Here is a 56,885-nt window from a genome sequence, read left to right on the forward strand (position 1 = left end):
GATGAGCGCCTTGTCACTCAGTTCAGTGGTGCGAGGTGACAGACGCTCCGGAGCCATTCACCTGGAGTGGTGCGAGATGAACTGTGGCAGGCGCTGGCGGTTTGAGCGGCTTTCTTTTGCCTACTTTTCTTTGCCGCTGCAAAGAAAAGTAGGTGCCGCCCCGCACAGGGGCAACGCTGGCATACCGACTCGAACACAAGGAAAGGCCAAAGCCCTCAACGCACAGAAGGTTTTCTTCTACTAGCCACCTTAAACTAACCACTCCGCGCGCCAGCAACAGTCTCACGCCCCTGCAAACCCAGATCGACAGCACGCTCCCCAGACTCGAAGTCAACCGCGCCATTCAAAACTGCTCGCGCGCGATCGACATCAATCGCCCCTTCCCACCGGGCAACCACAATAGTCGCCACCCCGTTTCCGATCAGATTCGTCACCGCACGGGCTTCATTCAGAAAGCGATCCACGCCAAGCAGCAGCACGAGCCCCGAAACCGGAATCTTGTGCATCGAAGCGAGCGTAGCCGCAAGCGCCACGAACCCCGCGCCCGCGACGCCAGCCGACCCCTTCGAAGTCAGCAGCAAAACGCTCAGCACAACAATCTGATCGAGCACCGTGAGATGAATATTCATCGCCTGCGCGACAAAGAGCGCCGCCATCGTGAGATAGATCGCCGTGCCGTCCGCGTTGAACGTGTAGCCGGTCGGCAGCACCATGCCGACAACCGGCCGCGAGCAGCCCAGGTGCTCCATCTTGACCAGCATCTGCGGCAGCACGGCCTCGGTCGACGCCGTGCCGAACGTGATCAGGATTTCGTCGCGGATATAGCGCAGATACTTCCACAGCGAAAAGCCGCAAACGCGCATGACGAGCCCGAGCACGACCACGACGAAAAAGATCGACGTCACATACAGGCACAGCATCAACTCGCCAAATGACGCCAGTGTGCCGAGCCCGTACTTCGCGATGGTGAACGCCATGCCGCCAAAAGCGCCCACGGGCGCGACATACATGACGATACGCACGACACCGAACATGCCCTGCAAAAACATGTCGAGCATATCGACGAGCGGTGCAGTGCGCGGACCAAGCTTCGCCAGGGCGATGGCGAACAGCACGGAGAAAAAGATGATGGGCAGAATTTCGCCATTCGCAAACGCGCCGACAATGCTGTTCGGCACGATGCTCATGAGAAACCCGATCGCCGTGTGATCGTGAGCGGCGTGTGCGTAGCCGGCGATAGCCGAACTGTCCAGGTGCGCCGGATCGATGTTCATGCCGCTGCCTGGCTTGATCACGTTCACGACAACGAGGCCCACCAAAAGCGCGATGGTCGATGCCACTTCGAAGTAGAGCAGCGCCTTCACGCCTACACGCCCCGCTTCGTGCAGGTCGTTCATGCGGGCAATGCCCACGACGACCGAGGCGAAGATGATCGGCGCGAGCGCCATGCGGATCAGCTTGATGAAGAGATCGCCGAGCGGCTTGAGATCGGCGCCGAAATCCGGGTAGAAGTGGCCGACGAGAATGCCGGCCACAATGCCGATCAAAACCTGTACGTAGAGCTTCGAAAGGTACTTTTTGAGTGTCGAGGGCCGCATGTCTGTCTCCTGAGCATGGCGCCATCCAGGTGAATCCAGGCGACCGCCAACCGCCATGCGTGCAGCGGTTGTGTTTCCGGTCGCGCTTTTCCCTTTACTTCGTTGCGCTTCGCGCGAGCGTCACGGTGCGAGCTTTTGCATCTGCTCAAACAGATCGGCCTTGCCCTCGAAGCCGATGCCGGGCAGGTCGGGCATCGTGATATAGCCGTTGTCGACCTTCACGCCATCGGGGAAGCCGCCATACGGCTGGAACAGGTCGGGGTACGACTCGTTGCCGCCAAGCCCGAGACCCGCCGCGATGTTGAGCGACATCTGATGGCCGCCGTGCGGAATGCAGCGGCTCGCCGACCACCCGTGTTGATGCAGCATCTCCAGCGTGCGCAGATATTCGACGAGGCCATAGCTGAGCGCGCAGTCGAACTGCAGCCAGTCGCGGTCGGGACGCATGCCGCCGTAGCGGATCAGGTTGCGCGCGTCCTGCATCGAGAACAGATCCTCGCCGGTCGCCATCGGCTTGTCGTAGTAGTTGCGCAGCGTGGCCTGTAATTCGAAATCGAGCGGGTCGCCCGGCTCTTCGTACCAGAACAGGTCGTATTGCGAGAGCGCTTTGGCGTACTGGATCGCGGTGTCCAGATCGAAGCGGCCATTGGCGTCGACGGCAAGCTTCTGGCCGTCGCCGAGCACGCTCAGGATCGAGTCGATGCGGCGCAGGTCCTCGTCGAGCGATGCGCCGCCAATCTTCTTCTTCACGACCGTGTAGCCGCGGTCGATATAGCTGCGCATTTCGTCTTTGAGCTTGTTGTGGTCCTGGCCCGGGTAGTAGTAGCCGCCCGCCGCGTACACGAAGATCTTGCGGTTCGGCTGCCCGTTGCCGTAACGGTCGGCGAGCAGCTGAAAGAGCGGCTTGCCTTCGATCTTCGCCACGGCGTCCCACACCGCCATGTCGATCGTGCCGATCGCCACCGACCGCTCGCCGTGGCCGCCTGGCTTTTCGTTGGTGAACATCGTGGCCCAGATCTTGTGCGGGTCGAGGTTGTCGCCCGCGTCGTTCACGAGCGAGGCGGGATCGGCTTCGAGCAGGCGCGGGATGAAGCGCTCGCGCATCAGCGTGCCCTGGCCGTAGCGGCCATTCGAGTTGAAGCCATAGCCGACGACAGGCTTGCCGTCGCGGATCACATCGGTGACCACGGCGACGAGGCTCAGCGTCATCTTGCTGAAGTCGATATAGGCGTTGCGGATCGAGGAACTGATCGGCACGGTTTTTTCGCGGATTTCAACGATTCTCACGGGTGTCTCCTGGTGGCACGGCCAGCGCTGGTGGTTGGCTGGCTGTTGGAGACGCTAGGTTATGCGCCCGGATCGGTACTATGATTCACTTGTTTTCACATCTTTATTAACCTGCGGTGAAGAATGACCTGACCTCGTATCTGGAGTTTTTCGTCCTGCTCGGGCGTTACGGAAGCCTTTCGAGCGTGGCGCGGGACATGGACATCACGCCGCCGGCGGCGACCAAACGGCTCGCGCAGCTCGAGGCGCGCCTGGGCGTGCGGCTCGTCAACCGGACGACGCGCAGCGTGAGCCTGACCGCCGAAGGCGAGACCTTTCTGCACTACGCGGCGCGCATTCTTGCCGAAGTGAAGGAAATGGAAGACGTGGTGTCGTCGAGCCGTTCCGTGACGCGCGGCTTGCTGCGCGTGAACGCGACACTCGGCTTCGGGCGCACGACGATTGCGCCGCTCGTTTCGGAGTTCGCGCGGCGCCATCCGCATGTCGAGGTGCAGCTCGACGTCACCGACCGGCCGATCGATCTCGTCGAAAGCGGCGTGGATCTCGCGATCCGTTTTGGGGAGCTGCCCGACAAGCGGCTCATTGCGCGGCGCATCATGACGAACCGCCGCCTGCTGTGCGCCTCGCCGCGCTATCTGGAGCGGCAGGGCACGCCTGCCACGCTTGCGGATCTCGCCAGTCATCAGTGCATCGTGCACCGCCAGAACGACAGCGCTTATGGCATATGGCGGCTGGAGCGCGGCGGCGAGGCGCATTCCGTAAAGGTGCACGGCATGCTGTCGAGCAACGACGGCGACATCGTGCTCGGCTGGGCGCTCGACGGTCACGGCATTCTGCTGCGCTCCGAGTGGGACCTGGCGAAGTATCTGGAGAGTGGGCGTTTGCGCGTCGTGCTGCCTGAGTTCGTGCAGCCGCTTGCCGATTTGTTCGTCTATTACCCGAACAAGCGGAACCAATCGGCGCGTGCGCGCGCGTTCATCGAGTTTCTGGCGGAGCGCTTCAATCAGCACGATGCGGTGGCTGCGCCCGGGGCCGAGTGAGTCCCCCTAAAGGCGTATGACGCGCCTCGCACGCTACAGCGAACTGCCCCCGCAGATCATGATCTGTTGCCCCGTGATCGCGCCGGCCTGCGGGCCCAGCAGATACGCGACCATCGAGGCCACTTCCTCCACGCTCACGTAGCGCCCGATAGGCGGCATGACCGGCGCGCTCGACGTGCGCTGCGGGTCGCTCAGCATGGGCGTGGCGGTCGCGGCAGGCGACACCACGTTGACGGTGATGCCGCGCGGCGCAAGCTCGATGGCCCAAGAACGCGCCATGCCGACCATGGCGGCCTTGACGGCCGCGTACTGGCTGCGCCCGGCGGCGCCCGCCGACACGCGGCTGCCGATCAGCACGATGCGCGCGCCTTCGAGCATGGCGGGCACGAGCGCGTTGGCAAGCGCCGAGGCGGCGGCCACGTGCAAGCGCCACATCGCTTCGCCACTGGCTTCGTCGAGTTCGCCAAGGCGCGCCGTTGTCATGAAGCCCGCTGCGTGCACAAGGCCGTCAACCGTGCCCAGCTGTTGTGCGAGTCCGGCAATCGCGGCGGTATCGTCGAGGTCAGCGGCGCGCCACGTGAAGCGGGGATGATCGAGGTCCGGCGCGCTGCGGCTCAGGCCAATCACGTCATGGCCTTCGGCGAGCAGTTGCTTCGCAATGGCGTAGCCGATGCCGGAGCTTGCGCCCGTCACGACCATGCGTTTGTTCGTGGCGCCAGCCAGCGTGTCAATCGTTGGGTTCGTTGCGTTGTCCATTGTCGTCTTTCAATGCGCGGCTCCCGCGGGCACTTCAATCGGCTCGATCGTGAGCCCCGCGAGATTGCGGAACGCCTGCAACTCGACATGCGTAGCGCTCGCGTCCGTGATCAGCGTCCACGGCTTTTCAATCGGCGCCCAGTGCTGCTGGCTGTCGCGGTTGAGCTTGTCGGCGGTCACGAGCACGAAGAGGCTCGCGGCCTGCCGCATCAGGCATTCCTTGAGGTAGGCCTGGTCGGCGGTCGCTTCACACAGGCCGCGGCCGGGCACCACGCCATCGGCGCCGAGGAAGGCCTTGTCGACCGTCACCCGCGTGAGCGCGAGCTGCGCGATCGGCCCGAGCGTGCTCATGCTCGACTCGCGCACCTCGCCGCCAATCAGCGTGAGCGGCACACTGCTGCCCGCGAGCGCCTGCACGACGAGCAGGTTGTTGGTCACCACGCGTATGTCGTGGCGGCCGGCCTGAGCGAGCGCGCGTGCGAGCGCGGCGGTGGTCGTGCCGCTGTCGAGGAAGATCGTGTCGCCGGCGCGCACGTGAGCGGCCGCCGCGTGGCCGATGGCGTCTTTCTCCGCCTGGAAGCTCTGGCGGCGCTGCTCGAGCGATTCCTCGGGCGCGTGCGTGCCGACCGAGGCCGCACCGCCATAGGTGCGCAGGATCAGCCGGTCGTCGGCGAGCGCGCGCAGATCGCGGCGCACGGTGGCCTCCGACATGCCGAAGTGTTCGCACAACTCTGACACCTCGGTCATGCCGGAGAGGACGGCCTGGAGCATGGCTTCGCGGCGGCGGGCTACTTTCATGGAGTGTTCGGCGTTGGGTTCGGGACGCCGCTTCGCGGCGAGGCAGACGGCTTGGACAATACGGCGCGCACGCAGTTTACCGCGTACTTCACCCCGTACTGTATCCACTTTCCGACGCCTCGCGTTCATCGCGCAGGTCCCGGTTCCCGGTGTGCCCGTGACCCGTCAGGCTGCGGCGGGCGCGGGCTGCGTGGCCGCGGGGGCCGTGCTGGCCCATTCCTCGGCCACGCTCACGTACTTGATGCGCTGGCGGAAGTACGTGTAAGCGATATGCAGGCGGCCATCGGGCGACTGCGCGATCGACGGGTACGAGAACTCGCGGTTGAGCTTGTCCGTCGAGTTGTTCGTCATGCAGTAGCCGTCGCCCGTTTCCAGGTTGCGCGTGATGGGCCAGGTGCGGCCGCCATCCATGGAGATGGCGAGCGTCATCGGCGCGCGCGGTGCGCCCCAGAATGCGGTGCCGTGCGCCGAGGCGGCTTGCGTCACGAGATCGCCGCTGTCTTCCGAGTCTTCGATGTCGTCGTAGAGCGAGGCGCGCCGCCCGGTGCTCTGCGCCGCGCTGCTCGCGTTGAATACGAGGCCCAGGTGGCCGTTGGCGAGCGCGACGAACTGGATCGACGAGTTGTTGTTCGGCAGGGCGAGCGGCTCGGGCGCGCTCCACGCCATGCCGTCGGCGGAACGGCTTGCGTAGATATGGTCGGCCCAGCGGCTGCGGTAGAGCGCGAGGAGCGAGCCGTCAGCGAGCGGCTGGATGTTCATGTGCACGCAGCCCACGCTCGCGGGCACCGCGTGCTCGGTCCAGCTCGCACCGTTGTCGGTCGAGCGCATCACCACGCTCACGTCGTCGTTGCCCGACCAGCGCTCCCCGGGTTGCACGCGGCACAGGAACACCGGGCACAGCCACGCACCGTCGCGCGCCACCACGATAGGCTGGCGCACGAAGGTGCCGGGGCGTTCGAACAGCGTTTCGATGGAGCCCCAGGTGCGGCCTTGATCGGCGGAAACGCGCCGGCGCACGATCGAGGTGTTCTGGTGACCCGAGAGCTGCGCCGTGTAGATCAGCCAGATGTCGCCGTTGGGCGCGGCAAAGAGCACCGGGTTCTGCTCGGAGCGTGTGGGGTCGTCGGAGAGGCGCACCGGCTCGCTCCATTGGTCGCTGCCCTTGTTCAGGCGCGAGAGGTAGACCGAAATGTCGGGCACGCCTTCCTGTGTGCCGCCGAACCACGCGCACAGCACGTCGCCGTTGGCGAGCGCGAGCAGGTTCGCCGCGTGGCATTGCACCGTGGCGGCGGGGAGGTAGGCGTCCGTGCGCGCGGCGTCGCCGGCGGCGGCATGCAGGCGGCCGGGCAGGGTGAACGCGGCGTCGGGCAGCGTGGAGGGAGTCGTCATGATGTATTCCTGTTGCGGTGTGGCAAGGGGTTCGCAGGTCGCGCTTTGCGAGTCGCGCTTCACGAGTCGGTGTGCGCGACGCGCGGGCCGTTGCCGCTCGCCGTGGGCGTGAGCAGCTTTTCGACGACCATCACGATCGCAGGCGAAACGAGCGCGACGTACATGTTGTCGATGCCAAGCGGATTGCCGAGCAGATACCAGATCGTCGTGGCGATCGTGGCGACCACGAGCGCGCTGATCGCGCCGCGGTTGCTGTTGAAGAAGGGCAGGTAAATGCCCATCAGCGCGACCACGGTGACCGAGAGGCGCAGCGCGCGGGTGAAGAACGAGAGCGCGAGAATTTGCGGCACGAACAGCACGAAAATGAGCGGCAGGAAGCCCACCACGAAGGAGATCGTGCGCGTGGCGCGCAGTTCTTTCTCAGGCGTCGGGCGAAAGCGCGGTACGTAGAAGTCCTTGACGATGAGCGAGGCGATGGCGAGCGCCACCGTGCTCACGCTAACGAAGATCGAGGCGACGAGCGAGACCGTGACCACGCCCGAAAGCAGCGGGTGCATGTGCTGGAGAAAGATCGGCAGTGCGTAGAGGCTCTTGATGTTGGGGAACAGGAACTTCGCTGCGACGCCGAGAAAGCCGAGTGCAAGCGCGATGGGAATGCACAGCGCGCCTGCGATCAGCGTGGCGTTGCGCGCCTCGTTCGCGGACTTCGCGCCCGAGATCGCCTGAATGATGAACTGCGTGGAGAAGATCGCGCCGGCCGTGCCGATGATCCATGCACCGATCGTGCCGCCGCTCAGCATGCCGTTCCAGGTGAAATACTGGGCCGGCATGGCGTGCACCATCGGCGCGACGCCGCCCGTCATGGAGAGCGCGACCCACACGAGAATGCCGATGCCGATGAGTTTCACCGCGCTATGCAGGATCGTCACATAGGCCACGCTTTTCAGGCCGCCCCAGGCAAAGTAGATCGTGCTCACGACAGCGGTGATGAACGCGGCGGTGGGCAGGTTCACGCGCATCACGGTCGAAATGGCGGCGGCGCCGCTCACGTAGTTGCCCACGTTCACAATGAAGAGCGCGTAGATCATGACCGCGGAGACGACGAGCCGCGCCGTCTTGCCGTACTTCTGCGCAATGAAGCCCGAGATCGTGAATTCGCCTGAGCGGTACAGACGCTTGGCCATGAACAGGCCGAAGAACACGAAGCCGATGGAAGCGGAGATCACCGACCACGAGGCCGCGAGACCCACGTTGAAGGCTTCCTGTGAGGTGCCGATGGTCGACTTCGCGCCGATGTACTCCGACATCAGCAGGATGGCGATCACGATGGCGGGCGTGGAGCGGCCCGCGACCATGAACTGCTCGGTGGTCTTGCTGCGCAGCCGGATGCTGATCCAGGCCGTGACGACGATGTACACGACCACCATCGCAATGATGATGGAGGTGTCCCACACGGTGAGGCGATTCATAGGTGATGTCTCCGATTGTTGTGTGCTCAACGGCATGCGCCCGCATGCGCGGGCGCGCGCGTTGCGACGCTAGGCCGTTTGAACGGCGCGGCGCGTGGCGAGGTCTTGTGCCTGCTTTAGCGCTTCGAGCATGCTGCGTTCGTCCGCAATGCCCTTGCCTGCGATATCGAATGCCGTGCCGTGATCGACCGAGGTGCGGATCACCGGCAGCCCCACCGTCACGTTCACGCCCGCTTCGAGGCCCATCACCTTTACGGGGCCGTGGCCCTGGTCGTGATACATGGCCACGACCACGTCGAAGTCGCCGCGGCCCGCACGGAAGAACAAGGTGTCGGCGGGGAGCGGGCCCTCCACGTCCCAGCCGCGCTCGCGCAGCACGGCCACGGCGGGCATGATCTTTTCCTCTTCCTCGCCATAGCCGAACAGGCCGTTTTCGCCCGCATGCGGATTGATGCCGCACACGCCGATACGCGGTTGCTCGATGCCCGCGCGCATGAGCGTTTCGTGTGCGCGTTCGATCGTGCGCTGCACGAGGCCCGGCTCGATCTTGCGAATCGCATCGAGCAGGCCGATATGCGTCGTCACGTGAATCACGCGCAACTTCGGCGCCACGAGCATCATCGAGACTTCGGGAATGCCCGTGAGGTGCGCGAGCATTTCCGTGTGGCCGGGGAAGATGTGGCCGCCCGCGTGCAGCGCTTCCTTGTTCAGCGGCGCGGTGCAGATCGCGTCGAGCTCGCCCGCCGAAGTCAGTTCGACCGTGTGCGCGATGTACTGGTACGCGGCGTCGCCGGCAACGGCGGAAAGCTGGCCGTAGGGCATCGATTCGGGAATCAGGCCGAGGTCGATGCAGTCGACCACGCCGAGCTGGAAGCGGGCTTCGGCGGGGGCCTTGATCGAGCGCACTTCGAGCGTGACGCCCGCGCGCCGTCCGGCATCGACGAGCCGTTTGGCGTCGCCGATCACGAGCGGGCGGCAGCCGTCGTACACCGACTGGTGCGCGAGGCTCTTCATGATGATTTCCGGGCCCACGCCGGCGGCATCGCCCATCGTGATGCCGATTACGGGACGATAGTTCATGGCTTCCTCTTTGCTGGATTGGCGCGGCGCCTTCGCGTGCGCTTGCGTCATGGCGGCGAGCCGCTGCCATGCACGATAAAGGGTGTCGGGACGCCCGAAGCCGCCCGCCTTGGTGACGACGGGCAACACGCGCGACGCCTCGGTGGCGGCCATGAGCGGCACGCCGTTTTCGACTTCTTCGATCACCCGCAGCGTGGCCACACCCATGGCCGCGAGCAGCGCGCGCGCCGTTTCGCCGCCCGTGGCGATCAGTGCGGCTGCGTGGGCGGCTGCGGGGGCGAGGCTTTCCGCGAGCTGGCGGGCGAGCAGTTCGCCATCGCCAATCAATACGCGCTCGGTTTGGCTCAAGGCCACCACCGCGTGGCGCCCGCGCATGAGCGTGTTCGCAACGCGGGTGCCCAGCGTGAGCGACTCGGGGCTCACCGGGTCGAGCAGCGCCACGACGTCGACTTCGAATACGTCGACGGCGTCGCCCGCATGGGCGCGCAGCGTGGCGACCTGCTCGTGCGAGACACTTGACATGCTGCCCACCACGGTCAGCACGCCGCGCGGGTGTTGCGAGATCGTTGCGTGCGCAACGGCAGGCGTGGACGTTGCTGCACTGTGCTGCGCGCTTTCGTTCGTGAGCGTTGCGATCAGCGTTTGCGCGAGTCCCGCCGAGCCGACCCAGAACACGCCGTCGAGCGTGGCGGACGCTTCGGCAAGCATGGCGAGATCGGCGTCCGTTTCGCTGTCGCAGACCACGGCCTGGCACTTTGCGGCGCGCAAGGCTTCGAGGCGCGCGCGCAGCGGCGCCGCGCCTTCGCGCACCGCTTGCAGGCCGATGTGCTCGACCCGCAGGCCAGCGCCCGTGAGTATCGAAGGCAGATGGCCCGTGCCGCCGAGACTTTCGTTGCGCCAGACTTCCGTCGCTTCGACGGGCGTGCCGTTCACGAGAAGGCATCCGTCCTGCGTCGTGCGGCCCGCCTCGGGCAGCGCGGGCGCCACGATCGCCATGCCCGCGTGCGCAGCGAGCGCGGCCACTTCGGCGGCGACGTTGCCTCGCAACGTCGAATCGATCTTCTTGTACACCCGCCGGCCGGCAGCGTGCGTGCACCATGCCTGCGCATTCGCGCTCGCGGCATCGGCGGGAGAGGCACGGCGCGTGTCGGTGTCGATCGCGAGCACGTCGGGACCGGCCGTGCGGTCCTGCGCCGCTGAAGCGTTCAGGCACACCACGCTGGAGAGGCCGCGATGCGTGCTCTTCACGGCGCAGTCCGCCGTGCCGGAGAGATCGTCGCCGAGAATCAGCAGGCGCACGTTGCGGGTAGTGGGCGCGTTCATGGCAGCAGACGGCTGTAGATTGCCTTGATATCGTCGAGGCTCAGCGCCTTGGGGTTGTTGCCGAGCAGGCGCTTGACCTTCGCGGCTGCAACGGCGAGCGCATCGAGATGCGTTTCCGACACGCCGAACTGGCGCAGATCCTGCGGAATCGCGAGCGCCGCGGTCCATTCGCGCAGGCGCTCGAGGAATTTGTCGGCGGCTGCCTGATCGCTGTCGTCGTGCTGCGCGATGTCGAGCGCGTGCGCGACCGTGGCGAGGCGGCCGACGATCGCGTCGAGATTGAACGCCATCACGTGGGGCAGCAGCATCGAGTTGGCCACGCCGTGCGTGATGTTGAACATGCCGCCGAGCGGGTAGGCGAGGGCGTGCACGGCGGCCGTGCCGGCCGCGGTGAGCGCGAGGCCGCCGTACATCGAGCCGAGCAGCATGGCTTCGCGCGCCTTCAGCGAGTGGCCGTTCTCATAGGATTCGAGCAGGTTCGCGCCAATCAGGCGCATGGACTCCATCGCGAACATGTCGCTGATGGGGTTGGCCTTGGTCGAGATATACGACTCGAGCGCGTGAATGAACGCGTCCATGCCCGTGGCGGCCGTAATGGGCTTCGGCAGGTCGAGCGTGAGCGTGGCGTCGAGTATCACGAGCTGCGGCAGCAAATGTCGGCTCACGATACCCACTTTCAGCTCCTCGTCGGGCAGCGTGACGATGGCGTTGGGCGTGACCTCGGAGCCGGTGCCGGCCGTGGTCGGCACGAGAATGAGCGGCACCCCCGGCGTCTTGATCAGATCGATGCCGAGCCATTCGCGCAGCGGCTGCGCGTTGGTGAGGCGCGCGGCGAAGAGCTTCGCGGCGTCGAGCACGCTACCGCCGCCAACCGAGAGCACCGCATCGGGCGCGAACGGCTCGATCTGGCCGCGAAACACCGTCTCCACGTTCTCGATAGTCGGCTCGGGCTGCACGTCGCGCACGATCAATACTTCGATGTCCTTGGCTTCGAGCGCCGCCACGACGCGCGCCGCGACGCCGTTTTCCTCCATCACCGGTTGCGTGATGAACGCAATGCGGCGAACCGGGCGGTCGAGCAGCGCGAGCTTTTCGGGCAACTGGTCGAGGCTGTTGGCGCCGTGCACGACGTGCTTGACGGTCTGGAAGTGGTAAGCGGGGTTCATATCGTGAGTCTCAATTTCGATCTTGCGGATGGGCGTTCGTTTGGTTGTCGACGTGGCTTCAGGCAACACGCGGGTAGATTTCGAGCGCCTTCGCGAGGCGTTCGCGCGTGGCGGCATCGAGCGGCTGCGCGGGCGAGCGCGCCGGGCCGGCGGGCATGCCGAGCATGGCGGCCGCGGTCTTGAGCACGACCGGCATCGTGCCGAGCGCGAAGGCGTCGCGCAGCGCGCGCAGCGATTCCTGGGCGCGGCGGGCCGCCTCGATGTCACCCGCCTGGAAGTGATTCCAGATCGACATCACGACGCTCGGCACCGCATTCGTCGTGGCGGCAACGGCGCCATCGCCGCCCGCGATCAGCGACCAGAGAATCATCGAATCGGTGCCGGTAAATACGGCGAAATCGTCGCGGCGCAGGTTGATGAGCTGCAGCAGGCGGTCGAAGTCGCCGCCGCTGTCCTTGATGCCGCGAATGTTCGGAATTTCGGCCAGGCGGCGCACGGTGTCGATGGTGAGCGTCACGCCCGCTTTGGCCGGAATCGTGTAGAGCATCACCGGCAGCGGGGTGGCGCGCGCGATGCGCTCGTAGTGCGTGAACAGTTCGGGCTGCGAAGCACCGTTGAAGTACGGCGTGATGACGGAGACGGCGTCCACGCCCGTGTCCAGCATCTTGCTGTTCAGTTCGATCACGTCGCGCGTGGCATAGGCGCCGGTGCCCGCGATCACCGGCACGCGCGAGCGCGCCTGATCCACGGCGATGCGCGCGATGCGCAGCTTTTCCGCCTCGGAAAGCGCGATGAATTCGCCATTGGTGCCGAGCACGAACAGCGCGTGCACGCCTGCGCCGATCAGGCGCTCGACGAGGGTGCGCAGGCCGGCTTCGTCGACTTCCTCGTCGGCGGTCATCGGGGTGATGAGGGCGGGGATGATGCCCCGGAAGTTCACTGCCATGTTCGTTCTCCGCTTCGCCGGAGAGCAACGCCTCGCTGCCCTCCAGCCATCGCGGCGCGATGGGGCGCGCCGCCATTGTTTGCTGGCTCGTTTGCCTGCTAGAACCGGTGCCGCAGCCCCAGTGCCGCGACGATCTGATGCGAGTTGCTCGAAGCCGTGATCGGCCAGAGCGCGGCCACGGCGGCCTTGCCTGTCGAGTCGGTGCCGCTTGCGCGCTGGTAGGCAGCGGTCAGGTAAATATCGGTGCGCTTGGAAAGCAGATAGTCGCCGCCGATATTGGCCTGGTTGTAGTGCGCGTCGCCGGCGCCGTGGCTGTTCGTATATTCGTACGCTACGCCCATCAAGAGCGCAGGCGTGAACTGATAGCTGAAGCTCACTTCAGCATTGTCGAACACCGCCGTTGCCCCATGGTAGGCCGCAATCGGCGCCGCCGCCGCGCCCGAGCCGAGGTCCTCGAAACGCGAGTTCGAGTACGCGAGACCGACCTTCGCGTTGCCGAACGTGTAATTGCCCGCCACCGAAGCGACCTGTTGCGTGCGTGCCGACGTGTAGCCCGAGAAGATCGGCGAATTGTTCGGCGAAATGGGTGCGGCGCCGGCCGTGCCGTCCCACAGCGCCGTGTTGGGGCGCGAGGTGTTGATGTACGACGCGGCCAGCGCGAGCGGCCCCTGCGTGTAGCCCGCCACGAGGCTCCAGATGCGGTTGTTGTTGAAGGCGCCCGGCGTGCCGCCGAAGCTGAACAGCGCGCCGCCGCGCAAGCCGTGATAGCTCTGGCTCAGGAACTTGATGCTGTTGCTCACGCGCGAATTCACGTACAGGTTGTCGGTGTCGCCCGGATGCGCGCCAATGCCGCCCGCCCACTGGTTCGCGACGACGAGCGGGCCGACAAGATCGGCGGAAGGCTCGTTCTGGCGGCCGAGCGTGACGCTGCCGACCGGCGTGGATGCGCCCACCCAGGCTGCGCGGCCGAACATGCGGCCGTTCTGGCCCAGCGTGCCCGTGGTGCTGCTGAAGCCGTTTTCGAGCTGGAAGATGGCTGCGTACCCGCCACCCAGATCCTCGGAGCCTTTGAGGCCCCAGCGGCTGCCGGACAAGACACCGCTCGACATCTGGTAGTTCGCCGACCCCTTCTGGTTGTTCGTGTACACGAGCGACGTGTCGATCAAACCGTAGAGGGTGACGCTGCTTTGCGCATGTGCGCCGATCGCGGCGCCCAGCAAGCCAAGCATGGCGGTGGTCCTTCTCATCGTTTTTTGTCTCCGGCTGGGTGGGTTATTTGATTGATTCGATCAAAGCGGGGCGGATTTCAGCGGTTGGACGCCCTTGGTTTGATCGGTTGAGTCATCTTATTTGACCGAATCGATCGTTTCAACCGAGGGAAAACCCTGAATTTGATTGAATCGATCATTTTTTGGAGGGTTCGTCAGGCGTGGACCGCGCAAATTGACTGCGCAGCGCGAGGACATTCCACCCGGCTGGAAAGGCAGGGGCGATCGTTACAGCCGGGCAATGTTTGCGGTAACGTGCCGATTCGCAGGGGCTGGCATCGAGCGACGAACTGGAGAGAGACAGATGGCAAAGCGAGTCATAGTGACCGGCGGCAGCGGCCTTGCCGGAAAATGGGTGGTCGAGAACCTGGTGGCGCACGGCTACGAAGTGTTGAATCTGGACCGCGTGCCCACGCCAAAGCGCACCGCGCGCACGCTGATCACGGACATTACGGACGCGGGCCAGGTGTTCAATGCGATCGCGTCGACCACGGCGCCGGTGGAATTCGCCGACGACCTGGAGCCGCAGCCGATCGACGCGATCGTTCACTTTGCGGCGATCCCCCGCATCATGTTGACGACCGATAACGAGGTCTACCGCATCAATGTGATGGGGACCTACAACATCCTGGATGCCGCTGCGAAGCTCGGGGTTCGCAAGGTGATCGTGGCTTCGAGCGAGACGACTTACGGCGTGGTGTTCGCCCACCGCCATCGCGATCCCGCGTACTTTCCGCTCGACGAGGACTACCCGGTGGATCCGATGGACAGCTACGCGACCTCGAAAGTGGTCAACGAAGTGACCGCGAAGGCATTCCAGGCGCGCACCGGGTCGGACATTTACTGCTTTCGCATTGGCAACGTGCTCGACCCCGAGGACTATGCGAAGTTCTCCACGTGGCTGAAGGACCCGGCGCTGCGCAAGCGCATTGCGTGGAGCTATATCGACGGGCGAGATCTCGCCAACGCGTGCAGGCTGGCCATCGAAACGGACGGGCTCGGCTTCCAGATCATGAACGTCGCGGCGGACGACGTGTCGTCCGACTTGCCGACCCAGACCCTGCTGGATCGCTACTATCCGGGCGTGCCGGTCAAGAAGCCGCTCGGCGAGTTCGAAACGCTGCTCAGCAACGAGAAGCTCAAGCGGCTGCTTGGCTGGAAGCAGCAGCACTACTGGCGCGATGAGGCGAAACGCTTCAATCCGTAAGCGCGATAAATGAAAAGGGCCAGCGCGTGCTGGCCCTTTTCAAGTAAACGACCCGCGAGGCGTCAGGCGGCCAGCTTGAGCGCTTGCGAGAAGTCCGCGATCAGGTCGTCGATATCTTCGATGCCCGCCGAAAGGCGCAGCATGCCGTCGGAGATGCCCATTGCCTTGCGCGTTTCTGCGCCGGCTTCGAAAAAGATTGTCGGCGCAACGGGAATGATGAGCGTGCGCGTGTCGCCGAGGCCGGTCGCCTTGATCGGCAGCTCGAGCGCGTTGACGACGTCGATCATGCGCTCCGCGTTGAGCAATTCGAACGAGAGCAGCCATGATGCGCCCTTGAACAGCGCCTGTGCGACCTCGTATTGCGGATGGCTCTTGAGGCCCGGATAGAACACCTTGCCAACAGCCGCGTGGCCCTCGAGGAGCTGCGCAAGCGCGAGCGCGTTGTCGCTGCTTTGCTTCACGCGCAGGGCGAGCGTTTCCGCGCCCATCGCGATGGCGTGCGCCTGCTCCGAAGACAAGGAAGCACCCATGTCGCGCAGGCCCTTCTTGCGGATCTGCAGGAGCCCCTGATCCTTCGCAGGCGATCGCCGATAGTCGTCCGCGATGTTCGGGTACGCGCTCCAGTCGAACAGGCCCGTGTCCGTCACCGCGCCGCCGAGTGCGGCGCCATGGCCCGCGATGGTCTTGGTCAGCGAGTTGATGACGAGGCTCGCGCCGACCGCCTTCGGCTGGAACAACGCGGGCGAGGTAATCGTGTTGTCGACGACGTAGGCGATGCCGCGCTCGCGGCACAGCTCGCCGATGCCTTGCAGGTCGGGAATCTGCGTGCCCGGATTCGCGATGGTTTCGACGAACACCATGCGCGTATTCGGGCGGATGGCGTTCTTCACGTTCTCGGCCTCACAGGCGTCGACGGTCGTGACTTCCACGCCGAGCGTGCGCAATGTGCCGAACAGGCTGTTGGTGTTGCCGAACACGTAACGGCTCGACACGAGATGATCGCCCGCGCGCAGCAGCGTGAGGAAGGTTGCCGTGATCGCGGCCATGCCGGTGCTGAAGCAGACCGTGCCGGTGCCGCCTTCGAGGCTCGTGATCTTGCGCTCGAGCGCGGCGGTCGTGGGGGTGCCTTGCCGCGCGTAGTTGAAGCCGCCTTTCTTCGTGCCCTGGAACACGCCGATCAGGTCCTCGACGCGCTCGAAACCGTATTGCACGGACGTATGAATCGGCTGGCGCACGCCGCCGTGCTCGGTGCCCGCGATCCTGTCGCCGTGAACGATGCCAGTGGTGAAGCCTTGCTTGCTCATCCTTACTCCGTTTCTCAATCGATTGCGTTCGGCACATTATCGCCTGTAACGCGTGTTGCTGGCATTGGGGCGCACCGCGCCCATGTTCCCAGCGCACTAACGCAGTTCGGACTCCGACGGTTCCAGCACGCCGCGCAGTTTGCCGAGCAGCCAGTTGACCGGCGTATTGTTGTGCCGGTAGTGATTCCAAGTGGGAATCTGGCGCGCGCCCAGAATGCGTTTGAACTCATAGGACGTGGCGCCCAGTTCGATCTCCTCGAAGCCTTCGCGAATGCCGAATTCGACCGTGCGGATGAACATGGCGAAGTACAGGCCGTATTCGTGGCTCTTTGCGTAGTCGAGCCCGATATAGCGGTTGACGAGGTGCCGTCCCTTGCCGATCAACTGGGTGGAGCCAATCAGTTCGTCGCCCAGAAAGTACAGCAGATAATGGCTCAAGCTGCGGGTGTTGGCGAAATACTCCGGCGTGAGCTTCTCGAACTTCAACTCGGCCTTTTGCCAGGTGTTCAGATACAGCGCATGCACTTTGGCGACGAGATGATCGGGCAGCCCCGCGCATTCTTCATAGCGCAGTGCGGCCGCTTTCTTCAGCTTGCGTTTGAGCAGGTTTCTGCGGTCGCTCTTCATGGCCTGGTAGTAGTCCGGGCCGATCGACAGCACCGGCACCGGCAGGCCTTTTGCCGCCACGAAGCCGCGCAGCGGCAAATCCTCGGCGAAACCTTTGTATGCGAGCAGGCTCCCTTTCTTCGCAAGCGCCGTGCTGATGGCAGCGAGCGTTTCCTGCGAGACTTCACCCTGGATGCGGCCTGCGTCCACGGTCGGATGCCCGATGCAGGCCAGCTTGAAGCGGATCCAGCTCAAGCTGTTCTTCAGCCAGCCGCTGGGAAGCAGCGTATTGAGCCGGAAATTCATCACGAAGTAGGGCGCCACGGTCACGAGCGTGCTGTCCCGGTACACGGCGAAATAGCCGAAGCTGAAGTCGTCCAGCCGGGCCGTCTGAAAGGCCTCGTAAAACGCCGCCCCCTCCGGCTCGTCGCGCAGAAATCCCTCCGGCGGCGTGGCCAGATCCTCGATGTGCAGCATGGGTTGCGGTCCCCTTTTTTCTGACTGTTCTATTGACTGCCGGATGTAGGGCACCGATTGTCGGCGATCTTCGCTTCGTTGTCGAATGGCCCGCGGCGCCCGTGCAGGCGGCACAGGCATCGTCAACGCGGATCACAGTTGCGAATCGAGCAGGGCGGCCACGTGCTCCAGCAGCTTTTCGCGCAGCGGCCGGCGGCGCCAGTCGTCCAGTGTGATGCGCTTCGCGAGCGCAGCGTCGGCATCGAAAATGGCGGTCTGCTGGCGGGCGAAATCGCGGTCATAGATGTTGAGATTGGCTTCGTCGTTGAGCTTGAACGAGCGGCTGTCGAAGTTGGTCGAGCCGACCGACACCAGATAGTCGTCGACGACGATCAGCTTGCAGTGGAACATCGTCGGCTGATACTCGTACATCTGAACGCCCGCCGCGAGCAGATCGCCCCAGCATGCGCGACGCCTCGCGCACCGTGTGGGTGTCGATGTGCTTGCCGGGCGTGATGATGCGCACCGTCACGCCGCGCTTCGCCGCTTCGACAATGGCGTTGATCGTGAGTTTGTCCGGCACGAAGTACGCCGTCGACAAGTGGATGGTTCGCGTCGCGGCGGTGATCGCCATGAGGTACATCAGCTCCATGTCGTCGCTGCCGCCCGAAGGCGAACTGCTGAACATGTGCGCGAGGCCATTGCCCGCGGCGTCGATCGCCGGAAAATATTGCGGGCCGTGCAGCACATTGCCTGTGGACTTGACCCAGTTGTCCATGAAGACGGCCTGCATCTGCCCGACCGCCGGACCTTCCACGCGAAAGTGCGTATCGCGCCAGTGTTTTTCATCTTGCGCGCGGCCGGTCCATTCGTCGGCGATCCCCACGCCGCCCGTAAAGCCGATGCGCCCGTCGATCACGAGCAGCTTGCGGTGCGTGCGGTCGTTCATGCGGCCAAGACCGGTCCAGTGCGGCTTGTGATACAGCACGAGCTGCACGCCCGCCTCGCGCAGCATTTGCTGGTAGCGCTCGTCCATCTTCGAGGAGCCAACCCAGTCGAGCAGCACATGCACGGCAAGACCTGCACGCGCCTTGTCGGCCAGCGCGCTCGCGATGTCCTCGCCGATCGCCCCGGACCAGTAAATGAAGGTCTCGAAGGTGATGGTGTGCTGCGCCGAGCGCATGGCCTCCAGCATCGACGGAAAGATTGCGTCGCCGTTCACGAGCGCCTCGAAGCGATTGCCTCCCAGGACGGGTGGTCCGAGCAGCAGCCCCATCGAGCGGATGAACTGCGGACTGTCGCTGGCGTAGAGCCGTTCGATCTTGTGCTCGATCTTCTTCTCGCCGCTCGTGAGGTTCGCGATGACCAGGATGACGATGAGCGTCACCGCGACGGTCACGGCTATGAGGGCAATTGTCGACATGCGTGGGCCTCGCCTGGCGGATGGATCCATCGATGTCCCGGCGCCCGCCTGGGAACGATCCCATGCAGGTAGCACATTGCGTGCGCGAGTGGCCCCGGGCGATCAATCCGTGTCAGCGGCTGCGTCCATGTCGTCGAGATTCACCTGAAGTTTCATCAAGACGCGATGCGCGGCCTTGATCTCGCTGACCGTCACGCCCTCGGCCAGGCGGTTGACCCAGGGGGCCTGAAGACGCATGGCGGCTTCGAATGCCCGGCGGCCCTCGTCGGTCAGTACGACCAGCTGCGCGCGACGATGGTGTGGGTTTGTCTCGAAGCGCACCAGACCGTCGTTGGCAAGGTCGTTGACGATCCGTTGCACGTTCTGCCGATTGGCTCCCAGATCGCGGGCGATCCATGCCACCGGCTGTGGCCGCTCCGCAGCGCTGATGGCGCCCAGCATTTGCCAGCGTGCGCTCGTGAGCCCGAGGCCCTCGACGAGGCGGTCCCCCGAGGTGAGCAGCTGGCTATTGAGCCGGAAGAGATCGAGCATGATGCTCGACAGGAGTTCGCCAGCCGGTGTTCTCGCAGGTTCATGCATATGTCACCTTATTTCTAAATTGACATCATCATGTCAATTTACTATAAATTGCCCATGAAGGGTTGACATCATGCTTCCAGAACCAGGAGTGCACCATGCTGCAATTGCGACCGCTTGATCCGGCTTGTCCGATCGAGCATCAACTTGCCATTGACGCCGAGCCCGTTGTGCTCGTGAACGTCTTTACGCTCGATCTGGCCGATGAGGCGAAGTTTCTTGAGGTCTGGCACGACGACGCCGCATTCATGAAGCAGCAACCGGGCTTCATTTCGACGCAACTCCATCGCGCACTTGGGGCGCATCCGGCCTATATGAATTACGCGGTCTGGGAATCGACCGCGCATTTTCGGGCGGCGTTCTCTCATCCGGGGTTCAGGTCGAGCCTGGCCGCTTATCCTTCTTCGGTGATAGCATCGCCACACATTTTTCAGAAGGTTGCCGTGCCTGGGATTTGCGCGAGTTAGGCACGGCTTTTACGCTTTTTTGTGAGGTGCAGTTCGATCAGGACCGCTTATTACTTGCCAGCCGATTCACTTGCATCGGGTTCGCTGGTGCGATGCTCGTCATTTGCGGCGCGGTTCGACAAACGGTTCTTGGCGATGGAGTCGCCATGCGGGGAGGCGGTCGGCGCCGGCATGCGCGCCATGGCCATAAACGGTGCCATCATGAGGAGGCCGGCAATGGCGAACGTGGCGTTGAGTCGGCTGAAGTACGTGATCACGCTTTTCTCCTTGATGGTGAAATAAAGGATGACTAATTAATCGATGGATTGACTGGAAGTTCGACAGAACCCCGGGAAGACGCGTTCCGAATCCAAAGCTTACGTGAAGTTTACATTCCGTAAGATTTGATGGCAAGCCACGCGTGAACATTTCGTGCGGCTTAACGCCTCACGAAATAGGGGTATGACCGCGGATGCAGAAGTTTCAGAGCGCGAGCACGCGAGCCTCGATGCGCGCGAGACGTTTGACGTGGCGCGGCGCCGGTACGAGATCGGCGCCGGAGAAGAGCACAGGGGCGCCATGTTGCGCGTCGAGCGGTTTGTCCCCGCATTCGTAAGCGATAACCACCTGCTCGCCTACGGGCGTGTTGAACAGTTCGTGCCAGGAGAACGTCACGAAGTAACCGTCGTGGCCGACCGCGAGAAAGACCATGCGCTTGAAGTCGCCGTCCACGTCGTTGCGCAGTTCCGCTTGACGGAGCAGATCCGTCAAGCGCACCCCGCGGTAGGGCGCGACAGTGCGGATGAAGCGCTGCGTGGTGTAGCAGCGCAGATCGAACGCCGGGCACGTCACGGCCGGATATTGCCGCAGCGCCTCGAGCGACAGGGACATCGGATGCACGAGGCTGCCCGTGAGTTGAAGCGGAGCGCCTGGCTCGACGGCATTGTCGATCGGGGCGGGGGCGGTCGCGATATCCATGTGTGAGTCTCCGGGCCGGTGTCGTTCGATATAACCTCGCGTATATTACGCTCGCGATCCACCGGAGTCAGCCTCGCGAGCAAGATGCCGGACATGCCATAGCGGTTATGGCCCCCGAAGCGGCGCTTTTGTATGCGCGAAATCAGGCCATGGCGGCGTCCCTGAGCCGGAATGCGGCGACGGTCTCGCGCAGCGCGTGCGCCTGCTCGGCCAGCGCATGCGCCGCCGCCGATGCTTCCTCCACGAGCGCCGCATTCTGCTGTGTGACTTCGTCCATTTGCGTGACGGCGATGTTCACCTGTTCGATGCCCGTCGACTGTTCGCGCGAGGCCGTCGAAATGTCCTGAACGGTGCCGGAAACCCGCTGCACGGCCTCGACGATCTCGTCGATGATCTGGCCGGCGTCGGCCACCTGAGACGATCCGCTTTCGACATGTTCCTTGGACTGCTCGATGAGCGTCTTGATCTCGCGCGCGGCGTTCGCGCTACGCTGCGCGAGCGTGCGGACTTCGCCCGCGACCACGGCGAAGCCGCGGCCTTGTTCACCCGCGCGCGCCGCTTCGACGGCTGCGTTGAGCGCAAGAATGTTGGTTTGAAACGCGATGCCGTCGATCAAGCCGATGATCTCGCCGACCTTGCTGGAGCTATGGGCGATGGACTGCATCGTGCCGACCACGCCGCGCATTACCGTGCCGCCGCGCGCCGCGGTTTGTGCCGCCGTGCCCGCGAGCGAGGTGGCCTCCTGCGCGTTCTGGGCGTTCATGCGCACGATCGACGTGAGCTCTTCCATGCTCGCAGCGGTTTCTTCGAGCGACGCGGCCTGCTCTTCGGTGCGCGAGGACAAATTCTGGTTGCCGGAGGCAATTTGCGCGCTCGCGGTCGCGACGCCTTCGGCATTGGCGCGGACTTCGCTCACTACGCGCGCGAGACTTGTCTGCATTTTCGCGAGCGCCGTGAGCAGTTCCGCGGTTTCGTCGTCGCCCCGCGCATGCAGATCGGTCGAAAGGTCACCGTTGGCGACCTCGCGGGCAAAGCCCACCGCGCGCCCCAGCGGGCGCGTGACCGTACGGCTGAACAGCACGCCGCCTGCCAGCGCGAGCACGAACGCGACCACCATGAGCACGGCGCTCACGACGGTGGCGTGCGCGGCTTGCACCGCGGCCTGTGCGGCCACCTGTGCGTTGGTGGCGGCAATGGTCTGCGCGGCGCGGTCGAGCAGCTGGGCCGGCGCGCGATCGACACCGGCGACCACGGTATCGCCCGCAACGGGGTCGGCGCCCGCCGCCTTGAACGCCTCGAAGCCCTTGCGATACCCCTGGCCCATCGCCTCGTGCGCCGCGGCGAACTGTTCGACGAGGGCGCGCGCCTCACCATCGGGCAGCTTTGTTTCGAGCGCGGCGGCGAGATCGTTCACGGTGCGCTCCCGCTTCTGAAATGCGCTCCAGTACCGATCGAGTTTTTGCGGGTCCTTGCCGCGCAGGAGTGTGTCCTTCCACTCCTGCACTTGCAGCTTGAACTCGACGAGCGTGGCCGACACCATGCGCTCGTTCGCGGCGGCGTCCTGCACGGTGGTGCGATAGGTATCGATGGCCTGATTGAGCGTGTGGATGCCGTATAACGCCCCCGCCGACATGAGGGTGAGAGACGCGGCGAAAGCGAGGGGAATCTTGCGGCTGAGTTTCATAGGGGGCAGATGACTGAAAACGCAGGGCGCGTGGCGCGCCGACCCCCTTATTACGGCTCGCGCGGGACCTTCTTTAGTATTGGCGCATTACGTCGTCTTTCGTCATACGTAAGCCGTTGCCGACATCGTTTTCGAGCCGCGCCGGGACATTGCGATTGCTAAAAAAAGTCCGACTATTCGCGAGTCATTCTGAAAGCCTGTGCTGCTGCGCATCGCGGGGCTTTGCAACTTAATGTGGAATGCTTATTAAAGTGAATGTCGCCGTTTGGCATCGTTTCCGTTACGCAGCGTTCAGGCCCAGCATGTTGTAGAGCGTGTAACGCGCAATGCCAGCGTATTCATGGAGCGCAATATCGGCGAGCACGAAGTTGTACGAAAGCGGCAGTGGCGACAGAGCGGCGCGTAGATAGTCGGCACGCACCGGAATGGCGTCGACACCGAAGTGCGAAAAATAAAGCGTGCTCCGCTTCAGATGGATGGCCGACGACACCAGCAGTATTTCGTCCGGCTGGTATCGCTGCAGCAAGGCGCGGGTGAACTGGGCGTTTTGCCATGTGTTCATGCTGTCGGGCTCGCTGAGCACATCGGCGGACTCGACGCCGAGCCGAAGCAACGCGGCTCGATACACCGAAGCTTCCGACTCGCCGTTATGGCGCGGATCGCCGCCGCTCACGATGACCTTGCAGTCCGCGCCTGTCATTCGGCAATCACGATAGAGCGCGGCGGCTTCAACGATACGCGAGTACGAGAATATCCCCGGCTCGACGACCCCGGCACGGGGGATCTTTTGCGTGCCTGCGCCGAGCACGACGATGGCGTTTCGTTTGCTCCATTGCACCGTTGGATGCACCGCATAGGCCGATTGCAGGTTCGTCAGCAGCCACGCGGGAACGGGGCCGCAGCCGACACCAAGAAACAGGGCGAACGCAGCGGCATACAGCGCGCGACTCGTGCGCCGCCATTTGAGCGCGGCGAAACAGGTGGCGATGGCAATGGCGACGAGAAGGACGACGAGCGTCATGCGAATCACCCGATATCGAAACGAAAATGAAAATTGGCGAGCACGATAGCCGCCGCGCGCCGCATCGCACAGAACAGCTCGAGCAAGCCATTTATTCCAGCCGGCTCTGGCAAATATGACTGTGCGCGGCTGGCTTGACTCACCCACAATACGCTTCTCGTTCGCCTGCTACGTGCGCCTGCCCGATTAGAGATCTGCCTCCCCTTCAAACGCCTCGAAATGAAACTCGGCGAAAAGGGGAGGGGGCGCATCCATGGGGAACTCGGCAGCGGAGTCCGGGGCTGGCGTTGACGTTTCGTTCGATGCGACCGCGTCGCTCGCGAGGAAAACAATGCCGGTAATCACGCAGCCACCGAGGAGCCAGAATAGTTGATACCAGTAGAAGAACGGCATGCCGTCCCAGATGGGATCGATTCTGTCGTAGGTTGGAATCGCGATGAGGGCCAGCCACGGCATGTACAACAGGGAAAATCGGCGTCGCAGCGATCCTGGTTTGCCTTTCAATTGCGTAGCCCTTCGAAAGTTGCAATCGCCGCGTTAAGGAAATCGGCGATCTGGAAGGCATAACACGCGATCGATCAGGCTTATTCCTGATAAGAAGGATTGTGAATAATAATATGGGATCCGAAATAAATATCTGCCATGCGCGATGAGGCGCGCGGCGGTAAAGCACGCTTACGCGGGAACAACGGATACGCATAGGCGCACGGTTGATAGAATTGCGCAACGCGCAACCGCTCAATTCGAAGGAGCCAGTCTGAATGTCACCGTACACGGATACCGAACTTTTTCGCCTTCTCGCACATAGCTATCGCCGCCTGTTGGGCGTTGCGCTCGTGCCCGAAGGCATGAGCGACGCAGAAGGCGCGGCGTGGCTCTATGAGCGCGCGCCGTTCGGTTTGCTTGCGCACGGCACGCAGGAAGACCCCGTGTTCATGTATGGCAATCGTCGCGCACAGGCGATTTTCGGCTACGACTGGGACGAAATCACGGCGCTGCCTTCGCGTCTTTCGGCGCAGGCGCCCGAGCGCAGTGAGCGGCAGGCATTTCTCGATTCGGTGACGCGCGAAGGCTTCGTGAAAGACTATCGCGGCATCCGTATCACGAAGTCGGGGCAGCGCTTCTGGATCGAGCGCGCAACGGTCTGGCAACTGCTCGACGAAGCCGGCGTGCTGCATGGGCAGGCTGCGATGATTCCGCATGTTGCACCTTGCTGACACGCACACGCACACGCACACGCACACGCACACGCACACGCACACGCACACGCACACGCACACGCACACGCACACGCGCTAGCGAAGCCCGCGCTCATTGCGGGTTCAGCGGGCCGTTCTGCTTCGCTTGTGGCGCCCCCACCGCGTAGCCCGCGAGAAATACGTCGACCGCCCGGTTCACGACCTGCAGCAATTTCGCGCGCGAGGTTTTCACTTCATAGCCGAGCGTCGCGAGTTCGACCAGTTCCGCCTCGAGAAGCGCCAGCAGATGGTGCGCCGCGACGCCCGTGTCGCAAGGCCGGATCGCGCCCGACTCGATCGCACTCGCCAGAAAGTCGCGCACGTGCTTCAAGCCCTGTTTCGGTCCCGATTCGTACAAGATCCGGCCCACATTCGAGCGGTCGACCTCCTGATGGCACAGGCGGCGTATCGCGAGAAAAGAGGGCTGCAGCACGGCGCTCAGGTAGTGGAGCCCGAACGCGACGAGCGACTCGCCTAGCGGCAAATCGAGTGTCAGCTGACTGAAGGCATCGCGGATTTCGGTTCCGGCGCGGCTCGTCATTGTTTCAGCAAATAACGCCTCTTTCGACTCGAAATAGCTATAGAGCGTCGCCTTCGACGCACCTGATCGAGCCGCGATTTGCGTCATCGACGCCTGCTCGAAGCCCTCGTCCCGGAACACCTCCAGCGCGGCTTCGATGATGGATTGGCGCTTTTCTTCCGTCTTCTTTCTCATGCAGTCTCCCTCCCTTGCTCGCTCTCCTGGCTGGGACGCGAGCGTCCACTAAACACACCGGCCGGTCACGAATGGAAACATTCGTGACCGGGTAATGTAATTGACAGCCATCAATCGTTCTATTATAAACCATACCGTTCAGTTTAGTTATGTGATCGGGAACATGAGATTTAGGGTTGGAAGGTAATGCGCACTGAGGCCTCAGCATGCTGAGCCGCACGATTCCAACCGATTAGTAGTGCGAGTCAATTCATTCGCGCCTGTCCATGTTCCAATGCGCGATTCGATGGGATATATGCCACAAAAGATTCATGCAAGAGATGGATGGAGCAGGAAAAGCCGCCGCTTGAGCGCCGCGCTTTTCTGCTCGACCGCAATTGTGATTGCAGGCTGTCAAGGTCACGACGCCGGGATGCCCGCTCGCTCCGCAGGCCCTGCTGGCCAGAGCGTTGAAGTCGGCGTCAAGACGCTTGCGCCGCAACGCATCGTGATGACGGCCGAGCTTTCGGGCCGGCTTTCGGCGCTGAAGGTTTCGGATGTGCGCCCGCAAATTGGCGGCATCGTGCAGAAGCGTTTCTTCGTTGAAGGCTCGGACGTGAAGGCCGGCCAGGTGCTCTACCAGATCGATCCTGCGACCTACCAGGCGACCTACGACCAGGCGCGCGGCACGCTCGTCAAGGCCGAGGCCACGCTCGCTTCCGCGAAGACGAAGGCTGACCGCTACGCGCAACTCGTGAAGATCAACGCCGTGAGCGCACAGGACAACGACGATGCGATCGCGGCCGTGCGCGAGGATGAAGCCGACGTGATCGCGGACCGCGCGTCGCTCGAATCAGCACGGATCAATCTTGGCTACACGCGCATCACGGCGCCTATTTCAGGCCGTATCGGTGCTTCTTCGGTGACCGAAGGCGCGCTCGTGACCACCGAGCAGACCACGGCGCTCGCCACCATTCAGGCGTACGACCAGATGTACCTCGATGTCACGCGTTCGAGCGCCGACTGGCTGCGCTTGCGCAAGGCATTTGCCTCGGGCCGCCTCAAGCGCTCAGGCGAGGGCGCGGCCGTGCAACTCGTGATGGAGGACGGCACGGCCTACGCGCACGCGGGCGTGCTGCAGTTCTCGGGCATCACCGTCGACGCGACAACGGGCTCGGTGACGTTGCGCATGGTCTTCCCGAACCCGGAGGGCGAACTGCTGCCCGGCATGTTCGTGCGGGCGCAGCTCGACGAGGGCGAGAGCGCGAGCGCGCTGCTCGTACCGCAGCTCGCGGTCACGCGCGCTTCGGATGGCGGCGCGAGCGTGTGGGTCGTCGATGCAACCGGGCACGCGAAGCAGGTCGCAGTGCGCGCGGACAGCGCCTATGCGGACCAATGGATCGTCACGAGCGGCCTGAAGGACGGCGATCGCGTGATCGTGAGCGGGCTGCAAAAAGTGCAGGCCGGGGTGGCGGTACACGTGGCGGCGGATACGGCCGCGCCCGTTGCCGCCTCGGGTGTCTCGGTCACGTCCGCGGCGAATTCCCTGGCAAATTCGCCGGCAAAGTCGTAAGGAGGGCGCATGGCAGGTTTCTTCATCCAGCGCCCGATCCTCGCGTGGGTCATCGCGATCGTCATCATGTTGATCGGCGGTGCGGCGACCACCACGCTGCCAATCGAGCAGTATCCGACCATCGCGCCGCCTTCGGTGCAGGTTACGGCGACCTATCCGGGCGCCTCCGCCGACACGGTTGCGAAGACCGTCACCCAGGTGATCGAGCAGAAGCTCTCCGGCATCGACAACCTGTTGTACATGTCGTCGACGAGTAGCGGCGCGGGGCAGGCGACCATCAACCTGACGTTCAAGCCGGGCACCAACCCGGATATCGCGCAGGTGCAGGTGCAGAACAAGGTGACCCAGGCCACGGCCTCGCTGCCGGAAACGGTGCAGGAGCAGGGCGTACAGGTGGCGAAGGCGTCGAGCGACTTTCTGATGATCGTCGCGCTGTCGTCGCCGGGCGGCACGCTCAACTCGATCGATCTGGGCAACGTCATCGCCACGCAGATCGAGGACCCGCTCACGCAGATCAACGGCGTGGGCGACGTCACGCTGTTCGGCGCGCAGCACGCCATGCGCATCTGGCTCGATCCCGTGAAGATGCGCAGTTTCGGCGTGACCGCTTCCGATGTAACGACCGCCGTCACCAACCAGAACGTGCAGCTTTCCGTCGGCGAACTCGGCGGTGCGCCTGCTACGAACTCGCAGGCGATCAACGCGACGATCTCCGCGTCGAGCCTGATGACGACTGCCGACCAGTTCGGCGGCATTCTCCTGCGCGTGAATAGCGACGGCTCGAAAGTCCTGCTCAAGGACGTCGCGCGCGTCGAGGTGGGCGGCGACTCGTACGATACGTCGTCGCGGCTCGACGGCAAGCCGGCGGCCGCGCTGGCCGTGAAGCTGTCGACCGGCGCGAACGCCATGGCGGTCGCGAAGGCCGTGCGCGCCAAGCTCGTGGAACTGCAGCCGCAATTGCCCAAGGACGTGGCCATTGCGTATCCGTACGACTCCACGCCGTTCGTGAAGATCTCGATCGAGGAGGTCATGAAGACGCTCTTCGAAGCGGTGATCCTCGTGTTCCTCGTGATGTACCTCTTCCTGCAGAACCTGCGCGCAACGCTGATTCCGACCATCGTCGTGCCGGTCGCGCTGCTCGGCACACTGGGCGTGATGTCGGCGATCGGCTTCTCGATCAACGTGCTTTCGATGTTCGCCATGGTGCTCGCGATCGGCTTGCTCGTGGACGACGCGATTGTCGTCGTCGAGAACGTCGAGCGGATCATGGCCGAGGAAAAGCTCGACGCGAAGACGGCAACGAAGAAGGCGATGAGCCAGATCACCGGCGCGCTCGTGGGCGTGACGACCGTGCTGACCGCCGTCTTCATCCCCATGGCGTTCTTCTCCGGCTCCACCGGGGCGATCTATCGCCAGTTTTCGGTCACGATCGTGTCGGCGATGGTGCTCTCGGTGCTGCTCGCCATGACGCTCACGCCCGCGCTGTGCGCGAGCTTGCTGAGCCCGTCGGCGCTCGAGCACGCGCAAAGCCGCGGTTTGCTCGGCGCGTTCAACCGCCTCTTCACGAAGAGCAATGCGCGCTACAGCGCCACGCTGGCGCGCGTGGTGGCGAAACCGGCGCGCTGGATGCTTGGCTACGCGCTCATTGCGGGCGTGGTCGGCATTCTGTACGTGACGCTGCCTTCGTCTTATCTGCCGGAAGAGGACCAGGGCTCGGTCATGGTGTCCATTTCAGCGCCGGTCGGCACGCCGGCTTCGAAGACGCTGAAGACCGTGGCGCAAGTCGAGCAGTATTTCCTCAAGCAGCCCGCGGTGACGCACGTGATGGCCGTGAACGGATTCAGCTTCAACGGGCAAGGGCAGAACAACGCGCTCGCATTCGTGCAGTTGAAGGACTGGAGCCAGCGGGGCTCGAACGATAGCGCACAAGCGGTGATCAGCCGCGCGAACGCCGCCTTTGCGAGCAATCGGGATGCGCAGATCTTCGTGATGAACGAGCCTGCGATTCATGGCCTCGGCACGCAAAGCGGCCTCGACTTCGAGATCGAAGACCGCGCGGGCCAGGGACACGACAAGCTACTGAAAGCGCGCAACCAGTTCCTCGCGCTGGCTGCGAAGGATCCTTCGCTTGCGATGACGCGTCCGGCGGGCCTCGAAGATACGCCGCAGCTTTACGTCGATATCGACCGCGAGAAGGCGAGTGCGCTCGGGCTGTCGATCGCCGATGTCGACACGACGATTTCCACGGCGTTCGGCTCGGCATACGTGAACAACTACATCGATACCGGGCGTATCCAGAAGGTCTACGTGCAGGCTGACGCGCCGTACCGCATGATGCCGGACGACATCGGGCAGTGGTACGTGCGCGCGGATTCGTCGTCGTCGAGTACTTCGTCATCCTCAAGTTCGTCGTCGAGCTCATCTTCGAGTACGACACCGACGTCGACGACGACGACTTCGGGCTATGACGGCCAGATGGTGCCGTTCTCCGCGTTCGCCACCACGCGCTGGACATTCGGGCCGCCGCAGATCGAACGCTACAACCGCGAACTGGCGATGCAAATGAGCGCCCAGCCGGCACCCGGCGTGAGCACGGGCCAGGCAATGGCCGCCGTCGAAAATCTCGCGAAGCAGCTGCCCACCGGTTTCGGTATCGAGTGGACGGGGCAGTCGTACCAGGAAGTGCTCGCGGGTTCCCAGGCCACGTACCTGTACGCCATTTCGCTGATCGTGGTGTTTCTCTGCCTCGCGGGGCTGTACGAAAGCTGGTCGGTGCCGCTCGCCGTCATTCTCGTGGTGCCGATCGGCGTGCTGGGCGCGCTGCTGGGCGCGCATATGCGTGGCCTGTCGAACGACGTGTATTTCAAGGTCGGTCTGCTGACGACCATCGGTCTGGCCACGAAGAACGCGATTCTGATCGTCGAATTCGCGAAGGACCTGCAGGCGCAGGGCCGCGGACTCGTCGAGGCCACGCTCGAAGCGGCGCATCAGCGATTGCGGCCGATTCTCATGACGTCGCTCGCCTTCGTGTTCGGCGTGCTGCCGCTCGTGATCAGCACCGGTGCGGGCTCGGCCGCGCGCCACGCGATCGGAACCGGCGTGGCCGGCGGCATGATCGCGGCGACTGCGCTCGCCATCTTCTTCGTGCCCGTGTTCTTCATTGTGGTGCGCAAGCTGTTCAAGGAACATGGCGAAGCCACGCCGGCCGCAAAGGATCATGAATGAAATTGAAGCTTTTATCGGTGCTCTGCGCGGCAGTATTGAGCGCGTGTTCTCTCGACCCGGTTTATCAGCGTCCCGCGGCGCCGGTCGCTACCGCGTGGCCAACGGGCGCCGCGTACGATGCGGGCGCATCGGCGGCTGCGGCGCCCGCATCATCTACGGCGCCGAACGCCGCTGACGTCGGCTGGCGCGACTACTTCAAGGACCCGAAACTGCAGGAGTTGATCGCGCTCGCGCTCGACCACAATCGCGACCTGCGCGTCGCGGCGCTGCAGGTGGCCGAGTACGAGGCGCAGTACCGCATCACGCGCGCGGAACTGGCGCCGACGATCGACGCCGGCGGCTCGGTCACAAATACGCGTACCGATGGCGCGGTGAGCCACTCGAATACCGTTTCGGTCGGCACGACGTCGTGGGAAATCGACTTCTTCGGGCGCATTCGAAGCCTGAAGCGCCAGGCGCTCGAAAACTATCTGTCGACGCAGGCCTCGCGCACGAGCACGCAGCTTTCGCTCGTGGCAGATGTTGCGACCGACTATCTGCAATTGCTCTCCGACGAGACCTTGCTGAAAGTCTCGACCGACACCGCCACGGCTAACCAGAGCACTTACGATCTCACGGTGAGCATGATGAAGATCGGCAGTGCGTCGCTTCAGGACGTGCGTGAGGCGCAAACGTCGCTTGCGAGCGCGCGTGCGAGCGTAGCCTCGTACACGCGGGCGGTCGCGCAGGACCGCAACAATCTGATCGCCGACATTGGCTGCCCGTTGCCGGATGACTTTGGCACGGGGCCCACGCTGCTGGATAGCGACGCCATGTTCGCCGACGTCGATGCGGGCATTCCGTCCGACTTGCTTGCGCGCCGGCCCGATATCATCGAGGCCGAGCATACGCTGAAGGCCGCGAACGCCAATATCGGCGCCGCGCGTGCGGCGTTCTTTCCCAAGATCGAGCTGACTGCGAGCGCCGGCACCGCCAGCACGAGCCTCTCGCAGCTGTTCAAGGCGAGCACGGGCGCATGGTCGTTCGCGCCGACGATCACGATGCCGATCTTCGATTACGGCAGCAACAAGGCGTCGCTCGACGTTGCGAAGATCGAGAAGGATATCGACGTAGCCGACTACGAAAAGGCGATCCAGACGGCGTTCAAGGAAGTATCGAACGCACTGGCGGGGCGCGCGACCTATGTCGATCAGGTCGCGGCGGATCGCGAGTACGTGAAAGCGGCGCAGGACTACTACGATCTCGCGCAGGCGCGCTACAAGGCCGGCACCGACAGCTTCCTGACCTTGCTGACCGCGCAACGCACGCTCTACACGGCGCAGGAGCAGCTGGTGATCGACGAGCTGGCGAAGCTGTCGAATCAGGTCACGCTGTACAAGGTGCTGGGCGGCGGATGGTCAGCGACGAGCGTGTATGAGCAAGCCGCCGCAAGCAGCCAGGCGCATTCCTGACGCTTGTGAGGCAAAATGCGGTCACAGCACGCGACCCGCTAGAATTGCGATATTCGCCGCTGCCCTGAGCGCCACGCGCACGATGAGCACCGGCATTCGCGATTTCCTTGCCATTTCCCATTCAATCCACGCGTGAAGACCGCTACCCTCGAACAACTGCGTGACGGTCAACTCGCCGGCGCGCGACAGCTCAAGCTCGCCTGCGGGTTGACCGAATTTCCGCGCGAGATCTTCGATCTCGCCGACACCCTGGAGGTGCTCGACCTCTCGGGCAACGCGCTCACGTCGCTGCCGCACGACCTGGCGAGGCTGCGGCATCTGCGCATTCTGTTCGCCTCGAATAACCCGTTCACCGAGTTGCCGCCCGTACTTGGCGAGTGCGAGTCGCTGAGCATGGTCGGCTTCAAGGCGAACCGCATCCGCCGCGTTTCAGGCAGTGCGCTGCCGCCGCAATTGCGTTGGCTGATCCTGACCGATAACGAGGTCGACGCATTGCCGCCCGAAATCGGCGAACGTCCGAATCTGCAGAAGCTGATGCTCGCCGGCAACCGGCTGCGCGCGCTGCCTGAAACGATGGCCGCTTGCAGCCGGCTCGAACTGCTGCGGATCGCGGCGAACCGGCTCGACGCCTTGCCCGACTGGCTGTTGCGCTTGCCGCGCCTCGCGTGGCTCGCCTACGCGGGCAATCCGCTCAATACCATGCGCGAGCAGGTGGCGCTCGCTGACTCACCGGTTCCCGATATCGACTGGCACACGCTCGCACTCGGACAAACGCTTGGCGAGGGTGCATCGGGCGTGACGCATCGCGCGACGCGTCTTCTGCGCGACGGGCATCCGGTGGAAGCGGTCGCCGTCAAGCTGTTCAAGGGCGCGGTGACTAGCGACGGTTTGCCGGAACTGGAAATGGCCGCGTGTCTGCAAGCAGGCTCGCACCCGAACCTCATTCCGGTGCTCGGCAAAGCCACGGGACATCCGCTGGGCGAGCATGGCCTCGTGATGGAGCTGATCCATCCGTCGTTCGGCAATCTCGCCGGGCCTCCGAGCCTCGACTCATGCACGCGCGACATCTACGCGCCCGATGTCCGGTTCGACAGGCCGGTGGCGTGGCAGATCGCGCGCGGCATTGCTTCGGCGGCGCGGCATTTGCATGGGCGCGGGATCATGCACGGCGATCTCTATGCGCACAACATCCTGCACGACGGTGCGGGGCACGTATTGCTCGGCGACTTCGGCGCGGCGTCGCTGCACGATATCGACGATCGCGCGCAGGCGCAGGCACTCGAACGTATCGAGGTGCGTGCGTTCGGCTGCCTGCTCGAAGAACTCGCGCAACGTTTGGCTGGCGAAGCGCATGAGCATGCCGCCAGGTTCGATGCGCTAATCGCCGACTGTTTCGCAGAGCAGGTCGAGATGCGGCCTTCGTTCGATGAGATTGTCGAGCGACTGTCTGCGTTGAGCGTTTAAGCGCAAGCAGTGAGCGCCCCAGCGGCGAACGGCGGGCCATTCACAATGACGATGGCCTGCCCGTAACTTTCATTCATGCGCTTTGCGGCGAGGACCGCCGTGGGCCTGTCCTTCCTGCCAATGCGGCAAGCGCGGTTCGAGGCAGTTCTTCAGTGGCCAGCGCCCACAGCGAATACGCAACGCCGCGCTGAAACAACAAGCTGACAGCAGTGCGAAGCTCGCCCCTGCCCAGCGCATACACGGACTCAGTTACGCCCATCGCGCCGTGCATCAGGACGCTGGCATGCCGGTAGCACCCCATCATGCAGGCATTACAGGGCTCCCGCTGATCGGGCAGGCGGTCCAGGTCGAAGACCGAGCCCATGGGCTCATGCCACGGCTCGCAACGCCAGACGTCGAGATTCCAGTCGATATAAAAATACTTGCTGCCGGCAATACACGGAATGAGTTGCTGTTCGCCGCGCACGAACCTCGCAACCTCGTTCAGTGCGGCGCTCGGGTCCATCACGCGAAAGTGCTTTTTGAGGCGATCGATTGCACTCAATGCGTCGAGTAGCTCGTCGCGGCTGAGGTCGACGAGCTTCGAATTTTCGTCGTACACGAGCGATGTGGAACCGAATGCGTCACGCCTTGGATAGGAAAACACCACGGAATCGAAACCGAGCCGTTCGAGCGTCTCGGGAAGCGATTCGTAATGAACCAGATGGCTTACCGTAACCGTCGCACAGACCGGAATGCCGAATGCATGGGCTTGAGCGATGCCCTCGCAGATGCGGCCTTCGAGGCCTGGCAGGCCGCGATTGTGCTCGTGCTCGCGCATGTCCGCGCTATCGATCGATATCAGGAGACGCTTGAGGCCCGCGGCAGCCAGTTGTTTGATGTGTCGAGGGAGGAACCAGCCGTTCGTAATCACGCCGCACTGGATGCCGGCTTGCGTGGCCGACGCTACGAGCGATTCGATTTGCGGGTGAACCAGCGGCTCACCGCCTTGCAGCGTCATGTAGCGAATCTTGCGTTTGCGCAGCATGGGCATGGCGCGCGCGAATGCGTCAGGATCGATATAGCGGCGCGGACCGGCTAACTTCTTCTCGCGCGAAAAGCCGCAGAAGTCGCATGCGGCGTTGCAGACGTTCGTAACCGACACGTCACAGACTGCGGGCAATGGATTACGCGGCTCAATCACGCCGCTGCTTACATTTGGCAAACTGCGCCACTTGATGGTCCGCTCTGTCCTGTCCATGGTGTCCTCATGGTTTGCCGACTCAATGCGCACGAACCATCATAGGCTACGCTTGGCACACGTGCCGGATCGGCCGCGATATTTGTCCAGAAATGGATCGAACAAATCCTGTTTGACAGGCTAGTGTCAGGCGACTTCAATCCCCATACTTGAGGTGTCTCGCCGGGAAGCGAATGCCTGGCGAGTTTGTGAACGCAATGCACGGGTTGCAGGAGGAGGGTGAAATGGTTGACACCACAACCACCAAGCCGCGCGCGATCGGTTTCAATCACGTCGCGCTGGAAGTTGGCGATATCGAGCAAGCGCTGGCTTTCTATGGCCGCATCTTCGACTTTCAGTTGCGCGGCAAGAGCAGGACGATGGCCTTCATCGATCTCGGCGATCAATTCATCGCGTTGCAGGCGGGGCGCAAACAGCCCGCCGACGACGGCCGCCATATCGGCCTCGTTGTCGATGACAAGGAGGCGGCGCGCGCCGCCCTGAAGGCTGCGGGCGTCAAGCTGCTCGACGGTCCGTTTCTGGATTTTCGCGACCCTTGGGGCAATCGCATCGAGATCGTGGGCTATGACAATATCCAGTACACCAAAGCGCCGAACGTTTTGCGCGGCATGGGCCTCACGCACTTGACCAAGAACGAGAGCGCGAAAAAGGAACTGGCGGAAAAAGGGATGGCGGCGAGCTAGCCGCCAACGATGGCTGATGGCTCTACGGCAGCACTGCGGCTTTTGCTCAGTTCGGCAGTGGCTGCGGCTGTGGTTGCAATTGCGGTTGCGGTTGCGGCGGCAGCGCCGGCAACGGCTGCGGCGCCGTGATCGGTTCGAGCCCGCTGCGCATAATCGCGGGTGCTGCATCCGGCGAAGACAAAAAGCGGATCAGCGCCTCTGCGCCGGCCGGATTCTTTGCCGTGGCGGCGATGCCCCCGGAGTACACCACGTAACTCTGCAATTCCGCGGGCAAACTGCCGACCACCGTCACTCCCTTCACCGGCAACAGCTCCACGACCTGCTGCAAGCCGATCTCCGCGCCGCCGCTTGCAACGACAGTGGCGACCCGTTCGGCGGGCACCATGCGGCTCTTGCTTCTCACACGCCCTTCAATGCCCAGACGCGAAAACAGCTCGTTGGCGATATACGCGCCACTCGCGCTTTGCGGATAAACAATCGACTTCGCCTCAAGCAACGTGCGGCGCAAAGCGTCGACAGAACTGATGTCCGGTTTCGGCGCACCTTCACGCACCACCATGCCGATTGGCGAGCGCGCGAAGTCCACCCTGCTGCCGGGCACGACATTACCCGCGTGAATTTGATCGTCGAGCGCGTAGCTGACCACGATCAGCACGTCGGCCCATTCGCCACGCGCAAACCGCACGGGAATGGCAGTCAGGGCCGTGCCTGCCGCGGCCCCCCATACCGTGAGCAATGTATTGCCGGTCTCGTCCTCGAATAGCGGGCCGAGCTCGCGATACGCCGGCGCAAACCAGCCCGACATCATGACCTTCACCTGGTCCGCCAGACACACGTCGGGACCCAGTAACGCGAGCGCTATGCAAAACGCGAGTGTGCGAACGCGGTGAGTCATGACTGACCTGGCACGGATATACATCGCTCCCTATTTGTGAAGAAAGCGCATGAAGAAAACGTGTGACGAAAGTGAGTCGCGCTATGGCCGTTTTGCATCGTTTATACAACACGTTCGTTTGTGCACACACTGGTTTTCTTCGCCTCTGATAGTCTTTTCTCAGCGACGGTTCGGGCAGTTATCAAACTTGACGCGTGAAATCGAAGACAGGGGGGCTTATCCATGTTGCATTGGCTTTCAAACTTGATTGCCCACAATGCCGCAACGCCGGAGAAGCAGGCTCAACGCGCGCTGGGTGAATTGCGTATGGCGCTGTTCCAGGCTGAACAGCGGGTTCTCGATGCGCAATTGCAGGCCGAGTACTACCGCACGCGAATTGCGTTTTGCGAAGAGGTGCTGAAGACGGGCATCGAACAGGTGTCGGACCAGCGCAAAGGGCAACGTGAAGCGGTCACGCACGACTTGCGTCCGAACCTCAAGCTCACAACTTCGCAATAGTCGTCGATTGCCGGGGCAAATAATCGGCATGCCGAATGATTTGCTCAGCCGGGGCAGGGTTGACGACAAGCGGCAGATGCGCGCATGGCCGCGCGCATCGCGCTTTTCGGCAATTTTTCGGCAACTTATCGGGAATCGGCAGGGTCAACGACGAACCGCTAGATGCGCGGTAGATCGTCGATGGACTTTTCGACGTTGCCGTCCGGCACTTCCAGATCGATGCCATCGATCCCGTTGGGATGCGGCACCGGCTTGATCTTCGGCCCAAGAAAGCGCATGCCGCCGAGCGTAAATACCGAATACACCACGGCGCCCAAGCGGATGTCGTTCGTGATGGTCCCCACCTCGGAGATGGTGGGTGTCGAAAGCCAATCGTGCGTCTGGGGGTCGATTAGCGCCCAGCGCACATGGGTTACCCGGTCCGTTGAGGAACTGATGCGTACACCGTCGACACCATAGGTAGCCATAGCCGTCACCCTCGAGACGAGACTTCAATGGTAGTCCGTTCGCTGCCCGGGTGGTAGCGCGCCGTCGAGCGCCCTCACCACACCGCCTGGCTCGTGATCGCAAACTGCTTGAACTGCGCATCGACGCGCAACGGCTCACCACGCTCCGTTTTCTCGATGTGATCCACGAGCGGCAGCCCCACGCCTTCGAGCCAGTCCGAGAGACCGAGATCGACAGGCGTATCGATACGCACGAACATGCCCGCGTTGGAGGCGAGCCAGTGGCTGATCAGCGCCTTGGCGCGGCAGGCGTCCGGCGAATCGGGGGCGATCACGGGGCCGATCACGTGGCCGTCGCCAAAGCGGCGAAAGAGTGCGAAGCCGATCAGTTCGCCGTCGCGGTCGAGCGCGATGCCGCTCGCCTGATCGAGCAGTTTGGGCAGCATATCGGAGCGATCGAGGCCGCTTGCGCGCGTGGCGAGCTCGACCAGGCGCGGCCGGTCGCTCGCGCCGATCGGGCGCAGCCGTTCGCCCGCGGGCAGGGAGACGAGCGGCGGCTGGAACGCCGCGCCCTGGTGCTGGTGAATGCGCCCAATGCGTGTAAAGCCGAGCCGCTCGACGAGCGGCCAGCCCGTGTCGCTCGCATGGAGCAGCAGCGTGCGCGAGGCGAGCGCCTGCATCCAGTGCTCGATCATGGCCCGCCCAATGCCGCGGCGCTGATGACTCGGCTTCACGATCAGCATGCCGAGCGTTGCCGCGTTAGGACCGAACAGCCAGGAGAAAGCCGTGCCGACGAGCGCGCCGCTTTCGTCCACGGCCACGATGCCTTCGCCGATGCGCGCGGCGAATCGCCAGTCTTCGGGGCGGTGCCGCCAGCGCACTGCTGTCGACAACGCATGCGCGGCGGCCAGATCGTCGGCCGTGAAGGCACGGTAGGTGATGACGCTGTTCGGGTTTGGGTCGGACACGCCGGCCTCCAGATTCTGTATACGCGTTCCGTGACTATCGCATTGCCCGCTGAGGCTGACTAGGACGATCTTCCTGTTCTGGGCGCGCGCCCGGCCTCGCCCGTGATGCAATGCAAAACGCGGGGTTGGACGGTCAATAACGCGTCGATTCTGCTGATTGCGCCTTTTTGTCGGCGAAATATGCGGCGGCAGTGGACCTACGATATTTCCCATCGAGACCAAGTCGAGGGAACCCAGTCATGGACCAGTTCGAGCCCGCCGCAGTGGCTGCCGCCGTGGCCGCAACAGCCGGCCATTTCATTGGCGGCGAGCGGGTCGTGGAGGGCGCGGAGCGCATCGGCGTTGCGCGGCCATCGGATGGCGTGTTCTATGCCTCGGTGCCGCTCGCCGATGCGCAACGGGTGGACCGCGCCGTCGAGAACGCCACGCGCGCATTTCGCGAGAGCGGCTGGGCGCGCATGGCGCCGCGCGAGCGCGCCCGGATCCTGCGCCGCTTCGCCGACCTGATCGCCGCCGACACCGCCACGCTCGCGCCGCTCGAAGCGCTCGGCTCGACGCGCCCCGTGCGCGACGTGTGCGCCTGGGACGTGCCGTTCACGGCGGAAGGCATTCGCTTCTACGCCGAGTTCGCCGACAAGGTCGGCGGCGAGGTCGTGGCCACCGATCACGACCATCTGGGCATGACGATCGCCGAGCCCTACGGCGTGGTCGGCGCGATCGCACCGTGGAATTTCCCGCTCGTCATGGCGTCGTGGAAAATCGGCCCGGCGCTCGCAGCAGGCAATGCCGTGGTGCTCAAGCCCTCGGAAATGACGCCGTTCTCCGTGCTGCGTCTGGCCGAACTCGCGATCGAAGCGGGCATTCCGCCGGGCATTTTCAACGTTGTGCAAGGCGACGGCGCGACGACCGGCGACGCCCTCGTGCGTCATCCGGGCGTCGCGAAGGTGACCTTCACCGGCTCGACGCGCGCGGGCGCCGCGATCATGGCGGCGTGCGCACAAAGCGGCACGAAGCCGGTCACGCTGGAACTGGGCGGCAAGAGCCCGCAACTCGTGTTTGCCGATGCACCGAGGCTCGACGAGGTCGCGCGCCGCATCGCCGGTGCGATTGCGGGCAACGCCGGGCAGGTGTGCGTGGCCGGTTCGCGGCTGCTGGTCGAGCGCGGCATTGCCGACGAACTCGTGTCGCGCATCGAGCAGGCCTTCGCAACGCTGCGCGCGGGCGCGACGTGGGCTGCGGGCACGACGCTGCCGCCCATCATTTCAGAGGCGCAGGCCGCGCGCATCGAAGCCATCGTCGAGCGCAGCGTGGCCGAAGGCGCCACGCTGTATTGCGGCGGCCGCCGCGCCGACGCGCCTGTGCCGGGCGCGTTCTACCTGCCCACCATCCTCACCGGTGTGACCCCGCAAACGGAGGCGGTGCGCGCCGAGATCTTCGGCCCCGTGCTCACGGTGCAGACCTTCGACACGGAGGAAGAAGCGCTCGCGCTCGCCTCGCATCCCGAATACGGCCTCGCCGCCGGCGTGCACACCGCGGACCTCGGCCGCGCGCTGCGCCTCGTGCGCGCACTCGAGGCGGGCACCGTGTGGGTGAACCGCTACGGGCGCAGCAGCGATTTCATGATCCCGACGGGCGGCTACAAGCGCTCGGGCATGGGCAAGGATCTCGGCCGCCAGGGCTATGAGGCGCACCTGCGGTTCAAGAGCGTGCTGATCGATACGCGGAGCTGACGACATGCCGACTGCCACGCCGACGAATCACGCAGGAAAACGCACGGTCATGCGGCTATTACGCGCGAAATGGCGCCACCGCAGAATCTGCTGCGCCGGCCCCTGCAAACGCGTGGTTTATACCGTGCAGGCCCCACGATTCGACGCCAACCCCAAATTTTGCGCTGTTTAAATTTTCCACAGGGACGCACTTCTTCCTGTTTTCGCCACTGAGCCCCAAACGGGTTCATCACACGAAAGGATTGTCATCATGATCGATTTCGAGCCGAAGTACATCACGTTCGACTGCTACGGCACGCTGACGAAGTTCCGCATGGCCGACATGGCGCGCGAGATGTACGGCGACCGCCTCAAGGGCGCCGAACTCGAGAAGTTCGTCGCGTTCTTCGCCGGCTATCGCCGCGACGAGGTGCTCGGCGCATGGAAGCCGTACCGCGACGTCGTCGTCAACTCGGTGCGCCGTGCCTGCAAGCGCATGAACGTCGAGTTCATCGAATCCGAAGCCGAAAAGTTCTACACCGCCGTGCCGACCTGGGGCCCGCATCCGGACGTGCCGGAAGGCCTCTCGCGTCTCGCGAAGAAGTACAAGCTCGTGATTCTCTCGAACGCTTCGGACGACCAGATCCAGAGCAACGTCGACAAGCTCGGCGCGCCGTTCCACCGCGTGTTCACGGCGCAGCAGGCGCAGTCGTACAAGCCGCGCATGCAGGGCTTCGAGTACATGTTCGACCAGTTGAACTGCAACCCCGGCGACGTGCTGCACGTTTCGTCGAGCCTGCGCTACGACCTCATGACGGCGCACGACATGGGCATCAAGCACAAGGCGTTCGTGAAGCGCGGCCACGAGCCGGGCACGCCGTACTACGAGTACTACGAAGTCGAGACGATCGGCGAACTCGCTTCGCAACTGGGTCTGTGAGAGACGAGATAGCCGAGGCCGCCCGATGAAGCTCGACTCCTACTGGCTCGATACCGCCCCTGGCGGTCTGCTCGCAAGCGAGGGACCGGTGGAGGGCCGCGTGGACGTCGCCGTGGTCGGCGGCGGCTTCACGGGGCTATCCGCCGCGCTCGCGTTTGGCCGCCGCGGCGCGAGCGTCGCAGTGCTGGACGCGGGCCGCATGGGCGGCGGGGCATCCGGGCGCAACGGCGGCCAGTGCAACACGGGCGTGGCGCAGGACTATGCGGCGCTGCGCGCTCAACTGGGCGTCGAGCGCGCGCAGGGTTGCTACCGCGCCTATGCGGCTGCCGTCGATACGGTGGAGCGGCTGATCCGCGAAGAGGGCATCGAGTGTGACTACCTCGCATCGGGCAAGCTCAAGCTCGCGTCGAAGCCGCATCACCTCGAACACCTCGAACGCACGGCCGAACTGATTCGCCGCGAAGTCGATCCGGATGTCGAGATCATCGGACGCGAGCAGATTCGCAGCGAGGTGGAGTCGGACAGCTTTTATGGCGGACTGCTGCACAAGCATGGCGGCCAGATGCACATGGGCCGTTTTGCAGTGGGTCTTGCGAACGCTGCGGTACGGCGCGGCGCGCGGCTCTACGAGCACGCTGCCGTGACGTCCATCGCGAAGGAGGGCGGCGGCTATCGCGTGGAGTCGTCACGCGGAACGTTGCGCGCGCAACAGGTCTTGATCGCGACGGGCCCTTCGCGGCACGGCCCGTTCGCGTGGTATCGGCGGCGTCTTGCACCGGTTGGCTCGTTCATCGTCGTGACGCAACCGCTGCCGCCCGGGCAACTCGCACGGCTGTTGCCGAACCGCCGCTCGTACACGACGAGCCGCCTCATGCACAACTACTTTCGCGTGACGCCGGACTCGCGCCTGCTGTTCGGCGGTCGGGCGCGCTTCACCGCATCCGAGCAACCCTCTGATGCAAAGAGCGGCCGCATCCTCCAGCGCAGTCTCGCGCAGCTCTTTCCGGCGCTCGCGAGCGTACGCATCGATTACTGCTGGGGCGGACTCGTCGATATCACTGCGGACCGCTTGCCGCGCGCGGGCCAGCACGACGGCGTGTGGTTCTCGATGGGCTACAGCGGGCACGGCACGCAGATGTCGACACACATGGGCCAGGTGATGGCCGAGGTGATGAGCGGCAATACATCGGCGAACCCGTGGCGCGATTTCGCGTGGCCCGCTATTCCGGGGCACACGGGCAAACCGTGGTTTTTGCCGCTCGTCGGCGCGTACTACCAGATCAAAGACGCTTTTTACTGACCCTGCTTTTCCACTGCCTTTTCCATAAAACACAGCCTCGATACGAGCTGCGGTCCCCCACATCAGACGCGGAGAAGTTTCATGAGCATCGACAAATCGCTTGAAGACATTGCACACCCCGGCGTGCGGCTCGAGGCATTGACGAAGCGCGGCGCCACGCGCCGCGACCTCCTTCGTGCCATGGTCGCGGGGGGCATGGTGTCGATGACGGGCGCGGGCCTGCTCACCGCGAGCGGCGCGGCGCTCGCGCAGGAAAAGCCGAAGCAGGGCGGCAAGATTCGCGTGGCGACGCAGTCGGCGTCCGCGTCCGATACGCTCGATCCCGCGAAGGAGTCGGTGTCCACCGACTATGTGCGCGCCTACATGGTGTACAACGGGCTGACCGAGTACGACTCGCATCTCGGCGCGCAGATGGCGCTCGCGCAGTCGCTCGAAACGAAGGACGCGACGGTGTGGGTCGTGAAGCTGCGCAGCGGCGTGCAGTTCCACGACGGCAAAACGCTCGCGCCCGCCGACGTGGTCTACTCGCTCATGCGCCACAAGGACCCCGCGGTGGCCTCGAAGGTCAAGACGCTCGCCGACCAGTTCCAGGACGTGAAGGCCACGGGCCCGAACGAAGTGACGATCACGCTCACGGGGGCGAACGCCGACCTGCCCGTGATCCTCGCCGACTCGCACTTCATGATCATCAAGGACGGTACGAACGACTTCAAGACGGCCGTGGGCACCGGTCCGTTCAAGCTCAAGGAGTTTTCGCCGGGCGTGCGCACGGTGGTCGTGCGCAACGAGCGCTACTGGAAGCCGGGCCTGCCGCATCTGGACGAGATCGAACTGGTCGGCATCGGCGACGAATCGGCGCGCGTGAACGCGCTGCTTTCTGGCGACGTGCAGCTCATCAATCAGGTGAGCCCGCGTTCGACCTCGCGCATCAAGGGCACGCCGGGCTTCGCGGTGAAGGAAACGAAGACGGGCCAGTACACCGACCTGATCATGCGCGACGAAGGCGGCATCACGGGCAACGCGGACTTCCGCCGCGGCATGATGCACCTGTTCGACCGCGAGCAGATCCGCAACGCCGTGTTCCTTGGCTACGGCGCGATCGGCAACGATCAGCCGATCGATCCGACCAACAAGTACTACTTCGCGGGCCTGCCGGAGCGCGCGTTCGATCCGCAGAAGGCGAAGTTCTATTTCCAGAAGGCGAAGCTCGGCAACACGCCGCTGCAGATCTATGCCTCACCGGCTGCGGACGGCTCCGTCGAAATGGCGATGCTGCTGCAGCAGGTCGCGCCGCAGGCGGGCCTGAACCTCCAGGTGGTGCGCACGCCGAGCGACGGCTACTGGTCGAACCACTGGATGAAGCACCCGCTGACCTTCGGCAACATCAACGCGCGCCCGAGCGCCGACGTGATCTTCACGCAGTTCTTCAAGTCGGACGCGCCGTGGAACGAAGCGAACTGGAAGGACCCGAAGTTCGACCAGATGCTGCTGGCGGCGCGCGGCGAGCCCGACGACGCCAAGCGCAAGAAGATCTACGGCGACATGCAGGTGCTCGTGCATAGCGACGGCGGCATCGGCATTCCGATGTTCCTGAGCTCGCTTGACGCGCATACGACGAAGCTCAAGGGCCTCGGCTCGATTCCGATTGCGGGCCTCATGGGCTTCAAGTTCGCCGAGAACGTCTGGCTCGAAGCGTAGTTCCCGATGTGATGGTTGCGGCCGGGCGCATGCCCGGCCACCGATTTCCCGCTTCATGATGCTCAGGGAGGCGACATCCGATGAAAGCTCACGCGCAACGTCTCATTGCCGCGCGTCTCGGTCTCGCGCTGCTCACGTTGCTGATCGTCTCGGCAATCGTGTTCGGCCTCACGGGCCTCTTGCCCGGCGACGCCGCGCAGCAGGCCCTCGGCCAGGCGGCCACGCCCGAGCAGGTGGCCGCGTTGCGTCACCAGTTCGGCCTCGATCAGCCCGCGCTCACGCGTTATGTCCACTGGCTTTTGCAGGCCGTGACCGGCAACTTCGGCACGTCGGTGTCGAACAACCAGCCGGTGAGCGAGCTGATCGCCACGCGCCTGCCGAATTCGCTCGTGCTCGCTGGGCTCACCACGCTGGTTTCCGTGCCGCTCGCGCTCGCCATCGGCATCTTTTCCGCTGTGTTCCGCGGGTCGCTGCTCGATCGCGCACTGAACGTGCTCACGCTTTCCGCCGTGGCCGTGCCCGAGTTTCTCGTCGCCACCATCGCGGTGCTGATCTTCGCGGTGAAGCTGCGCTGGCTACCTGCGCTCGCGTACCTCTCCGAGGTGGACTCGTTCGGCACGCTCCTGCGTATCTATGCGATGCCGGTCATGACGCTGTGCTGCGTGATCGTCGCGCAGATGGCGCGCATGACGCGCGCCGCCGTGCTCGACCAGCTGGGCGCTCCGTACGTGGAAATGGCCCGCCTGAAGGGCGCCTCGCCCGCGCGCATCGTGCTGCGCCATGTGCTGCCGAACACGATCGGCCCGATCGCCAATGCGGTAGCGCTCAGCCTCTCGTATCTCTTTGGCGGCGTGGTGATCGTGGAGTCGATCTTCAACTATCCGGGCCTCGCGAGCCTGATGGTCGACGCCGTGACGAACCGCGATCTGCCGCTCGTGCAGGGCTGCGTGATGGTGTTCTGCGCCGCGTATCTGGTGCTCGTGCTGATCGCGGACCTGTGTCAAATCGTATCCAACCCGAGGCTGCGTCAACGATGAACCGACCCGCCACATCCCATGCCGCGACCGTGCTCTACGCGACCAGCGAGAGCGAGGAGCGCGCCGCCGAGGTTGCCAAGGACGTACAGAGCGATGTTCCCACGCCGCCGCGCTCGCCGCTGCGCCGTATCGTCGGGCGCCTCTCGGTGCTCGGCCTGATCGGACTTGCCATTGTCGTGTTCTGGCTCGGCGTGGCCTTCATCGGGCCGCTCGTCGCGCCGTACAAGGGCGGCGCCATCACGTCCACGGAGATCTTCGGCTCGTATAGCGCGGCGCATCTGCTCGGCACCGATTTCCTCGGCCGCGACATGCTGAGCCGCGTGCTCTACGGCACGCAGTACACCGTGGGCCTCGCGCTCGCCGCCACGCTGCTCGCAAGCGGCATCGGCACGTTCTTCGGACTGCTTGCGGCTGTCGCGCCGCGCTGGATCGACGAGGTGCTGAGCCGCCTGTTCGACGCGTTGATCTCCATTCCGAGCAAGGTGCTCGCGCTCGTCGTGATCGCGGCGTTCGGCTCGTCGGTGCCTATGCTCATCACCGTCGCGGCGCTCGCCTATATTCCGGGAGCGTTTCGCATCTCGCGCTCGCTCGCCGTGAACCTGATGACGCTCGAATACGTGCAGGTCGCCCGGGCGCGCGGAGAGGGGCTGTTCTATATCGCCCGCGTGGAGGTGCTGCCGAACATGATCCACCCCATGCTCGCCGACTTCGGCCTGCGCTTCGTGTTCATCGTGCTGCTGCTCTCGGGCCTCTCGTTCCTCGGCCTCGGCGTGCAGCCGCCGGACGCGGACTGGGGCTCGCTCGTGCGCGAGAACATTGGCGGCCTCGCGGAAGGCGCGCCCGCCGTGCTGATGCCGGCCGTCGCCATCGCGACGCTGACCGTCGGCGTGAACCTGCTGATCGACAGCCTGCGCCGTCACGGCGGCCGCGCGCATGGAGGCGGAAAATGAACATGATCGAAGTGACGGGCCTGCGCGTGGTCGCGGGCGCGGCGCCCGATCCGGTCGTCGAGATCGTCAAGGGCGTCGACTTCACGGTGAAAAAGGGCGAAGTGCTCGCGCTGATCGGCGAGTCGGGGTCGGGCAAGACCACCATCGCGCTCTCGCTGCTCGGCCATGCGCGCGAGGGCTGCGCCATCGCGGGCGGCAGCGTGAAGATTGGCGGCACGGATGTGCTCGCGCTCGACGAACGCGGCCGCCGCGCACTGCGCGCGCGCACCGTGGCTTATGTGGCGCAGAGCGCTTCGGCGGGCTTCAATCCGGCGCGCACGATCATGGATCAGGTGACCGAGCCCGCGCTGCTGCACAAGCTGATGTCGCCCGCGGCGGCGCGCGAGAAAGCGGTGAGCCTGTTCCGCGCGCTCGCGCTGCCTTCGCCGGAGACGATAGGCGCGCGCTATCCGCATCAGGTTTCCGGCGGCCAGTTGCAGCGGCTGATGGCCGCAATGGCGCTTATCACCGATCCCGCCGTGGTCGTGTTCGACGAACCCACCACGGCGCTCGACGTGACCACGCAGATCGAAGTGCTCGCGGCGTTCCGCAAGGTCGTGCGCGAGCTGGGTACGACGGCTGTGTACGTGTCGCACGATCTCGCAGTCGTCGCGCAGATGGCCGATCGTATCGTCGTCCTGAACAATGGCGCGGTGCGCGAGAACGGCACGACGCTCCAGGTGCTCGACGCTCCCGCCGACGACTACACGCGCGCGCTGCTGGCCGCGCGCCGTCACCCCGATCCCGGTCCGCCCGTCGCGCCACCGCCTGCCGAGGTGCCGCTGCTCGAAGTTCGCAGCCTGATCGCGGGCTATGGCCGCGTCGATGCGAACGGCGTGCCGGCCGTGCGCGTGCTGGAGGACGTGAGCCTGCGCATTCCGCGTGGCAGTGCGCTCGGCGTGATCGGCGAATCGGGCTCGGGCAAGACGACGCTCGCGCGCGTGGTGGCGGGGCTCGTCGAGCGTGCGCGCGGCGAGGTGCTGCTCGACGGCGTGCCGCTGCCCGCCACGCTTTCGGCGCGCACGCCCGACCAGTACCGCCGGATCCAGATCGTGTTCCAGAACGCGGACACGGCGCTGAACCCGAGCCGCACGATCGCCGATATCCTCGCGCGGCCCATGTGCTTCTATCACGGTCTGCGCGGCGCTCGCGCGCAAAAGCGCATGCTCGAACTGCTGGACCTCGTGAAGCTGCCCGCGTCGATTGCGAAGCGCCAGCCGGGCGCGCTCTCGGGCGGCCAGAAGCAGCGCGTGAACCTCGCTCGCGCGCTCGCGGCGGAGCCCGCGCTCATTCTGTGCGACGAGGTGACCTCTGCGCTCGACACCGTGGTCGGTGCAGCGATTCTCGACTTGCTCGCCGAATTGCGGCGCGAGCTGGGCGTCTCGTACATGTTCATCAGCCACGATATTTCGACGGTGCGCGCGATTTGCGATGACGTCGTCGTGCTGTACGGCGGCCAGTGCGTGGAGGCGGGTCAGCGCGATGTGCTGGAAGCGCCGCCTTATCACCCGTACACGGGCCTGCTCGTCGATTCGGTCCCGGCCCTGCAGCCGGGCTGGCTCGATGCACGGCGCGCTGTAGCGGGCACAGCGCTCCCGCCGCTTGGCGCCTCGGCCGAAGTGCGCGAACTGTGCGCGTTCCGCGCGCGATGCCCGGTGCGCATCGACGGCGCCTGCAACGTCACGCCGCCCGCGATCAAGCGCTTGCCTGGCGGCGCGCAGATTCTTTGCCATCACACGACGGCCGAACTGCAGCGGCTTCAGACCGCACAGGCGGCACAGGTCGCGCAAGCCACGCAAGCCGCGCAAGCCACAAAGAGGGCCGCCGCATGAGCGCACGCTTCGTGAGAGTGGCGGAAGCGGGCCGGCCGACCTTCGACATCGAAATCGACGGCCGCATGGCGCAGGCCGCCGAGGGCGACACGCTGATGGTCGCGCTGCTCGCCGCGCAGGACGCGCTGCGCGACTGCGAGTTCGACGACGGGCGGCGTGCCGGCTTCTGCCTGATGGGTGCGTGCCAGGACTGCTGGGTGTGGACCGCGCAGGGCGAGCGGCTGCGCGCTTGCACGACGCCGGCGGCGCCGGGCATGTCGATCGTGACGCGCAATGCGCTTGCCGGGGAGGGCGTATGGCCGCGCGCGCAGAACTGAAGGTGGTCGTGATCGGCGCGGGGCCCGCTGGCGTGCGCGCGGCGCAAACATTGGTCGCGGCGGGGCTGCGCCCTGTCGTGGTGGACGAAGGGCGGCGCGATGGCGGGCAGATCTACCGCCGCCAGCCCGAAGGCTTCAAGCGCAGCTATGAAACGCTCTACGGCACCGAGGCCGCGCGCGCGGCGTCGCTGCACCGCGACTTCGACGCGCTGCGCCCGCAGATCGATTACCTGCCCGACACGCTAGTCTGGAACGTCGGGCCGAAGTCCGTGCACCTCGCAAGCGGTGCGCGCTACCACGAGCTGGCCTTCGACGCGTTGATCGTCTGCAGCGGCGCGACCGACCGGCTCATGCCGGTGCCGGGCTGGCATCTGGCGGGCGCCTATAGCCTGGGCGGCGCGCAGGTCGCGCTGAAGTCGCAGGGCTGCGCCATCGGCGCGCGCACCGTCATGATGGGCACAGGCCCGCTGCTTTACCTCGTCGCCGCGCAATACGTGAAAGCGGGCGCGACGGTGAGCGCGGTGCTTGACACGTCCACGACAGGCCAGCGCGTGCGCGCGTTGCCCGATCTGCTGCAAGTGCCCGCCACGTTGCGCAAGGGCATGGCGCTGCTGCGCACGCTGCGCCGCGCGGGCGTGCCGGTGCATCGCGGCGTCACGCCGCTCGCCATCGACGGCACGCCCGAGCACGGCGTGAGCGCCGTACGCGTGAAGCTCGCAAACGGGAACGAGCAGCGCGTGGCGTGCGACGCCGTCGCGCTCGGCTATCACCTGCGCTCCGAAACGCAAATCGCCGATCTCGCCGGTTGCGCGTTCGCGTTTGATGCGGCTGCGCGGCAATGGCTGCCCGAAGTCGATCAGGACGGCCGCAGCAGTGTGGCAGGCGTGTATCTCGCTGGGGACGGCGCGCGCGTGCGCGGCGCCGACGCGGCCGAGCGCGCGGGGCGTCTCGCTGCGCTTGCGGCCTTGCAGGATGCGGGCGTGAGCTCATCGAACGAAGCGCTTGCCGAGACAGCAAGACTGCGCGTTGAACTCGCGCGTTTCACGCGCTTCGCACAAGGCTTGCGCAAAGCCTTTCCGTGGCCCGCGCATTTCGCGGCGGCGCTGCCTGACGACACCGTAGTGTGCCGTTGCGAAGCCATCACGGCGGGCGAGTTGCGCCGCGTGGTGCGCGAGACGGGCGCAACCGAAGCGAATCGCGCGAAGGCCTTTTCGCGCGTGGGAATGGGGCGCTGCCAGGGGCGCTTTTGCGCGCACGCAGGGGCCGAAGTCATTGCCGCCGAGGCGCGTGTGCCGCTCGAAGCCGTGGGCCGCCTGCGCGGACAAGCGCCGGTGAAGCCGCTCACGATGACGCTGAGCGCCGTAGAGAATGGCATCGACGAAACGCAGGCCATTGCCGCACAAACGCAGCACGGCGCGTGCTGCGCAAAGGAGTTCAGCGAATGACGGATCGCGCCGATGTGATCGTGATTGGAGGCGGCATCATCGGGACGTCCACGGCGTTCTTCCTGAGCCGCCGCAAGCGCTCAGTGATCCTGATCGAACGCGGGCTGACGGGCCAGCAGGCAAGCGGCGTGAATTTCGGCGGCGTGCGCCGCCAGGGCCGCGCGCTCTCGCAGCTCGCCATGTCCAATCGCGCGCTCGATATCTGGTACCGCGCGCAGTCGCTGCTTGGCGAAGATGTGGAGTTTTTGCCTTCTGGCCACACGCGCGTGTGCTACCACGCACACGACGCCGAGTACTTTCATCGCTACGCCGAGCAAGCGCGTGCATACGGGCTCGATCTCGAAGTGCTCGAAGGGGCGGCGATGTTCAAGCGCTTTCCGTTCCTTGGCCGCGAAGTGCTGGCCGCCTCCCTCTCGCCGCGTGACGGCCACGCCAATCCGCGTCTGGCCGCGCCGGCCTTCGGCCGCGCTGCCGCGCGCCTGGGTGCGCAGCTCGTGGAGAACACCGAGATCGTGCGGGTCGAAAAGGAAGCAGGCGGCTTTCGCGTGGAGAGCGCAACAGGGCACGTGTGGCGCGCGCAGCAGCTGCTGATTTGCGCCGGTGCATGGGCGGGGGCGCTCTCCGAGCAGTTCGGCGAGCCGGTGCCGCTCGTTGCGCGCGGCCCGCAGATGGCCGTGACCGAGCCCGTGCCCTACCGCTTCACGCATTCGATGGGCGTCTACACGTCGGTCAAGGAAGAAAGCGTGTACTTCCGGCAGATTCCACGCGGCAACCTCGTGCTGGGCGGCGGCCCCGCGGGTCCCGCCGACACCGGCACGCGCCGCGCCGGCGTGCTGCCCGGCAACACCGTGCAGCAGATCGCGCAGTTTCGCCGGCTGGTGCCCGCGCTCGCGCCGCTGCACGTGATCCGCGTGTGGAGCGGCGTGGAAAGCTATCTGCCGGATTCGGAGCCCGTGATTGGCCCGAGTTCGACAACGGAGGGCCTTTTCTACGCATTCGGCTTCAGCGGCTCGGGCTTCCAGATCGGGCCCGGCGTGGGCGAAACGCTCGCGGAACTGCTCGACGCCGGCGCAACCGACATGCCGCTCGAACCGTTTTCGATTGCGCGCTTCGGGCGCAGTCCATTGGCGGCATCTGCGGTCGGCGCTCAGGCATCGACCGCGAGCGAGGCTTGATCATGCATAACGCGACCGTGACTCCGCTTCGCGACGCGCTGGCCTATATCGAAGCGAATTTCGACAAGTCAGTGAGTCTCGCCGAACTGGCCGAGGTGTCGGCGCTCAGCGTGTCGCGCTTCGCTACCGTGTTTCGTGAGCAGGTCGGCCTTTCGCCCTACAAGTACCTGTGCGAAGTGCGCGTGCGCCGCGCGCAGCACTTGCTGCTGGCGGGCGTGCCGGGCGCCGTGGTGGCGACCGAAGTCGGTTTCTTCGATCAGAGCCATCTGGCGCGCCATTTCAAGCGCTTTTGCGGCGTGACGCCCAGCGCCTTTCTGCAGCAGGCGAGAGCGCTCGAAGCGGCTTGAGCGCTCGCCCGCGTCTCGCGTCACAAAATGACGTAGACCTTGCGCATCGTTTCGTCGACTTCCCACGTGCCTTCCGTGTTCGCCGCGAAGAACAGCGTATCGCCGCCGCGAAAATGCACGGTTGCCTCGCCGTCGGGCGTGAAGCGTCCGCTTCCGCTCAGAATGTGCATGACCTCCGCTTCTTTCACCGAGCGCCGGTAGGTGCCGCTGGTGCATTCGAAGAGCCCCGTATCGATAGATTCGGTGCCCGGAATCACTCTCTGCACGCCCGAAACGCGTATCGTCTGCGAGCCGGGTGCGCCCGCGGTGCCCCAGTCCTCCAGTGCCTGCACGTTAATGCTTTGCGTGATCTGCTGAACTTTCATCATTCGTTCGTTCGCCTAAATAAAAAAAGAAAGCGCATCAGCGCTTCTGATCGATGCGCTGCTCGATCTTGCCAAGCCGAACCACGGTCACGCCCGGGCGTAACTGGCGCAGCGAGGGCATCACGAGTATGCAGTCGTCGTAGGGCGTGACGACCGGCTCGCCGTTGGACCAGCCGATCACGGCGCCCGCCCTGGGGAACACTTCGAGGCCCGTGTACTCGCCCGCGAAACGAAAGTCCATGCTCTTCGCCACCACGGGCTCCGTCACGCGCACGACACGCATTTCCGGTGGCAGCGGCTGTAGCCAGCCCGCGGGCAGGTCCGCTTCGTCCACCACACCCGAGAGCAGCAGAAAGCGCGCGGTGACATCGCGCGCCACGGTCACGGCGCTCGCTTCCCAATGCTGTCCGCACTCGATCAACAGCGCGTTCTTCGCGCTCGCGGCGTCGCCGAAGCCTTCGTAGTCGCGCATGCGGCGGCCTTCAGGGTGACCTTCGTCGCAGATGACGGTGGCCGGCGCGCCAAGCCGCGCCGAGAGTTCGACGCCCTTTGCGAGCGGCCCCGCGACGATGAGCGGCCTGGACTTCTCGTGCATCGAATGCAGATCGAGCAGCAGATCGACGTCGTCGATCACGGGCCGCATCGCGCGGGCGCGGCGCAGTTCGCTCGAATCGCGCGTGAGGTCGTCGAGCGCCTGGGCGGTCCACACGCGGTTGAAGTCCTGATCGACGAAACGCGCGGCGTCGGGGCGCGCAGAGTCGAAGCGGCCGTAGGCCTCCACGTTCGCGAACGCGAGCGTGAGCTTGCCGCGCCGTGGCCGCAGGCGAGCGCGCAGCAGCGCATCGACGACGATCGCGCCGCACACTTCGTTGCCGTGCGTGAGCGCGTTGATCATGACGTGCGGCCCGGGCACGCCGGAATCGAACGTATGCACATAGGGGATGCCGGTTTCACTGCGCTCGTGCGCGGCGAGGTCGGGAAACGCAACTTCGATCGGATAGGTGCTCATGCAAGCCCTCCCTGGCAGAGGTATTTGAGGCAGAGATAATCGTCGAGCCCGTACTTCGAGCCCTCGCGGCCATAGCCCGATTCCTTCACGCCGCCAAAGGGCGCAGCTTCGCTGGCGAGCGCGCCCTCGTTGATGCCGACGATACCCGCTTCGAGCTGCCGCGCGACGCGGTCGATGCGGCGCACGTCCTGGCTGTAGAAGTACGAGGCGAGGCCATAGGGCGTGTCATTGGCGGCGTGGATGGCCTCGGCTTCAGTCTCGAAGCGGAACAGCGGCACAACCGGGCCGAAGGTTTCTTCGCAGCTTAGCTGCATGTCGGGCGTCGCGTTTGCGAGCACCGTGGGCGCGTACCAGTTCGGGCCCCGTTCCGCGAGGCGCTTGCCGCCCGTGAGCACGCGGGCGCCGCGGCTCACGGCGTCGTCCACGTGGCGGGCGATCTTCTCGACCGCGCGCGCGTTGATCATCGGGCCGATCTGCGCGGCGGGGTCGGTCGCGGGCGCGACTTTCAAGGCGGCCACGCGCGTGGCGAGCTTGTCGGCGAAGCGCTCGAACACGCCCGACTGCACGTACACGCGGTTCGGGCACACGCAGGTCTGCCCGCCGTTGCGGAATTTCGCGGCCATGAGGCCTTCGACTGCGGCATCGAGATCGGCGTCGTCGAACACGATGAACGGCGCGTTGCCGCCCAGTTCGAGCGAGAGCTTCTTGAGCGTGCCCGCCGATTCTTTCGCGAGATGCTTGCCCACGGGCGTCGAACCGGTGAAGGTGATCTTGCGCACGCGGCTGTCGGCGAGCCAGTCGGCCACAGCGCTCACGCCGCGCTCGCGCGAAGCGCAGATGAGGTTCAGCACGCCAGGCGGCACACCCGCCTCGTGCGCGAGCATCACGAGCGCGAGCGCGGTGAGCGGCGTGTCTTCGGCCGGTTTGCCCACCACTGTGCAGCCTGCTGCCAAGGCCGGGGCGATCTTGCGAGCGATCATCGCGAGCGGGAAGTTCCAGGGCGTGATTGCCGCGACCACGCCCACCGGTTCTTTCACTGCGCTCATGCGCTTGCCGCGCTGCTGCTGCGGGATGATGTCCCCGTAGATGCGCGTGGCCTCGTCGGCGAACCATGCAACATAGGACGCGCCATACATGGCTTCGCCGCGCCCTTCGTGCAGCGGCTTGCCTTGCTCGAGCGAGATCAGTTGACCCAGCTCGTCGGCGTTCTCGACGATCAGCGCATGCCAGCGGCGCAGTATCGCGGCGCGTTGCGCGGGGAGCGTGTCGCGCCACGCGGGGAACGCGCGCGCGGCGGCGTCGGTGGCGGCGCGGGCGTCGCTCGCATCGCTGTCGGCGATCTCGGCGATCGTGTTGCCGGTCGCGGGATCGGTCACCGCGAAGCGCGTGCCGGAGGCGGCGGGCACCCATTGCCCGTCGATGAAATTGTCGCTGCGAATCAGCGCGCTCAAGGGGTAACGCGTAGTCATATGCCGATTCCTTTCCGCCCATGCGGAAGTCGGTGGTTCGATGCGAGGCAATGAGCGCGCACGACCAGCGCGCCGAAACCGTGAGGTTTCAGCGCGAAGCGTGCGCGAGAAAATGGATGCGAGGCGAGAGAGCGCGAGGCGCGTGCCTCACGTCCGTTGCCCATGCTCAGGAATGCAGGTTCTGCGAAAACAGCGTTTCGAGCGGATAGTGCGTCTTGACGAACGCCGTCTTGATGATCACGTAGCTGAAGTACTTCTCGATGCCAATGTCGCGCTCCAGCAGCCCTTCGACAATGCTTTGATAGTGGCTCACGCTGCGCGCGACAAACTTCAGCAGATAGTCGTAGCCGCCGCTCGCAAGATGGCATTCGACCACCTCGTCCACTTCGCGTATGGCCTTCTCGAACTTGATGAAGTCCTCGCGGCGATGGTCGGCGAGCGTGACCTCGGTGAACACCATCTGCACGTCGCCGAGCTTTTCCAGCTGGATCTGCGCGCCGTAGCCGACGATGAACCCCGCCTTCTCCAGACGTTTCACGCGGATCAGGCAGGGGCTGGGCGACAGCCCGACTGCGTCGGCCAGTTCGACATTCGTGATGCGCCCCCGCTTCTGCAGTTGCGAGAGGATGCGCAGATCGATTCGGTCCAGCTTGCAGTCGTTGCTCATCGTGATGGGGGCGGCCCCGCATGTCGAAGTATCGAGTGATGTTATCACGCGGCGACACGGGCGCTGACCCCATTCTTTACCTTCAATGCAGCGTGCACTTCGGGCTGCGCGAGCACGTCGTCGAGTGTTTTTTCGAGGCGCTCGAACAGCAGGTCGAACTCGCTTTCGGTGTACGAAAGCGCGGGCGCGAAGCCGAGAATGCCGTCGCCGAACGCGCGGAATACGAGGCCGTTGCCGTACGCTGCGGCGGCAATGCGATCGGGCAGGCCGAGCGATGCGTCGAAGCGCTGCTTGCTCTCCTTGTCGGCCACGAGTTCGAGCGCACCCAGCAAACCGCGGTGACGCGAGTCGCCCACGAGCGGGTGCGCGAGCAGCGCGTCGAGCCCAGCGGCAAAGCGCGGCGCGCGCGCGGCGCCGTTCGCGAGCAGACCGCCTTCGTGATAGAGGCGCATGACTTCGAGGCCGATGGCCGCGCTCACCGGGTGCGCCGAATACGTGTGGCCGTGGCCGACCACAGCGGCGCTGTCGCCATCGGCAATGCCTTGATAAATGGCGTCCGACATCAGCACAGCGCCCATCGGTGCGTAGCCTGCCGTGAGGCCCTTGGCCACGGTCATCAGATCCGGCTCGACGTCTTCGGCCTGGCACGCGAAGAGCGGGCCCGTGCGGCCAAAACCCGTAATCACTTCATCGGCGACGAACAGAATATCGAGCTTGCGGCACGCTTCGCGCATGGCTTTCAGCCAGCCTTCGGGCGGCACGATCACGCCGCCCGAACCCTGGATCGGCTCGCAGAAAAACGCGGCGACGTTTTCGGCGCCGAGTGCGGCGACCTTCGCTTCGAGCGCGGCGACCGAAGCGGCGATGAGCGCGGCGTCGTCCGCATGCTCGCTGCGATACGCATAAGGCGAGGGAATGTGATGCTGCGTGGCGAGCGGCAAGTCGAAGTTGCGATGAAACGCGGGCAATGCAGTGAGCCCCGCACCGACCGCCGACGAGCCGTGATAGCCGCGCTCCTGCGCGATGATGTGCTTCTTCGCGGGGCGGCCCGTTGCGTTGTAGTAGTGCGTGATGAAGCGCAGCGCAGAATCCACGGCATCGGAGCCGCCCAGCGTGAAGTACACATGCTGCAGCGAAGCGGGCGCGCGTTCGACGAGTTGCGCGGCCAGTTCGATGGCGGGCTCCGAGCCGAAGTGGAAGTAGCCGGTCGCGTAGGGCAGGCGCGCCATCTGGCGTGCAGCGGCTTCGACGATGCTTTGATGGCCGTAGCCCGTGTTGACGCACCAGAGGCCGGAGAACGCGTCGAGCAGTTCGTTGCCGTCGGCGTCGCGCAGGAACACGCCCTGGGCGGAGTCGAGCACGGTCACGCCGCGCGCTTCGTGTGCGCGGTAGTTCACGACGGGATGGATCAGATGTTTGCGGTCGGCTTCTATGAGCGAGAGAGTCTGCGAGCGATTCGGCATGGTTCGGTTCCCGGCTGAAAAGTCAGAGGAGTGCGGCGCTTGGGCCATTGATCAGGCGTTGATTGGCCGTTGATTCACCGTTCCATGCTACCGGGCCGATGCCGTTACACGCTTCGCCAAATAATTCGCGAAATAGCGAGTTTGTGGCGTTTTGATCGGGGGCCGCAGCATATTCTGCTGAGCCCTTTTAGCGCCAGTCGCTTCAGTAACCGCGCGTGCGGTCGATGAGGCCGAGCATCGGCAAGCCGTCGCGGTGGCGGCGGATGTTCTCGAGCACGACATCGACGGCTGTTTCGGGGCGCGTGGCGCTGGCGATATGCGGCGTGAGGCGCACGCGCGGATGCGTCCAGAACGGATGCTCCGGCGGCAGCGGTTCGGGGTCCACGACATCGAGAATCGCATTGTGCAGGTGGCCGCTATCGAGCGCGTCGAGCAGCGCCCGCTGGTCGAGCTGCGGCCCGCGCCCGACGTTGATGAACGACGCGCCCTGCGGCAGCCTGGCGAAGAGCGTGGCGTCGAGCAGCCCGCGCGTGGCTTCGGTGAGCGGCAGCAGGCAGATGAGGATATCGGTGCGCGCAAGGAAGGCGTCGAGCGCTTCGGCGCCCGCATAGCACGCAACGCCTGGCAAGGTGCGCGGCGAGCGGCTCCAGCCTGCGCAGTCAAAGCCGAAGAGGCGCAGGCGTTCGAGCACCGCACTGCCCAGCATGCCGAGCCCCAGCACGCCAACGCGCCGAGACGCCGCGGCGCGCACCGGCCGGGCGCGCCATACGCGCTGTTGTTGTTGCAAGGCGTAGTCGAACAGATCGCGGTGGATGGTCAGGACCGCCTGCGTCACATACTCGACCATCCCTTCGACGATGCCCGGCTCGATCATGCGCACCACGGCGACATGGTCGGGCACGCCTGAGAGATCGAACTGGTCGATGC

50 protein-coding genes and 2 pseudogenes (1 of these 52 running past the window's edge) are annotated in these 56,885 nt (G+C 64.7%); 22 read left to right on the forward strand and 30 right to left on the reverse strand.

What is annotated here, in order from left to right; genetic code table 11:
• Positions 1-244, forward strand: a pseudogene (locus U5A65_RS38185) (hypothetical protein); the annotation flags it as partial.
• Positions 245-254: 10 nt separating this feature from the next.
• On the opposite strand, the gene dctA reads toward U5A65_RS38185, so the two are convergent.
• Positions 255-1,598: a C4-dicarboxylate transporter DctA gene (gene dctA / locus U5A65_RS38190; RefSeq protein WP_321949461.1), complete on the reverse strand. Its 1,344-nt coding sequence runs from the start codon at positions 1,596-1,598 to the stop codon at positions 255-257.
• Between the two features lie 120 nt (positions 1,599-1,718).
• Positions 1,719-2,885, reverse strand: coding sequence for a mandelate racemase/muconate lactonizing enzyme family protein (locus U5A65_RS38195; RefSeq protein ID WP_321939205.1), 1,167 nt, complete (start codon positions 2,883-2,885; stop codon positions 1,719-1,721).
• A 116-nt stretch (positions 2,886-3,001) separates the two neighbouring features.
• Between U5A65_RS38195 and U5A65_RS38200 the strand changes: the two genes are divergently transcribed.
• Complete coding sequence (locus tag U5A65_RS38200) at positions 3,002-3,925, forward strand: LysR substrate-binding domain-containing protein (protein ID WP_321949462.1); 924 nt, start codon at positions 3,002-3,004, stop codon at positions 3,923-3,925.
• Positions 3,926-3,958: 33 nt separating this feature from the next.
• Here U5A65_RS38200 and U5A65_RS38205 read toward each other — a convergent pair whose 3' ends face one another.
• The 8 genes from U5A65_RS38205 to U5A65_RS38240 all read right to left on the reverse strand — a co-directional run bounded on the left by U5A65_RS38205 (position 3,959) and on the right by U5A65_RS38240 (position 14,099).
• Positions 3,959-4,681: an SDR family oxidoreductase gene (locus U5A65_RS38205; protein ID WP_321949463.1), complete on the reverse strand. Its 723-nt coding sequence runs from the start codon at positions 4,679-4,681 to the stop codon at positions 3,959-3,961.
• 9 nt (positions 4,682-4,690) lie between these two features.
• Positions 4,691-5,479: a DeoR/GlpR family DNA-binding transcription regulator gene (locus U5A65_RS38210; RefSeq protein ID WP_321913354.1), complete on the reverse strand. Its 789-nt coding sequence runs from the start codon at positions 5,477-5,479 to the stop codon at positions 4,691-4,693.
• Positions 5,480-5,644: 165 nt separating this feature from the next.
• Positions 5,645-6,868, reverse strand: a complete 1,224-nt coding sequence (locus tag U5A65_RS38215; RefSeq protein WP_321949464.1) for a sialidase family protein — start codon at positions 6,866-6,868, stop codon at positions 5,645-5,647.
• 59 nt (positions 6,869-6,927) lie between these two features.
• Entirely contained in the window at positions 6,928-8,337 is a 1,410-nt protein-coding gene (locus U5A65_RS38220; RefSeq protein ID WP_321913356.1) for a sodium:solute symporter family protein, read from the reverse strand.
• A gap of 69 nt (positions 8,338-8,406) precedes the next feature.
• Positions 8,407-10,740, reverse strand: coding sequence for a 4-hydroxythreonine-4-phosphate dehydrogenase PdxA (gene pdxA / locus U5A65_RS38225; RefSeq protein ID WP_321949465.1), 2,334 nt, complete (start codon positions 10,738-10,740; stop codon positions 8,407-8,409).
• A complete protein-coding gene (locus U5A65_RS38230; protein ID WP_321949466.1) occupies positions 10,737-11,906 on the reverse strand; it encodes an iron-containing alcohol dehydrogenase in 1,170 nt (389 codons plus the stop codon). Before U5A65_RS38230 ends, pdxA begins: the two co-directional genes overlap by 4 nt.
• Positions 11,907-11,964: 58 nt before the next feature.
• On the reverse strand, positions 11,965-12,852 hold the full coding sequence (dapA, locus tag U5A65_RS38235) for a 4-hydroxy-tetrahydrodipicolinate synthase (protein WP_321949467.1): 888 nt from the start codon (positions 12,850-12,852) through the stop codon (positions 11,965-11,967).
• A gap of 98 nt (positions 12,853-12,950) precedes the next feature.
• Positions 12,951-14,099 (reverse strand): porin, encoded by a 1,149-nt coding sequence (locus tag U5A65_RS38240; protein WP_321913360.1) that lies wholly within the window; start codon positions 14,097-14,099, stop codon positions 12,951-12,953.
• A 325-nt stretch (positions 14,100-14,424) separates the two neighbouring features.
• Here U5A65_RS38240 and U5A65_RS38245 point away from each other — a divergent pair, with 325 nt between their 5' ends.
• Positions 14,425-15,327: an NAD(P)-dependent oxidoreductase gene (locus tag U5A65_RS38245; protein WP_321949468.1), complete on the forward strand. Its 903-nt coding sequence runs from the start codon at positions 14,425-14,427 to the stop codon at positions 15,325-15,327.
• A gap of 62 nt (positions 15,328-15,389) precedes the next feature.
• Here U5A65_RS38245 and U5A65_RS38250 read toward each other — a convergent pair whose 3' ends face one another.
• The 4 genes and pseudogenes from U5A65_RS38250 to U5A65_RS38265 form a co-directional block, all read right to left on the reverse strand.
• On the reverse strand, positions 15,390-16,631 hold the full coding sequence (locus U5A65_RS38250) for a cystathionine gamma-synthase family protein (protein WP_321949469.1): 1,242 nt from the start codon (positions 16,629-16,631) through the stop codon (positions 15,390-15,392).
• Between the two features lie 96 nt (positions 16,632-16,727).
• Complete coding sequence (locus U5A65_RS38255) at positions 16,728-17,714, reverse strand: GNAT family N-acetyltransferase (protein WP_321949470.1); 987 nt, start codon at positions 17,712-17,714, stop codon at positions 16,728-16,730.
• 132 nt (positions 17,715-17,846) lie between these two features.
• Positions 17,847-19,116: pseudogene (cls, locus tag U5A65_RS38260) on the reverse strand (cardiolipin synthase).
• A 102-nt stretch (positions 19,117-19,218) separates the two neighbouring features.
• A complete protein-coding gene (locus U5A65_RS38265) occupies positions 19,219-19,647 on the reverse strand; it encodes a MarR family winged helix-turn-helix transcriptional regulator (RefSeq protein WP_321913365.1) in 429 nt (142 codons plus the stop codon).
• Between the two features lie 143 nt (positions 19,648-19,790).
• Between U5A65_RS38265 and U5A65_RS38270 the strand changes: the two genes are divergently transcribed.
• Positions 19,791-20,159, forward strand: a complete 369-nt coding sequence (locus tag U5A65_RS38270; protein WP_321913366.1) for an antibiotic biosynthesis monooxygenase family protein — start codon at positions 19,791-19,793, stop codon at positions 20,157-20,159.
• A gap of 50 nt (positions 20,160-20,209) precedes the next feature.
• Here U5A65_RS38270 and U5A65_RS38275 read toward each other — a convergent pair whose 3' ends face one another.
• The 5 genes from U5A65_RS38275 to U5A65_RS38295 all read right to left on the reverse strand — a co-directional run bounded on the left by U5A65_RS38275 (position 20,210) and on the right by U5A65_RS38295 (position 24,325).
• A complete protein-coding gene (locus U5A65_RS38275; protein WP_321949471.1) occupies positions 20,210-20,416 on the reverse strand; it encodes a hypothetical protein in 207 nt (68 codons plus the stop codon).
• Positions 20,417-20,621: 205 nt separating this feature from the next.
• The gene (locus U5A65_RS38280) at positions 20,622-21,116 is read right to left on the reverse strand and encodes a molybdopterin-dependent oxidoreductase (protein WP_321913368.1); all 495 of its coding nucleotides are present in this window, start codon (positions 21,114-21,116) and stop codon (positions 20,622-20,624) included.
• A 142-nt stretch (positions 21,117-21,258) separates the two neighbouring features.
• A complete protein-coding gene (locus tag U5A65_RS38285) occupies positions 21,259-22,800 on the reverse strand; it encodes a methyl-accepting chemotaxis protein (RefSeq protein WP_321913369.1) in 1,542 nt (513 codons plus the stop codon).
• Positions 22,801-23,080: 280 nt separating this feature from the next.
• A complete protein-coding gene (locus tag U5A65_RS38290; protein WP_321949472.1) occupies positions 23,081-23,821 on the reverse strand; it encodes a YdcF family protein in 741 nt (246 codons plus the stop codon).
• A gap of 186 nt (positions 23,822-24,007) precedes the next feature.
• Positions 24,008-24,325: a DUF3311 domain-containing protein gene (locus U5A65_RS38295; RefSeq protein ID WP_321913371.1), complete on the reverse strand. Its 318-nt coding sequence runs from the start codon at positions 24,323-24,325 to the stop codon at positions 24,008-24,010.
• Positions 24,326-24,582: 257 nt separating this feature from the next.
• On the opposite strand from U5A65_RS38295, the gene U5A65_RS38300 reads away from it, so the two are divergent.
• On the forward strand, positions 24,583-25,038 hold the full coding sequence (locus U5A65_RS38300; RefSeq protein ID WP_321913372.1) for an MEKHLA domain-containing protein: 456 nt from the start codon (positions 24,583-24,585) through the stop codon (positions 25,036-25,038).
• 94 nt (positions 25,039-25,132) lie between these two features.
• On the opposite strand, the gene U5A65_RS38305 is transcribed toward U5A65_RS38300, so the two are convergent.
• Positions 25,133-25,774 (reverse strand): TetR/AcrR family transcriptional regulator, encoded by a 642-nt coding sequence (locus U5A65_RS38305; protein ID WP_321913373.1) that lies wholly within the window; start codon positions 25,772-25,774, stop codon positions 25,133-25,135.
• Positions 25,775-26,069: 295 nt separating this feature from the next.
• Between U5A65_RS38305 and U5A65_RS38310 the strand changes: the two genes are divergently transcribed.
• The 4 genes from U5A65_RS38310 (at position 26,070) to U5A65_RS38325 (ending at position 33,466) form a co-directional block, all read left to right on the forward strand.
• Entirely contained in the window at positions 26,070-27,326 is a 1,257-nt protein-coding gene (locus U5A65_RS38310) for an efflux RND transporter periplasmic adaptor subunit (RefSeq protein WP_415766377.1), read from the forward strand.
• A 9-nt stretch (positions 27,327-27,335) separates the two neighbouring features.
• On the forward strand, positions 27,336-30,551 hold the full coding sequence (locus U5A65_RS38315) for an efflux RND transporter permease subunit (protein ID WP_321949474.1): 3,216 nt from the start codon (positions 27,336-27,338) through the stop codon (positions 30,549-30,551).
• Positions 30,548-32,002, forward strand: coding sequence for an efflux transporter outer membrane subunit (locus U5A65_RS38320; protein WP_321949475.1), 1,455 nt, complete (start codon positions 30,548-30,550; stop codon positions 32,000-32,002). The genes U5A65_RS38315 and U5A65_RS38320 overlap by 4 nt, the downstream gene beginning before the upstream one ends.
• 132 nt (positions 32,003-32,134) lie before the next feature.
• Positions 32,135-33,466: a leucine-rich repeat-containing protein kinase family protein gene (locus U5A65_RS38325; protein ID WP_321949476.1), complete on the forward strand. Its 1,332-nt coding sequence runs from the start codon at positions 32,135-32,137 to the stop codon at positions 33,464-33,466.
• 73 nt (positions 33,467-33,539) lie between these two features.
• On the opposite strand, the gene U5A65_RS38330 is transcribed toward U5A65_RS38325, so the two are convergent.
• Positions 33,540-34,610 (reverse strand): radical SAM protein, encoded by a 1,071-nt coding sequence (locus tag U5A65_RS38330; protein WP_321949477.1) that lies wholly within the window; start codon positions 34,608-34,610, stop codon positions 33,540-33,542.
• Between the two features lie 320 nt (positions 34,611-34,930).
• On the opposite strand from U5A65_RS38330, the gene U5A65_RS38335 reads away from it, so the two are divergent.
• Entirely contained in the window at positions 34,931-35,389 is a 459-nt protein-coding gene (locus U5A65_RS38335; protein WP_321949478.1) for a VOC family protein, read from the forward strand.
• Between the two features lie 46 nt (positions 35,390-35,435).
• Here U5A65_RS38335 and U5A65_RS38340 read toward each other — a convergent pair whose 3' ends face one another.
• The gene (locus tag U5A65_RS38340; RefSeq protein WP_321949479.1) at positions 35,436-36,284 is read right to left on the reverse strand and encodes a substrate-binding domain-containing protein; all 849 of its coding nucleotides are present in this window, start codon (positions 36,282-36,284) and stop codon (positions 35,436-35,438) included.
• 222 nt (positions 36,285-36,506) lie between these two features.
• On the opposite strand from U5A65_RS38340, the gene U5A65_RS38345 reads away from it, so the two are divergent.
• A complete protein-coding gene (locus U5A65_RS38345; RefSeq protein WP_321913381.1) occupies positions 36,507-36,782 on the forward strand; it encodes a hypothetical protein in 276 nt (91 codons plus the stop codon).
• 158 nt (positions 36,783-36,940) lie between these two features.
• On the opposite strand, the gene U5A65_RS38350 is transcribed toward U5A65_RS38345, so the two are convergent.
• Positions 36,941-37,249 (reverse strand): hypothetical protein, encoded by a 309-nt coding sequence (locus tag U5A65_RS38350; protein WP_321913382.1) that lies wholly within the window; start codon positions 37,247-37,249, stop codon positions 36,941-36,943.
• Positions 37,250-37,323: 74 nt separating this feature from the next.
• The gene (locus tag U5A65_RS38355) at positions 37,324-38,196 is read right to left on the reverse strand and encodes a GNAT family N-acetyltransferase (protein ID WP_321913383.1); all 873 of its coding nucleotides are present in this window, start codon (positions 38,194-38,196) and stop codon (positions 37,324-37,326) included.
• Between the two features lie 239 nt (positions 38,197-38,435).
• Here U5A65_RS38355 and U5A65_RS38360 point away from each other — a divergent pair, with 239 nt between their 5' ends.
• From U5A65_RS38360 to U5A65_RS38410, 11 genes are all read left to right on the forward strand, one after another.
• Positions 38,436-39,926, forward strand: coding sequence for an aldehyde dehydrogenase family protein (locus tag U5A65_RS38360; protein ID WP_321939249.1), 1,491 nt, complete (start codon positions 38,436-38,438; stop codon positions 39,924-39,926).
• A gap of 250 nt (positions 39,927-40,176) precedes the next feature.
• The gene (locus tag U5A65_RS38365) at positions 40,177-40,845 is read left to right on the forward strand and encodes a haloacid dehalogenase type II (protein ID WP_321913385.1); all 669 of its coding nucleotides are present in this window, start codon (positions 40,177-40,179) and stop codon (positions 40,843-40,845) included.
• Between the two features lie 25 nt (positions 40,846-40,870).
• Positions 40,871-42,145 carry an FAD-dependent oxidoreductase gene (locus U5A65_RS38370; protein ID WP_321949480.1) on the forward strand — a complete coding sequence of 425 codons (1,275 nt, stop codon included), beginning with the start codon at positions 40,871-40,873 and terminating at the stop codon, positions 42,143-42,145.
• Positions 42,146-42,226: 81 nt separating this feature from the next.
• Positions 42,227-43,843, forward strand: coding sequence for an ABC transporter substrate-binding protein (locus tag U5A65_RS38375; protein WP_321913387.1), 1,617 nt, complete (start codon positions 42,227-42,229; stop codon positions 43,841-43,843).
• Positions 43,844-43,923: 80 nt separating this feature from the next.
• A complete protein-coding gene (locus U5A65_RS38380; RefSeq protein WP_321913388.1) occupies positions 43,924-44,880 on the forward strand; it encodes an ABC transporter permease in 957 nt (318 codons plus the stop codon).
• Entirely contained in the window at positions 44,877-45,830 is a 954-nt protein-coding gene (locus U5A65_RS38385) for an ABC transporter permease (RefSeq protein WP_321913389.1), read from the forward strand. The genes U5A65_RS38380 and U5A65_RS38385 overlap by 4 nt, the downstream gene beginning before the upstream one ends.
• Positions 45,827-47,701 carry an ABC transporter ATP-binding protein gene (locus tag U5A65_RS38390; RefSeq protein WP_321949481.1) on the forward strand — a complete coding sequence of 625 codons (1,875 nt, stop codon included), beginning with the start codon at positions 45,827-45,829 and terminating at the stop codon, positions 47,699-47,701. Before U5A65_RS38385 ends, U5A65_RS38390 begins: the two co-directional genes overlap by 4 nt.
• Positions 47,698-48,018 (forward strand): (2Fe-2S)-binding protein, encoded by a 321-nt coding sequence (locus tag U5A65_RS38395; RefSeq protein ID WP_321949482.1) that lies wholly within the window; start codon positions 47,698-47,700, stop codon positions 48,016-48,018. Before U5A65_RS38390 ends, U5A65_RS38395 begins: the two co-directional genes overlap by 4 nt.
• Positions 47,997-49,463 carry an FAD/NAD(P)-binding oxidoreductase gene (locus tag U5A65_RS38400; protein ID WP_321949483.1) on the forward strand — a complete coding sequence of 489 codons (1,467 nt, stop codon included), beginning with the start codon at positions 47,997-47,999 and terminating at the stop codon, positions 49,461-49,463. Before U5A65_RS38395 ends, U5A65_RS38400 begins: the two co-directional genes overlap by 22 nt.
• Positions 49,460-50,638 carry an FAD-dependent oxidoreductase gene (locus tag U5A65_RS38405; RefSeq protein ID WP_321949484.1) on the forward strand — a complete coding sequence of 393 codons (1,179 nt, stop codon included), beginning with the start codon at positions 49,460-49,462 and terminating at the stop codon, positions 50,636-50,638. Before U5A65_RS38400 ends, U5A65_RS38405 begins: the two co-directional genes overlap by 4 nt.
• Positions 50,639-50,640: 2 nt before the next feature.
• Positions 50,641-50,985, forward strand: coding sequence for an AraC family transcriptional regulator (locus U5A65_RS38410; RefSeq protein WP_321949485.1), 345 nt, complete (start codon positions 50,641-50,643; stop codon positions 50,983-50,985).
• 20 nt (positions 50,986-51,005) lie between these two features.
• Here the strand turns inward: U5A65_RS38410 and U5A65_RS38415 are convergent, their stop codons facing one another.
• The 6 genes from U5A65_RS38415 to U5A65_RS38440 all read right to left on the reverse strand — a co-directional run.
• Entirely contained in the window at positions 51,006-51,350 is a 345-nt protein-coding gene (locus U5A65_RS38415; RefSeq protein WP_321949494.1) for a cupin domain-containing protein, read from the reverse strand.
• Positions 51,351-51,387: 37 nt separating this feature from the next.
• The gene (locus U5A65_RS38420) at positions 51,388-52,359 is read right to left on the reverse strand and encodes a succinylglutamate desuccinylase/aspartoacylase domain-containing protein (RefSeq protein WP_321949486.1); all 972 of its coding nucleotides are present in this window, start codon (positions 52,357-52,359) and stop codon (positions 51,388-51,390) included.
• Positions 52,356-53,828 carry an NAD-dependent succinate-semialdehyde dehydrogenase gene (locus tag U5A65_RS38425; protein WP_321949487.1) on the reverse strand — a complete coding sequence of 491 codons (1,473 nt, stop codon included), beginning with the start codon at positions 53,826-53,828 and terminating at the stop codon, positions 52,356-52,358. Before U5A65_RS38425 ends, U5A65_RS38420 begins: the two co-directional genes overlap by 4 nt.
• A gap of 166 nt (positions 53,829-53,994) precedes the next feature.
• Positions 53,995-54,495, reverse strand: coding sequence for an Lrp/AsnC family transcriptional regulator (locus tag U5A65_RS38430; RefSeq protein WP_042269347.1), 501 nt, complete (start codon positions 54,493-54,495; stop codon positions 53,995-53,997).
• Between the two features lie 44 nt (positions 54,496-54,539).
• Positions 54,540-55,958, reverse strand: coding sequence for an aspartate aminotransferase family protein (locus U5A65_RS38435; RefSeq protein ID WP_321949488.1), 1,419 nt, complete (start codon positions 55,956-55,958; stop codon positions 54,540-54,542).
• A 202-nt stretch (positions 55,959-56,160) separates the two neighbouring features.
• A protein-coding gene (locus U5A65_RS38440; RefSeq protein ID WP_321913398.1) for a glyoxylate/hydroxypyruvate reductase A crosses the window boundary here: on the reverse strand, positions 56,161-56,885 show its 3' portion. The gene runs 202 nt beyond the window's last position; 725 of the gene's 927 nt are visible here — the last part of the coding sequence; its start codon lies off the right edge, out of view; its stop codon occupies positions 56,161-56,163.

It is taken from the genome of Paraburkholderia sp. J10-1, from assembly GCF_905220165.1.
Classification (GTDB): Bacteria; Pseudomonadota; Gammaproteobacteria; order Burkholderiales; family Burkholderiaceae; genus Paraburkholderia.

Bases quoted from the DNA above. Each gene is read 5' to 3' on its own strand.
- dctA (WP_321949461.1), bottom strand. From the start codon at position 1,598: ATGCGGCCCTCGACACTCAAAAAGTACCTTTCGAAGCTCTACGTACAG.
- U5A65_RS38205 (WP_321949463.1), bottom strand. From the start codon at position 4,681: ATGGACAACGCAACGAACCCAACGATTGACACGCTGGCTGGCGCCACG.
- U5A65_RS38210 (WP_321913354.1), bottom strand. From the start codon at position 5,479: ATGAAAGTAGCCCGCCGCCGCGAAGCCATGCTCCAGGCCGTCCTCTCC.
- U5A65_RS38215 (WP_321949464.1), bottom strand. From the start codon at position 6,868: ATGACGACTCCCTCCACGCTGCCCGACGCCGCGTTCACCCTGCCCGGC.
- U5A65_RS38220 (WP_321913356.1), bottom strand. From the start codon at position 8,337: ATGAATCGCCTCACCGTGTGGGACACCTCCATCATCATTGCGATGGTG.
- pdxA (WP_321949465.1), bottom strand. From the start codon at position 10,740: ATGAACGCGCCCACTACCCGCAACGTGCGCCTGCTGATTCTCGGCGAC.
- U5A65_RS38230 (WP_321949466.1), bottom strand. From the start codon at position 11,906: ATGAACCCCGCTTACCACTTCCAGACCGTCAAGCACGTCGTGCACGGC.
- dapA (WP_321949467.1), bottom strand. From the start codon at position 12,852: ATGGCAGTGAACTTCCGGGGCATCATCCCCGCCCTCATCACCCCGATG.
- U5A65_RS38240 (WP_321913360.1), bottom strand. From the start codon at position 14,099: ATGAGAAGGACCACCGCCATGCTTGGCTTGCTGGGCGCCGCGATCGGC.
- U5A65_RS38245 (WP_321949468.1), top strand. From the start codon at position 14,425: ATGGCAAAGCGAGTCATAGTGACCGGCGGCAGCGGCCTTGCCGGAAAA.
- U5A65_RS38250 (WP_321949469.1), bottom strand. From the start codon at position 16,631: ATGAGCAAGCAAGGCTTCACCACTGGCATCGTTCACGGCGACAGGATC.
- U5A65_RS38255 (WP_321949470.1), bottom strand. From the start codon at position 17,714: ATGCTGCACATCGAGGATCTGGCCACGCCGCCGGAGGGATTTCTGCGC.
- U5A65_RS38265 (WP_321913365.1), bottom strand. From the start codon at position 19,647: ATGCTCGATCTCTTCCGGCTCAATAGCCAGCTGCTCACCTCGGGGGAC.
- U5A65_RS38270 (WP_321913366.1), top strand. From the start codon at position 19,791: ATGCTGCAATTGCGACCGCTTGATCCGGCTTGTCCGATCGAGCATCAA.
- U5A65_RS38280 (WP_321913368.1), bottom strand. From the start codon at position 21,116: ATGGATATCGCGACCGCCCCCGCCCCGATCGACAATGCCGTCGAGCCA.
- U5A65_RS38285 (WP_321913369.1), bottom strand. From the start codon at position 22,800: ATGAAACTCAGCCGCAAGATTCCCCTCGCTTTCGCCGCGTCTCTCACC.
- U5A65_RS38290 (WP_321949472.1), bottom strand. From the start codon at position 23,821: ATGACGCTCGTCGTCCTTCTCGTCGCCATTGCCATCGCCACCTGTTTC.
- U5A65_RS38300 (WP_321913372.1), top strand. From the start codon at position 24,583: ATGTCACCGTACACGGATACCGAACTTTTTCGCCTTCTCGCACATAGC.
- U5A65_RS38305 (WP_321913373.1), bottom strand. From the start codon at position 25,774: ATGAGAAAGAAGACGGAAGAAAAGCGCCAATCCATCATCGAAGCCGCG.
- U5A65_RS38310 (WP_415766377.1), top strand. From the start codon at position 26,070: ATGCCACAAAAGATTCATGCAAGAGATGGATGGAGCAGGAAAAGCCGC.
- U5A65_RS38315 (WP_321949474.1), top strand. From the start codon at position 27,336: ATGGCAGGTTTCTTCATCCAGCGCCCGATCCTCGCGTGGGTCATCGCG.
- U5A65_RS38320 (WP_321949475.1), top strand. From the start codon at position 30,548: ATGAAATTGAAGCTTTTATCGGTGCTCTGCGCGGCAGTATTGAGCGCG.
- U5A65_RS38335 (WP_321949478.1), top strand. From the start codon at position 34,931: ATGGTTGACACCACAACCACCAAGCCGCGCGCGATCGGTTTCAATCAC.
- U5A65_RS38340 (WP_321949479.1), bottom strand. From the start codon at position 36,284: ATGACTCACCGCGTTCGCACACTCGCGTTTTGCATAGCGCTCGCGTTA.
- U5A65_RS38345 (WP_321913381.1), top strand. From the start codon at position 36,507: ATGTTGCATTGGCTTTCAAACTTGATTGCCCACAATGCCGCAACGCCG.
- U5A65_RS38350 (WP_321913382.1), bottom strand. From the start codon at position 37,249: ATGGCTACCTATGGTGTCGACGGTGTACGCATCAGTTCCTCAACGGAC.
- U5A65_RS38360 (WP_321939249.1), top strand. From the start codon at position 38,436: ATGGACCAGTTCGAGCCCGCCGCAGTGGCTGCCGCCGTGGCCGCAACA.
- U5A65_RS38365 (WP_321913385.1), top strand. From the start codon at position 40,177: ATGATCGATTTCGAGCCGAAGTACATCACGTTCGACTGCTACGGCACG.
- U5A65_RS38370 (WP_321949480.1), top strand. From the start codon at position 40,871: ATGAAGCTCGACTCCTACTGGCTCGATACCGCCCCTGGCGGTCTGCTC.
- U5A65_RS38375 (WP_321913387.1), top strand. From the start codon at position 42,227: ATGAGCATCGACAAATCGCTTGAAGACATTGCACACCCCGGCGTGCGG.
- U5A65_RS38380 (WP_321913388.1), top strand. From the start codon at position 43,924: ATGAAAGCTCACGCGCAACGTCTCATTGCCGCGCGTCTCGGTCTCGCG.
- U5A65_RS38385 (WP_321913389.1), top strand. From the start codon at position 44,877: ATGAACCGACCCGCCACATCCCATGCCGCGACCGTGCTCTACGCGACC.
- U5A65_RS38390 (WP_321949481.1), top strand. From the start codon at position 45,827: ATGAACATGATCGAAGTGACGGGCCTGCGCGTGGTCGCGGGCGCGGCG.
- U5A65_RS38395 (WP_321949482.1), top strand. From the start codon at position 47,698: ATGAGCGCACGCTTCGTGAGAGTGGCGGAAGCGGGCCGGCCGACCTTC.
- U5A65_RS38400 (WP_321949483.1), top strand. From the start codon at position 47,997: ATGGCCGCGCGCGCAGAACTGAAGGTGGTCGTGATCGGCGCGGGGCCC.
- U5A65_RS38405 (WP_321949484.1), top strand. From the start codon at position 49,460: ATGACGGATCGCGCCGATGTGATCGTGATTGGAGGCGGCATCATCGGG.
- U5A65_RS38410 (WP_321949485.1), top strand. From the start codon at position 50,641: ATGCATAACGCGACCGTGACTCCGCTTCGCGACGCGCTGGCCTATATC.
- U5A65_RS38415 (WP_321949494.1), bottom strand. From the start codon at position 51,350: ATGAAAGTTCAGCAGATCACGCAAAGCATTAACGTGCAGGCACTGGAG.
- U5A65_RS38420 (WP_321949486.1), bottom strand. From the start codon at position 52,359: ATGAGCACCTATCCGATCGAAGTTGCGTTTCCCGACCTCGCCGCGCAC.
- U5A65_RS38425 (WP_321949487.1), bottom strand. From the start codon at position 53,828: ATGACTACGCGTTACCCCTTGAGCGCGCTGATTCGCAGCGACAATTTC.
- U5A65_RS38430 (WP_042269347.1), bottom strand. From the start codon at position 54,495: ATGAGCAACGACTGCAAGCTGGACCGAATCGATCTGCGCATCCTCTCG.
- U5A65_RS38435 (WP_321949488.1), bottom strand. From the start codon at position 55,958: ATGCCGAATCGCTCGCAGACTCTCTCGCTCATAGAAGCCGACCGCAAA.